Here is a 55,702-nt window from a genome sequence, read left to right on the forward strand (position 1 = left end):
CAGCTCGATCTGGATCACTTCAAGCGCATCAACGATCGCTATGGCCATCAGGCGGGTGACAGAGTGCTGTCGACGGTGGCCAGTACCCTTGCCAGCACCGTTCGTGAGGGTGACTTGCTGGGCCGCGTGGGCGGGGAGGAGTTTTGTGTCGTGCTGCCGAATACCACACTACAGGACGCGGTGGCGGTAGCAGAGCGGCTACGCCTGCGAATTCAGGGCCGGGAGGTCTTTTTACATAACAATGTGACGCTGCGGGTCAGTGCCTCGCTGGGGGTCAGTACCAGCGAAGAGCAGGGGGAGTATCAGTTTGAAGCCTTACAGTCGGTGGCCGATCGTCGTCTCTATCTGGCAAAGCAGAACGGCCGCAATCAGGTCTGTTTTCGCAGCGAAGCGTGAGCAAAACGTTTCGCCCGAATCAGGCGAAATGAGATTTTTCTTAAAGTGTTCGACGGGGATCGCGCTATCGAATGAAACCGGTTTGCGGCGAAGCCTTCTCGCATCAGCCCTGGAGCCCTGCTCAAAGCAAAGCGCTAACATTCTCAATAATTTGCGTCATGAATATCGCTTGTCATGCAAAATAATTGAGGATAATGTTTTAACGCATCGGATTTCCCGGTGTAACGAATTTTCAAGTGCTTCTTGCATTAGCAAGTTTGATCCCGACTCCTGCGAGTCGGGATTTTTTTCGCCTGCCGTTAGCGGTTAACTTCACTGGCGCTGAAATCGTGAATGTCGAGCTCAAATGCCTCCGCCAGTTCGCGCCAGGTATGTGACCCGCGGCCATCAATGCTGGCGCGCTGTGGGTCGTCCAGAGTGCGATGGATTTCACTTTCGCTAATCTCATTAATCGCTGCCAGTAGCGCATCCACGTTGACATCAACGTCATTTCCGGCCTGGCCAGTCAATCGATTCTTCATCATTACCCCCTCGCTGAGCGTCGCTCAAGCCTCTTTAAGTATAGTCGGTCTAAAAAAACACCAGTCATGGGCCGCGACGCTGCGAGTTGCGTGGTTTTGTTCTACACTGGCTGAAAAATAGAGGAGAGTGAATATGCAGGTGAACGATCGTGTCACGGTGAAGACCGACGGTGGCCCACGTCGATCGGGGGTAGTGCTGGCAATTGAGTCGTTTAGTGAAGGGACGATGTATCTGGTTTCGCTGGAAGACTATCCTTTAGGGATCTGGTTTTTCAACGAAATAGGGCATCCGGATGGGATCTTCGTCGAAAAAGAAGCCTCATAAAACGGGACTGGCGGTACCACCGCCAGTCTGTTTCAACGCAGATTCACCTGAATACCTGAAGTTACGTTTTCGGTCAGCCGAACGATATGGTAAATCACCTGCTTATTGTGCGTTTGTATTTTCTTTTTAATATTGCCTTTATGCGATGATACCGTCTTCGCTTTGATGTTCATTTGCGTTGAAATTTGTGACGTGCCGTGCCCGGCCATCCACATTTGCAGCATATTTGATTCTGTTTTACTCAGCGACAACGTCGGTAAATTTAATTGCCCCAGGCTACTGTTTTTGTATTTTAGATAATTAACCAGAATAACATCAAGGTCTTTTGGCGTTATCGATTTCGAACTGATCAGCAGGTTTTTCCGTACCCGCAAATAGCGGTCAAAATGAATGTTTGCCAGCGACATAAAGATAACAAACAGCGTCGCCGGGTTTTGCGTAATGATCTGGCGAATAATACCATTACTTTCATCATCATGCACGAAGCAGTCTTCATTAAGAAACACCACTGCCGGACAACACGACGCGCAATGTTTTTGCAAATCTGTCGCGCAATGGACCTCAACGATTTCCTGTTTTTTTATTCCCCGACTGGTCAGATAACCCGTTAAGCCTAACCGGGTATAACTGCACAAATCCATAATCATCGTTGACATGACCCATCCTCAATCAACACGTAACGATATTCTCTTCACACGCATTGTGCGAAGCAGTCCTTGCGAGCAGTAATAGTAGGTTTACGAAAGAACCTATTAGTTCCGTTAAACTATTCCGCATCTATGCATATAATTTGCCAGGAAAACTCTTAAAGTAAAGTCGAGAACCGGTAGTGTGAGCGGATTAAAAACAAAAAGTGCCCATAGATGCTATGGTTACGCCCCAAACATTATTTTATTTTCGGAATTTCCTTATTTCAAATGAAGGCGGTGCTGCCCGTTCCTGTTTTGCCCGGTTTTTCCGCCGGGAGCGGGGGTGGAAGGCTTAACGCTTTAATGCCACAATACTTTTTTATCGGCTTGTGGGATGAATGATGAAACAGTTAGTTTTTGCGGGCATGGTGGTGGCGCTGGCCGGATGTGTGCAGGTTGATCATTACGATGACGTCGTTAAAGCACCGGCGCCGGCTGGCCTTGAGGGCTACTGGCAATCGAAAGGGCCGCAGAGTGAAATGATGAGCCCTGACGCGATCGCCAGCCTGATCGTCACTAAAGAAGGGGATACCTTCGACTGCCGCCAGTGGCAGCGCGTGATCGCGCAGCCGGGTAAACTGATGAACCGCGATAACCAGATCTACAACGTTACCGCTTCCCTGGATATCTATCCAATCGAGCGTGAGGGCAATACCCTCTCCTACGATCGTATGACGTTGACTCGCGTTGAACGCCTCACCCCTGAGTGCGAAAAGGCGTGGGCCAAAGCGCGTACGACAGGGGCCGTCAGCGCGCGGGCTTCCGTGCGCTGAGGTTCCGGCGGGCCCGTTCCGGCCCGCCAGGTACATCGCCAGCTGACTACAGCACGGCTTCCATCACCCACACGCTCACGCTACCCCCGTTGCAGGTAAAGATCGCGCTACCCTCAGCGTCGGTTTCGACAATCTCTTCCCGGTTGCCGAGAAAATCCCGCCAGCGTTTATTGCCATAGTTCTCGCCCAGCGTCAGGGTTTTTTCTCCCTCATCGCCATTGGACATCACCACCACGCAGCCGGGATCCTCGTCGGTGCCGCTACGGCTGAAGGCAATACAGTTGGGGTGATCGAACCACAGCGTTTGCACGCCATGGGCAAAGCGCTGACGGGCGTCGATCAGTTCATGCAGTTGTTCGATAACGGGCATCTCAATGGCGTAGGTTTGTCCATCGCCGCCGGTATCTTCATAGGATGCGCCGAAAAGATCGGCATAAAAGACCGACGGCACACCATTTTCACGCAGCAGGATCAGCGCATAGGCCAGCGGCTTGAACCAGGGTTCAACCGGCGCCTCGAGGGCCTGCAGCGGCTGCGTATCGTGGTTTGTCACCAGCGTCACGGCGTGAAAAGGGTCGGCTTCCACCAGCGTGCCGCTGAATATCTGGCTCATGTCATAATCGCGCCCCTGGCGTGAGGCTTCATGAAATTTCATCTGCAGCGGGGCATCGAACAGCATCGTCTTGCCCTCGACCAGGTCGATATACTGCTGGAGCTTTTCCACCTCATGGGACCAGTATTCCGCGACAATAAACAGCGGCTGCGGCGCCACCTCCTGGACGTGCTCGATCCACGCTTTGTAAAACCAGGCGGGGATATGCTTCACGGCGTCAAGACGAAAACCATCGCAGCCGGTCTGCTCCATGACCCAGCGCGCCCAGTATTTGATCTCCTCGGTAACGGCGTGATTACGAAAATCAATGTTGGCGCCCATCAGGTAGTCGAAGTTACCAAGCTCATCGTCGACCTGCTCGTTCCAGCCTTCACCGGTGTAATCGTTGACGATTTTAAACACACCGTCTTCCGTCGGATTCTCAATGTGGTCGATACCGCTAAAGCATTTGTAGTCCCAGACAAATTGCGAATACTGCCCGGCCCGCACCGGAAAGGTATAGCGAGTCCATGCCTCACACTCAATGATCTCCTCGGCAATCTGGGTGCGATCGTGCTCATCGACGCGCTGCACCTGCAGGGTTTCTTTTTCATCGGCGCCCATTTTGTGGTTCACCACCACATCCAGCAGCACGGCGATATCATGCTCTTTCAGAGCCTTCATCGCCGCCAGCAGCTGCGCTTTATCGCCATATTTGGTGGCGACTGAGCCCTTTTGATCAAACTCACCAAGGTCGAAGAGATCATAGGTGTCATAGCCGACGGAATAACCGCCCGAGGCGCCTTTATAGGCGGGCGGCAACCAGACCATATTGATGCCGATTTCATTCAGGCTGGGGGCCAGCGCTTCGACTTCACGCCATAGCTCGCCGCCGGCGGGGTAGTACCAGTGAAAACATTGCAACAAAGTGGGGTTTTTCATCTTCCATGCTCCAGACGTCAACAGGCTGACCTTTGCAGTATGGGAGATATCCCGCAAAACGGGAGAGGAAAGCCCTGATTTTCGCTATACCCTAATCGGGATCATATATAATAAATTGGCATAAGATGTAGCGTAACGATGTTGGTGCCGGGCCGTTAAGCGCCTTACACTACAGGAAAATCCTAACCTTCGGGGTATCTATGAAATTAGCACTTCTGGGTCGTCAGGCGCTGATGGGCGCGATGGCCGTTGTTTTGATGGCTGGCGTTAGCGTGAAAACTTTTGCAGCGGAAAACCTGCTCAATCAGGTTAAAGAGCGCGGTACCCTGCGCGTGGGCCTCGAAGGCACCTATCCTCCTTTCAGCTTCCAGGGCGATGACGGCAAGCTGACCGGATTTGAAGTGGAGTTTGCCAACGAGCTGGCGAAACATCTTGGCGTGAAAGCCGATCTCAAACCGACCAAATGGGACGGTATGCTGGCCTCGCTGGACTCCAAACGCATTGACGTGGTGATTAACCAGGTCACTATCTCCGATGAGCGTAAGAAGAAATACGATTTCTCAACCCCGTACACTATCTCCGGTGTGCAGGCGCTGGTGAAGAAAGGTAACGAAGGCGCGATTAAAACCGCAGCGGATCTGAAAGGCAAGAAAGTCGGCGTCGGGCTGGGCACTAACTATGAAGAGTGGCTGCGTCAGAACGTCCAGGGCGTTGATGTTCGCACCTATGATGATGACCCGACTAAATACCAGGATCTGCGTGTAGGCCGTATTGACGCCATTCTGGTTGACCGTCTGGCCGCGCTGGATCTGGTGAAGAAAACTAACAATACGCTGGCGGTAACCGGTGAAGCGTTCTCCCGTCAGGAGGCCGGCGTGGCGCTGCGCAAAGGCAACGACGATCTGCTGAAAGCGATTGACGCCGCGATCGCGGATATGCAGAAAGATGGCACCCTGAAGTCGCTGTCAGAGAAATGGTTTGGCGCTGACGTGACGAAATAACGGTCAGTGGTGAAAAAAGGCGCTCCTGGAAGCGCCTTTTTTTATTTAGCGCGTAACTGTGTGCATAATGAAGCATAACTGAGTCAGGAGGGGCCATGTCACTGCAAAATTTAACCCGCTTTCCGCGTCTGGAATTGATTGGCGCGCCGACGCCGCTGGAGTATCTGCCGCGTTTGTCCGATCACCTTGGGCGCGAGATTTTTATCAAACGCGATGATACAACGCCGCTGGCGATGGGAGGCAATAAACTGCGCAAGCTGGAGTTTCTCGCCGCCGATGCGCTGCGGGAAGGGGCAGATACCTTAATCACCGCCGGCGCGATCCAATCCAACCATGTGCGTCAGACGGCGGCGGTCGCCGCGAAGCTGGGGCTGCACTGCGTGGCGCTACTGGAAAACCCCATTGGCACCGGGGCGGAGAACTATCTGAGCAATGGCAACCGCCTGCTGCTGGATCTGTTTAATACCCAGGTTGAGATGTGCGATGCCCTGACCAATCCTGCCGAACAGCTCGACGAGCTGGCGACCCGCATCGAGGCGCAGGGCTATCGCCCCTACGTCATCCCGGTCGGCGGATCCAATGCGCTCGGGGCGTTAGGCTATGTGGAAAGCGCGCTGGAAATCGCCCAGCAGTGTGAAGGCGCGGTGGAGATCTCATCGGTGGTGGTGGCTTCCGGTAGCGCCGGTACGCATGCCGGGCTGGCTGTGGGACTCGAACAGCTGATGCCGCAGGCGGAACTGATTGGCGTGACGGTATCGCGCTCCGTCGCTGACCAGCTGCCAAAAGTGGTGGCGCTGCAGCAGGCCGTGGCCAACAGCCTCGAGCTGCAGGCGAAAGCCGATATCATGCTGTGGGATGATTACTTTGCCCCGGGCTACGGTACGCCGAACGAGGAAGGCATGGCCGCCGTGAAGCTACTGGCGCAACTGGAAGGTATTTTGCTCGATCCGGTCTATACCGGCAAAGCGATGGCCGGGCTTATCGACGGCATTACGCAGAAGCGTTTTAAGGATGAAGGACCGATTTTGTTCGTCCATACCGGCGGGGCGCCGGCGCTGTTTGCCTATCATCCTCACCTTTAATACAGAAACGACAGCATGCAAGAAAGTATCCAACTGGTCATCGATTCCGCTCCTTTTCTGCTCAAAGGGGCCGTCTTTACGCTGCAGCTGAGCATTGGCGGGATGTTTTTCGGCCTGGTGCTGGGCTTTATCCTGGCGCTGATGCGCATGTCGCCCCTCTGGCCGGTAAAATGGCTGGCGCGCATGTATATCTCCATTTTTCGCGGCACGCCGCTTATCGCCCAGCTGTTTATGATCTACTACGGCTTGCCGCAGTTTGGCATCGAGCTTGACCCGATTCCGGCGGCGATGATCGGCCTGTCGCTCAATACGGCGGCCTACGCGGCGGAAACCCTGCGCGCGGCCATCGCCTCGATCGACAAAGGGCAATGGGAAGCGGCGGCCAGTATCGGCATGACGCCGTGGCAGACGATGCGCCGGGCCATCTTACCCCAGGCGGCACGGGTCGCTTTGCCGCCGCTGTCCAACAGTTTTATCAGCCTGGTCAAAGATACCTCGCTGGCGGCGACGATCCAGGTGCCAGAGCTGTTCCGTCAGGCGCAGCTTATCACCTCGCGAACCCTTGAGGTCTTCACCATGTATCTCGCGGCCTCGTTGATCTACTGGGTGATGGCGACCGTCCTCTCCTCGCTGCAGAACTATTTTGAAAACCAGCTGAACCGCCAGGAGCGTGATCCGAAATGAGTGCGATAGAAGTGAAAAGCCTGGTGAAGAAATTCCATGGCCAGACGGTGCTCCACGGTATCGACCTGGAGGTACAGAAAGGGGAAGTTGTGGCGATTATCGGCCCCAGCGGCTCGGGTAAAACCACTCTGCTGCGCAGCATCAACTTGCTGGAGCAACCGGAGAGCGGCACCATCCGCGTTGGCGATGTGACCATCGACGCCGGTCGCAGCATGGGGCCGCAGAAAGGACTCATTCGCCAGCTGCGCCAGCATGTCGGCTTTGTCTTCCAGAACTTTAATCTGTTTCCCCACCGTACGGTGCTGGAGAACATTATTGAGGGGCCGGTCATCGTAAAAGGTGAAGATAAGCAGGAGTCGATTGTGCGGGCGCGCGATCTGCTGGCGAAAGTGGGTCTCAGCGGTAAAGAGAATAGCTATCCGCGTCGCCTCTCCGGCGGTCAGCAGCAACGGGTGGCTATTGCTCGCGCGCTGGCCATGCGTCCGGACGTGATCCTGTTTGATGAGCCAACCTCGGCCCTCGATCCTGAGCTGGTGGGGGAGGTGCTCAACACCATCCGCCAGCTGGCGCAGGAGAAACGCACCATGGTTATCGTGACCCATGAAATGAGTTTTGCCCGCGACGTTGCCGATCGGGCCATCTTTATGGATCAAGGACGCATTGTCGAGCAGGGAGAAGCGAAAGCATTGTTCGCCTCCCCGCAGCAGCCGCGTACTCGCCAGTTCCTCGAAAAATTTCTGATGCAGTAAACCATGCGCTGACGTGGCGGCTTTCCCGGGGGAGGGCCGCCGCGTACAGCCTGTCTTCCCTGCGGCGCGCCACGCTCCTCGTCACCTCTTTGTGCTATTTCTCCCTGTGGCCGTATACACCGCTTCCCATCCCCCCTTGTAGGGTGTAGAAAATGACGGGAAAGTGAGCACGAGGTTCTGCGCTGAGAACGGGAAAAAGGCAAGCCTTCAGACTAATAAATGCGACACCGACAATATTTTATACATATAAATAAGATTTATGTGTTAGTTTTCTGTATTTATAATAATGATTATCAATCAGGAGTTATTTGCACAGCTATGAGGGACAATGATTTTTTCAGCTGGCGGCGGGATATGCTGCATCAATTTCAGTCCGTGGCCGCTGGTGAGGAGGTTTATAATCTCCTGCAACGAGAAACCGAAGCGCTGGAATATGATTACTACACGCTTTGTGTACGCCACCCGGTGCCTTTCACTCGCCCCCGCGTCACCTTCCAGTCGACCTATCCCCGCGCATGGATGTCGCACTACCAGGCCGAAAATTATTTCGCGATAGATCCGGTATTACGCCCGGAGAATTTTATGCGTGGCCATCTGCCATGGGAGGATGGGCTGTTTCGCGATGCGGCGGCATTATGGGACGGCGCCCGCGATCATGGACTGAAAAAAGGGGTGACCCAGTGCCTGACGTTGCCCAACCATGCGCAGGGTTTTCTCTCCGTCTCCGCGAATAACCGTTTACCGGGCTCTTATCCTGATGATGAACTGGAGATGCGCCTGCGCATGCTGACGGAGCTAAGCTTGTTGGCGCTCCTGCGTCTGGAAGATGAGATGGTCATGCCGCCGGAGATGAAGTTCAGCCGCCGTGAACTGGAAATTCTGAAATGGACCGCGGAAGGGAAGACCTCGGCGGAGGTGGCGATGATTCTTTCTATTTCGGAAAATACGGTGAATTTCCACCAGAAGAATATGCAACGGAAATTCAATGCGCCGAACAAAACGCAGATAGCCTGTTACGCGGTGGCGACAGGGTTAATCTGAGAGCGCCTGTCGTTCTGCGTGCCAGACGTGACACCGGCTGTCAGGGATACTTTCAGCCGGTACAGGATTACTGGCGGTAAGCTTGTTTAATTTGCTTAACGGTGCTGGAGAATACGGCAGCCTGAGCCTCATCTTCCATCTGCGCGATCTGCTTTTCCATTTTAATAATCACGCGACCCGCATCCGCCTGGCCCATCGCCTGCAGCATCAGCGTTATCATCGCTTTCAGGCAGGAGACTTCCTGCGCCAGTTCTTGATTATTTTCTGCAGTGGAAAAATCTGGTGTGCTCATCGATATCCTCGTTTACTCGCTGCGCTAATGCGCCTTACCCAATGTGAAGGCCGCGCAGTATACCACAAGCGACGGGAAAAAAAGGAGTGCTTAATTTCTGTTCTCTCATCTGAGCTGTGAATGATTCAGTGCTTCGGATAATACGTAATAGCCGCCAGGCCGCCATTAATTTATTCCATCTATTTAGCACGTTAATATTTGTTACATATTTTGCTGCGTATTTATGCGCTACGTAATCTGTTGTGTTTTTTGTGCTTTCTGTATGAGGATTGTTAAAAAATAAGACGACGGCAACTGACTGTTCTCAATGACTTTCCACTATGTGTGCACAGACATTGCCATAAATGAGCGGCAAATCGAGGTGAGGGCATTTTTTTGCCTTTTAAATTAGCAATAAAACCCGGTAATATGTGGGAGATAAAGTATCAGTAGCGTTATCCCTCATTCTGGAGATTATTCCTTTGATCAACGTTCTTCTTGTTGATGACCACGAACTGGTGCGCGCAGGGATACGACGCATTCTGGAAGATATAAAAGGGATTAAAGTCGCTGGCGAAGCCTGTTGCGGCGAGGACGCCGTGAAGTGGTGCCGGGCTAATTCCGCAGATGTCGTCCTGATGGACATGAACATGCCCGGGATCGGTGGTCTTGAAGCCACGCGCAAAATCGCGCGCTCCGTGGCGGGCACGAAAGTGATCATGCTCACCGTGCATACCGAGAATCCTCTACCTGCCAAGGTCATGCAGGCGGGGGCGGCGGGCTATCTTAGCAAGGGTGCTGCACCGCAGGAAGTGGTGAATGCGATCCGCTGCGTGGCGTCCGGACAACGTTACATTGCCTCCGATATTGCTCAGCAAATGGCGCTAAGTCAGATTGAACCGGAAAAAACGGAATCGCCGTTTGCCAGTTTGTCTGAACGCGAATTGCAGATTATGCTGATGATCACCAAAGGTCAGAAGGTGAATGAGATCTCAGAGCAGCTCAATCTGAGTCCCAAAACGGTTAACAGCTATCGCTACCGAATGTTCAGCAAATTAAACATTCATGGCGATGTGGAGCTGACCCACCTGGCAATTCGCCATGGCCTGTGTAATGCGGAGTCGTTAGCAAGCCAGTGAGTGATGTTTTTGACGCAAAAGCTTTCCTGAAAACGGTGACCAGCCAGCCCGGTGTGTATCGGATGTATGATGCTGGCGGGACCGTCATCTATGTTGGCAAAGCCAAAGATCTGAAAAAGCGGCTCAGCAGCTATTTCCGCAGCAATCTCGCGTCGCGTAAAACCGAAGCGCTGGTGGCGCTGATTGCGCAGATTGACGTGACCGTCACTCACACCGAGACGGAAGCGCTGCTGCTGGAGCACAACTATATCAAGCTGTACCAGCCGCGTTACAACGTGCTGTTGCGCGATGATAAGTCTTATCCTTTTATTTTCCTCAGCGGTGATACTCATCCACGTCTGGCGATGCATCGCGGCGCCAAACATGCGAAAGGCGAGTACTTTGGTCCTTTCCCCAACGGCTATGCCGTGCGGGAGACCCTGGCGCTGCTGCAGAAAATCTTTCCTGTTCGCCAGTGCGAAAATAGCGTCTATCGCAACCGCTCGCGTCCCTGCCTGCAGTATCAGATTGGCCGCTGTCTGGGGCCGTGCGTGGCGGGGCTGGTCAGCGAAGAAGAGTATGCTCAGCAGGTTGAGTATGTACGGCTGTTCCTTGCCGGCAAGGACGATCAGGTCCTGACCCAGCTCATCGCCAGAATGGAGAAAGCGAGCCAAAGTCTGGAGTTTGAAGAGGCCGCGCGCATTCGCGACCAGATTCAGGCGGTCCGCCGGGTGACGGAGAAACAGTTTGTTTCTAATACCGGCGACGATCTTGACGTTATCGGCGTCGCCTTTGAGGCCGGAATGGCCTGCGTCCATGTGCTGTTTATCCGCCAGGGCAAAGTGCTGGGCAGCCGGAGCTACTTCCCGAAAGTACCGGGCGGCACTGAGCTGGGAGAGGTCGTGGAGACCTTTGTCGGTCAGTTCTACCTGCAGGGTAGCCAGATGCGTACCCTGCCGGGGGAGATTTTGCTCGACTTCAGCCTTGGTGATAAGACGCTGCTGGCCGAGTCGCTGTCGGAGCTGGCGGGACGTCGAATCAATGTGCAGACTAAACCGCGCGGCGACAGAGCGCGTTACCTTAAGCTGGCGCGCACCAACGCCGAGACGGCGTTAACCACTAAATTGGCTCAGCAGTCGACCATTCATCAGCGCCTGCAGGCGCTGGCCACCGTGCTGGAACTGCCGGCCGTGAAGCGAATGGAGTGCTTTGACATCAGCCACACCATGGGCGAGCAGACCGTGGCGTCCTGCGTGGTGTTTGACAGCAATGGTCCGCTGCGTGCGGAGTACCGGCGCTATAATATCACCGGCATCACCCCTGGCGATGACTATGCGGCGATGAATCAGGTCCTGCGCCGTCGCTATGGTAAAGCGATTGATGAAAATAAAATTCCGGATGTGATCCTGATAGATGGCGGAAAGGGGCAGCTGGCGCAGGCGAAAGCGGTGTTTGCCGAACTGGATGTTTCCTGGGATAAACATCATCCGCTGCTGCTGGGCGTGGCGAAAGGCAGCGATCGTAAAGCCGGCCTGGAAACGTTATTCTTTGAACCGGAAGGCGAGGGGTTTAGCCTGCCGCCGGATTCGCCCGCTCTGCACGTAATCCAGCACATCCGCGATGAATCGCACGATCATGCGATTTCCGGACATCGTAAAAAACGGGCGAAAGTGAAGAGCACCAGCTCGCTTGAGACTATCGAGGGAGTAGGGCCGAAGCGTCGCCAGATGCTGCTGAAGTATATGGGTGGGCTGCAGGGGCTGCAGCAGGCCAGCGTCGAGGAAATTGCTAAAGTACCGGGCATCTCTCACGGTCTGGCAGAAAAGATCTTCTACTCGTTGAAACATTAGGGGCTCTGTAGCAACATAGGGCTAATTTTTACTTACAACAGATAGTTACCCGTCACTATGCAATTTAATATCCCTACGTTGCTTACTCTGTTTCGCGTCATCCTGATCCCGTTCTTTGTGCTGGCGTTTTATCTCCCCTTTAGCTGGGCGCCGTTTGCCTGCGCGTTAATTTTCTTTGTCGCCGCCGTGACCGACTGGTTTGATGGTTTTCTGGCTCGTCGCTGGAATCAGAGCACCCGGTTTGGCGCCTTCCTGGACCCGGTGGCGGATAAAGTCATGGTGGCTATCGCCATGGTGCTGGTTGCCGAGCACTATCACACCTGGTGGGTCACGCTGCCGGCGGCGACCATGATCGCGCGTGAAATAATTATTTCGGCACTGCGCGAATGGATGGCTGAGCTCGGGAAACGCAGCAGCGTGGCGGTCTCGTGGATTGGCAAAGTTAAAACGACCGCACAGATGGCCGCCCTGGTATGGATGCTGTGGCGTCCTTATCCGTGGGTAGAGTGGGCCGGGATCGCGCTTTTCCTCGTGGCGGCGGTGCTGACGCTGTGGTCGATGCTGCAGTATCTGAACGCGGCGCGCGGCGATTTGCTTGATCAGTGATCGTTTCGCCGTTATTTTCAGCAAACGATGCAAAGTTGCGAAAAATACCGTTGACTCACCGCGAGAGATAAGTAGAATGCAACGCATCGAACGGCGGCACAGTCTTCCAGACGATAACAAAATCAAGTGATTAGCAAATAACTTGATAATGCGGGAATAGCTCAGTTGGTAGAGCACGACCTTGCCAAGGTCGGGGTCGCGAGTTCGAGTCTCGTTTCCCGCTCCAGATTAACAGCATCGGCAGTAGCGGGTGCTTCAGTATTAAAGGCGCGTTAGCAAAGCGGTTATGTAGCGGATTGCAAATCCGTCTAGTCCGGTTCGACTCCGGAACGCGCCTCCACTTTCTATCCCGAGCCCGGATGGTGGAATCGGTAGACACAAGGGATTTAAAATCCCTCGGCGTTCGCGCTGTGTGGGTTCAAGTCCCACTCCGGGTACCATTGGGATAAAAGCAGAATAATCAAAGCAATAAGCAGTGTCGTGAAACCACCTACGGGTGGTTTTTTTGTTTCAAAACCACCCATTTCATAATATCACTTCATACTAGTTTTCTTGTCCACCTTGCTCTTCCCCCAGGATAACCGCACCCGGCTAAACCGTCGCGCCTCGTGGAATAATGTCGTTGGGATGATTTCGCTCCCCCAAACCGGCAGGGGGAGGCAAATCGATACTCTGCGTGCCAGAGGCCGGAGGTGAAACCGTCTCTAGAGTTCGAGGTTGAACGAAAGGACTTTCGATATAATTACCATCTCATCCGTAAGCGAGGAGAATTTTCCGGTAAATCTTTCTTCAGACTCAGGTGTCAAACTATATAGTGAATAATTTTCACCCGAAGATATACGCTCCAGTTGAAGATAGGCGGGTTTCTGCAAGGCAAAAGCCAACAGATAGAAATTAGTCGTGTGGTGAGAAAGTTCAGTGACTAATTCAGGGAGTTGCTTTGCTATATCTATTTCCTCTCTACAGCAAATCACAAAAAGCTTCCCTTCTTTGCTTTTTAATATGTTTCTGAATCTTTTAACCGCGCGGACGTAATACTCATAATCAGCAGGAGTATTTGGGTCGCGATGCGTGAATATATCATTCAGACGATATTTTTCTTTGTATTTATTGTGGTGTGCTCCGGGTTCTCGCGACTGGCGACGTAATGAGCTGTACTCATTTTTATCTAAAAATGAGGTAAAATCATCCCTCAGGCAGTCGATAATCATCGCCGGACAGGAAAATAGCCAGTCAAAAGGCAGTGATATCTTTTTCAGGTTGAATTTTTTCAATGTCCATGAAGTTAAACAATGGCTGCCCAGGGAGACAATATGTTTGACGTGCATTGAATCATCAGGAGCTCTCTCTGTTAACGCTTGTGGTGTGTAACTGAATTTATCAGATGACATTCTGGATTTCGTGAAAGCAATAAACTCGTCACTATGCATCAGCGATGAGTTAAGAAGTTCTGCTGATTCTGCAAGTGACTTATTAGCAATGGCGTTGAGGTAGTTTTTCAGACCATCGCTATCTGCCGGTCGACCGAGTAGCGTTTTATAAGTTGTTTTTATTAGATGTATTTTCAGGTATTTTTCTTTAATGTCATATCTCATTTTTTATCCAATTGAAGCTGTAGTCTTTCTTTATTTTATTGCTGCTAAAACAGGTAGGCATACAAATTATGTGGGATTATGTCAAATAGACAGGATATTGGCAATCGAGGAAATACGGGCTGCTACAGAGGACGCGGTTATTGAAGACGCTCGCCAGAATCTACGGATCCTGATGCTTGGACTGACAGGGAAAATATCCCGGAGGAGAGCATCGCACGCAGGCGAATGAATCCATCACGCTCAGCGGCGATCGTTCATTTGTCCCAGGACAAAACGATCTCTCCTTGCTACTATCAACCGGACTTTTATCCCAGCCTGCCGGAGGCATCATGTTCACAGGGCTTTGCGCATTTCCGCTGACGCCGCTGCATCAGCAGCATCTTGATGAAAAGGCGTTTATCCGTATTCTCTCTCGTCTTACCGATACCGGAGTCGACTCTCTGGGCATCTTAGGCTCGACCGGCAGCTACGCGTATCTGAATCGTGAGCAGCGCAAGCGGGTGGTGCAGGTGGCGAAAGCGCATGTTGGGTCGATCCCGATGATGGTTGGCGTCGGCGCCATCGCTACCAGCGAGGTGCTGCGCCTGGTGGAGGATGCCCAGCAGGCCGGGGCGGATGCGTTATTACTGCCGATGATGTCCTATCAGCCGCTTTCTGCGGAGGAGATCTTTGCCTTCTACGAAGAGGTCTGTCGGCACGTCTCGGTTCCGGTTTGCCTGTATGACAATCCCCGCACCACTCACGTCACGCTGGCGGATGAGCTGCAGGGTCGCATCGCCGCCTTGCCGGCCATCGCCTCGATTAAAATTCCCGGCTTGCCTGAGCCGCAGGCGCGTGAGCGGGTGGCAACGCTACGCCGTCATCTTCCTGCCCGCGTTACGCTTGGCGCCAGCGGCGATGCCCTGGCGACGGCGGGATTGCAGGCCGGTTGCCAAGTCTGGTACTCGGTTTGCGGCGGGCTCTTTCCCCAGCTTTCAGGGGCGCTGGTAAGGGCGATTCGTTCTGGCGACGCGGCACGGGTTGCGGCGCTGAATGCGCAGCTGGCCCCGCTCTGGCGATGCTTCGACCGTTATGGCGGCAGCCTGCGGGTAATCGCCAGCGCGGCGGCCATTCTGGGGCTGTGCGACCCTGACTGCCTTCCCCGCCCCTTGCTGCCGTTAGGGGAGGAGGCCATTCGCGACGTGGCGGCGGCGCTGCACGGCCTGGCCTGATGGGCATGGGCAGGCGGATTGCCGCGCCTGGTGGCTTTCTGTCGGCAATTCGGCTACTGTAGGCCCGATTTTTACCATGCGAGCCTGTGAATGAATACCGGACCTTTAAACGAAAACGAACTGGAATGGCTGGACGAGACGCTGGCGAAATACGCCACCGAAGGCGCTATTCTGGATGTGTCTGAACTGGATGGCCTGCTGACGGCTATTCTCTCTGCGCCGACCGATATCGAACCAGCTCAGTGGCTGGTGGCGATCTGGGGCGGGGCGGATAATGTGCCGCGCTGGGCCAACGACCGCGAGCGCGATCGCTTTGTCGATCTGACGCTGCAGCATATGAGCGACATCGCTGAACGGCTGGAGTCCTATCCCGATCAGTTCGAACCGCTGTTTGGCACCCGCGAAGCGGAAGGTCAGGAGCTGACGATCGTCGAAGAGTGGTGCTTTGGCTACCTGCGCGGCGTAGCGCTGAGCGACTGGTCGACGCTGCCCGCTGAACTTCAGCCGGCGCTGGACGCTATCGCGCTCCACGGCAGCGAAGCGCAGTTTACCGCACTGGATAATCTGACGGCGGATGAGTTTATCGACAGCATCGAGCGTATCACGCCGGCGGCGCTGGCGCTTTACCAGTACTGGATGGCGAATCCCCTGCCGGTGGTGGTTCCGCAGCCGGTCAGAAATGAGGCGAAGGTCGGACGCAACGATCCCTGCCCGTGCGGGAGCGGAAAAAAGTATAAGCAGTGCTGCTTAGCAAAATAAAACCAGGGGCCAGCCGGCCCCTTTTTTATCCCACCGCAGGCAGCAGTCCGGCGACGATACTGAACTGAATCGCCACAATACCGATCCCGCACAGCAGAACCAGCCACAGCGCCGGCGCGCCGCCGACCACCCGCCAGGCAGCCTGCGGATGTTGTCGGCGGCTCTTCATTGCCAGCAGGGCAGGCAACATCAGGGCCAGCACGGCGAGTGCCACCCCGGCGTAGCCCAGGGCCATAACAAAACCGCGGGGATAGAACAGGGCGAACGCCACCGGCGGCAGGAAGGTGATCGCGCCGCTCTGCAGACGTCCGCTGACGCTGTTTTTGCGTTGAAACACATCGGCCAGGTAATCAAACAAGCCGAGCGAGACGCCGAGGAATGAGGTCGCCAGCGCGAGGTCGGCAAACAGGTGCACGGCCAGCTCCACGTGCGGCGACGCCACCACTTCGCGGATCGCCTCCAGCAGACCGTTCAGACCGGCGTTTTTGGCCAGCAGCGCGGTAAAAGCGGGAGGGTTGATACTCCCCAGCGTCGCCAGCTGCCAGAAAATATAAGCCACCAGCGGAATAAAGCTGCCGATAATAAATACCCGGCGCAGTTTACGGATATCGCCGCCAAGATAGCTGACGATGCTCGGCACACTGCCGTGAAAACCAAAGGAGGTAAAGATCACCGGAATGGCGGACAGGGCCAGGCCTTGCTCAACCGGCAGCGTCAACAGATTGACCTGATGAATATGCGGCATCAGTAGCGCCAGCATAATCACCAGAAAGATGATTTTGGCGCTGAACAGGAAGCGATTGAATAAGTCGACCAGCGAGGTACCGATGCACACCACCGCCCCGCCCAGCGCCGTAAATAACAGTACGCCGGCCGCCGGCGGCAGCTGCCAGTCCAGCCACTGGTTGAGGCTGGAGGCGAGCAATTCACCGGCGCCACTGATATAGGCCGCCGTGAGGGCATACAGCAGAAACAGCATGCAGAACCCGGTTACCCACTGCCCGTAACGGCCCAGATAGCGTGCGGCCAGGGAACCAAGCCCCATGTCAGCAGGCACGTGCTGGTAGACTTCCAGCAGCAACAGGGCGGTATAGCACATCAACGCCCACAAGGTGAAAAGTAAACCCAGCGTGACGGCAAACCCGACGCCGGCGGCGGCCAAGGGCATCGCCAACATTCCTGCACCGATAGTGGTGCCAGCTACGATTAAAATACTGCCCAGAGTGCGGTTTTTCACGCTTTTCGCTATCCCTACAGCTAATAACAATAAATTATGCCGCGCAGAGTAGGGGATATTACAGCGTTCGTCAAATGAGGGTTACAAGTTCTGTAATTTTATCTTTACGCATTTAAGGGGGCGAAAGCCTGCGCTGGCGCAAGGCGCCGATGGCATGGCTGGCCTAAGCTGGTGGTTTTCAGGAGGGGTTATGTCTTCTATTCATGGTCATGAAGTTTTACAGATAATGCTCGCCTCGGGTGAGTCCTGGACGGTCGCCTCGCTGGAGGCCGCCATTCGCCGCCGCTTTGGCGAAGAGGCGCGGTTTCACACCTGTTCAGCAGAGAATCTAAGCGCCGCAGAGCTGGTGGCGTTTTTAGAGAAAAAAGGCAAATTTATTGCCAGAGAGGAAGGTTTTACTACCGCAGAAAATAAGATTTGCCGGCATTAAAATGGCCGCGACACGGGGGGGGCGCGGCGCGGAAGATTAATTCTGTGTGTCGAGGGTCGCCAGTTCTTTATCGATAAAGTACAGACCTTCGCCACTTTTTCCAACGAGGGTCAGTTTATCAATCACCGATTTAAATAATTTCTCTTCTTCGTGCTGTTCAGAGACATACCACTGCAGGAAATTAAAGGTCGGGTAATCCTGACTGGTCATGGCGGCGTGCGCCAGTTCATTAATTTTTTGCGTGATCAGCTGCTCGTGCTCATAGGTCTGGCGGAACAGCTCGTCCAGTGAGGCATATTCGGCAAACGGGGAGGCGATCGCGTTGATGCGCGGCAGGCTACCGGTGTCGGTCAGGTAGTCGAACAGGCGCTGCATATGGGTCATCTCTTCCTGGGCATGGCGACGCAGGAAGGCCGCAGCCCCTTCAAAACTGTGGTAACTGCACCAGGCGCTCATCTGCTGATAAAGAAGAGAAGAATAAAGTTCAAGATTCATCTGTTCATTCAGTTTGTCGATCATTTCCGTTTTCAGCATTGTCGCGCTCCTGGAATTAAAAAATAGATGTTATCGGCTGCCACTATAATTTGTTATTTAATTATTTGCAAAAAGTAAATTTAAAAATGTTTTATTTAAAATGCTAATGGGAATAACACGCATTGGCAATTTAATAATAAATGAGAATGGTTTTAATTTATTATTAATTGTGGTGGAAAATGGTATGACCGGCCAACGGGCTGCGAGGTAGAGCGCGCGAGGTGAGGGGGGCATGGCTGGGGGCGGGGACCTGGCGACTGGACTGGCGGAGAGGGCGAAAGTGTGAAGCGCTGCGTAATTTTTAAAACAACTTTTCATAAAATTTGAAAGTTTGTTTTCCAGGTAGTAGAGTGCAGTCAACGCCAATGACATTCTGCGGGCAGGCCCGCACAGCATTCAGGAGAGTAAACCATGAAGATTGCACTGATGATGGAGAACAGCCAGGCGAACAAAAGCGCCATCATCCTTAAGGAGCTTAGCGCCGTTGCTGACGAAAAAGGATTCCCGGTGTTCAACGTCGGCATGAGCGATGAGCACGATCATCATCTGACCTACATTCACCTCGGGATCATGGCCAGCATCCTGCTGAATTCGAAAGCGGTCGACTTCGTGGTCACCGGCTGCGGTACCGGTCAGGGGGCGCTGATGTCGCTGAATATTCACCCGGGCGTGGTCTGCGGCTACTGTATCGATCCGGCGGACGCGTTCCTGTTTGCTCAGATCAACAATGGTAATGCGCTGTCGCTGCCGTTTGCCAAAGGTTTCGGCTGGGGCGCGGAGCTGAATGTACGCTTTATCTTTGAAAAAGCGTTTACCGGCCGCAACGGCGAAGGCTATCCGCCGGAGCGCAAAGAGCCGCAGGTACGAAATGCCGGGATCCTCAACCAGGTTAAAGCGGCAGTGGTAAAAGAAAACTATCTCGACACCCTGCGCGCCATCGATCCGGAGCTGGTGAAAACCGCGGTATCCGGCCCACGCTTCCAGCAGTGCTTCTTCGAAAACTGTCAGGATAAAGCCATCGAAGCCTTCGTTCGCCAGATCGTCGGTTAACCGTCATCAGGGCCAGCGCCGCTGGCCCTTCCATCATTATTTCTTCTTCTCCGACACGCTGCTGCCGGCCGTTTTGGCCAGATGCAGGCTGTCGATCATCCCTACCAGACAGATCACCGCGATAAAGACAAACGACAGACGAAAGCTGATCCCCGGTAGCGTGGAAAGGTGCAGCCAGTCGCCGACCTGCTCGCCCAGGCGAATGCCAATCGCCCCGAGCGTGATCCCCAGCCCCACCGCCAGCTGCGACGCGGTACTGAACAGCGTATTGGCATCACTCATCTGCGCGGCGGGGACATCGGCAAAGGCCAGCGTGCTTACGCCCGTAAACTGGATCGAGCGAAATACCCCGCCGAGATAAAGGATTAACATGATGGCCCAGACCGGCGTCTGCGGCGTGAGCAGCGCACAGGCCAGCAGTGAACAGACGTTCAGTGCACCGTTGATCAACAGCAGTCGGCGAAAGCCCAGCCAGCGGATCAGCGGCGTGGTGGCGGGTTTGATGGTCAAATTGCCGACAAACACCGCCAGCACCAGCAGGCCGGAGTGGAAGGGATCCATGCCGAACCCTACCTGAAACAGCAGCGGCAGCAGAAAGGGGACCGCGCTGATGGAGGAGCGGAACAGCGAGCCGCCATACATCGTCACCCGGAACGTTGGCACCTGCAGGGCGTCGAGACGAACCATGGGCGCCGTCGCCCGGCGGAAGTGGCGTATAGCATATGTCAGACAGCCGAAGCCAAGCACGGCGAGAGCCAGCGTCGGCCAGATCTGCGGCTGGCGATCGCCGAGCCGTTCCATCGCGGTGACCAGACTGACCATCGCGACTGCGGTGGTGATAAAGCCGGTGAGATCGAAGGAGCGCCGTTCCGTTTCGCGAATATCAGGGATAATGCGCAGCGCAAGGATGATGGCTGCGAGGCCCAGCGGGACATTGATAAAGAAGATCCAGTGCCAGCTGGCGTAGCGGGTGATAAAGCCGCCCAAAGGCGGGCCGATAATGGGGGCCACCAGCGCCGGCCAGGTGAGGGTAGCGATGGCTTTGATCAGCAGGTGTTTCGGCGTGGTTCGCAGTACCGCCAGGCGACCGACAGGGACCATCAGCGCGCCTCCGATCCCCTGCAGGATACGCATGGCGACAAAAGTATGCACCTCGGTGGAGAGGCCGCAGAAGACCGAGGCAAGGGTAAAGATCGCCAGGGCGAGGGTAAAAATAGCGCGGGCGCCGAAGCGATCGGCGATCCAACCGCTGGCCGGGATCAGTACCGCGAGGGTGATCAGATAGGCGCTGATGCCGATATTCAGCTCGACCGCGGTGACGCCAAAATCTTTCGCCATATCGGGCAGCGCGGTGGCGATCACCGTCCCGTCGAGAAACTCCATAAAAAAAGCACCGGCCACCAGCAGCGCAGGCGCTGAAAAAGCACGTTCGTCTCTGGAAGAGATCGCGGTATTCATGTTGTCACTGCCATCAAGAATGTGAGCCTGAGCAAAGCGGCAGGAGAAGTTCCGCCGCCAGTAGGGTAGATAAAAAAACCTGCGACGGCAGGTTTTTTTATCTGTGAAAATTTAGGGTACTATTACGCTCCTGAAAAAAGGAGTAATTAATGTCTCAACATCTTACCGAACACGATGAGCTGGTTTCCGATGTGGTTGCTTGCCAGCTGGTTATCAAACAGATCCTCGATGTCATTGACGTCATTGCGCCCGTGGAAGTGCGTGAAAAAATGACTACTCAGCTGAAAGCTATCGACTTCGCCAGCCATCCGGCCTCTGCCGATCCGGTGACCCTTCGCGCGGTGCAAAAAGCGATCGCATTGATTGAGCTGAAGTTTACCCCGCAGGAAGAGACGCATTAATAACAGGCCTCGCCGTTTACCGGCGGGGCCTTCTTCTTTAATGGGAAACGACAGTCTGCGCAGGCGCAGGGGCAGCATCTTTGAACAATTTGCTGTTGCCCCAACACTCTTCGTAGCGATGACCGACCAGATCCTCCACGATAACTCGTACATCCGGCGCGATATCGCTGATTTTTCCGCCCGCTTTGATCCGCGCGACTTCCTGCAGCACCACCAGATGAGCTTTACGATCCAGCTTCATCTGCTTGCTGAAGACGATGGCGGCCAACGCTAACGCGATCACCCCGACGCAGAATACCACCGCGATAGCGGTCACCGCGCTTTCCGGTTGGCTGTGCGCTTTTGACTGGAAACCGTAGAAGCTCAGGATCGCCCCCATCGAGAACACCACAATCGAGCGCAGAATTTTCCCTGAGAAGGTCATGGCGCCGGCATAGATCCCTTCCCGACGGCGTCCGGTGTAGATCTCATCGACATCGGCCAGGAAGGTGTAAACGGTCCAGGGAATGTAGTAAACCCCGCCGGTACCCAGGCCGAACAGCACGGTAATGCCAAACATCAGCACCGTCGCCAGGCCTGACGGCAGATGGAAGAACCACAGCGAGGTATACAGCAGGACCGCGAAAATCACGATCCCCAGCGCCAGGATATAGGGTTTGCTGAAGCCCTTTTTCACGCACAGGCCGATAAACAGCGCCGTAGAGATCAGCTGCAGAATCGAGTTCAGGCTATTCAGTCCGGCGACCATCGCCGGGTCGTGCTGAAGAACGAATATCACGAAATAGGTAAAGATGGAGGCAAACAGCCATTCAGCGCCAAACCCGCACAGGTACATACCAAGATGTTTGCGGAATACGCGCAGATAAAAGGTGGAACGCATGTCTTTTGCCAGCGACAGCAGGGTGCTCAGCAGCCCTTTACTGGCGCTGGTTTCTATCTCTTCCTCGCGCTTTCGTTCCCAGCTGCAAAGCCACAGGCAGGAAATCGCGACGATGAGGATAACGCCGTAGGTCAGACCGGTGAGGAAGAAAGGGGTGGCAGAATCTTTGCCATACAGCAGAATGAACTGTCCGGGAATAAACGCCGCAAGGAAGTTGGCTAGCTTGCCGAAAATGGCTTTATAGCCGGTCAGTTTTGAGCGCAGCGAGAAATCATCGGTCATCTCTGTCGCCAGCGTTTCATAAGGCACCATGATAGAGGTGTAGATGATCTCAAACACCACATAGGTGCAGAGGTAGTACCAGAAACTCAGGCCTTCCACCCACAGCAGCGGGTAGAACATCATCAAGGGGATGCCGATCAGCAGAAAGAAACGCCGGCGGCCAAAGCGCTTGCCTAAGCGCGTTTTGCCAAAGTTATCGGTGAGATAGCCCATCAGCGGGTTGCTGATAGCATCGATGATGCTGGCGACGGAGAAGATAAATGAGGCCTCGATCAGCGTCAGGCCGCAAAAAGTCGTATAAAAATAGAGCAGCCAGGCGCCGCTTATCGCCAGCGCGCCACTCCCCAACAGATTACCACCGCCGTAAGCTAACTGATGGCGTAACAAGATCGGTCTTCCCTGCAGCCCTTCAGGGGCTGAAGCCGTGTATCTAGCCATAAAAAATAAACCTCGTGTTTTATATTTTTGAAACACTGTTTTTATATTTCTTTGTGGCTTGATAAAAAGTGACCGCGCTCACTAATCCCTGAGAAGGGGTAACGGTGACGAGGGAATGCGATCGCGTTAAAACTTTTTTATTCTATTGGGGAATAAATGAGGTGGAAAAATTGACATAACTGATTTAAAGCGAGAGACGGGGCAGCGTGGGCACGCTCCCCCTGACAGAGCGAAAATGGCTGACTAATGCGGCTTCCGTGGTTCTCCGACCAATGCCATCAGACGCCGATCGGTCTGCTCCATTCCGAGACCAGCTTTATCGGCATTGCGGATTTCCTCAAGCACGCTTTGCAACAGCAGACCATCCTGTTGCTGCTCTTCCGCCAGCAGCGTCAGAAATCGCCAGGTGTTGTCGTCGCTTTGTGCCCTGGCTTCTTCGGCAAGACCGCTCAGCATACTGCTTCGCTGTTGGTAATCGTTCAGGGTTTGGGTAAACAGATCTTCCAGCGAGGTGCATTCGGGATTACAGGCGCGGTCGGGATTCACTATCGGCCAGCTGCCGGCTTTTTTCAGATAGTCAAATACGCGCATGGTGAGGGTAATGCTGCTTTGCGCGCGGGTGCGCAAAAATGTCGCGGCGCCGTCGAAGCGATGCCGGGCACACCACTCGCTTAAGTTCAGGTAAACGTTAGAGGCGTGAAACTCAAGATTCATCTGGGTGTTTAGCTTTTGTGCCATTCCTGGAACTGCCATAAAAAAATATCCTTATTAACCGGGAAGGGGTTACTGATGCGTGTCGACAGATCCTGCGGATAACCACAAGATAAAATAGTGACACGCGGCACTGTTGCAGAATAATAAAACTCTACACATTCCGTATGAGTCGGGTATTTTTTCCATTTGCCGACGATTTAAGAATACTCGCTCAACGGAATTAAGAAAACTCTCAATCGCGGTAATTTACGTTTTGTTACACCATTATTTTTAGAGGGTATCTGGACTGAAATCATGCGCCGTTGGCCGGGGCTTGCTGGCATCGCGTTAGTGATAAGTTATAGGTATTTGACTACGAAATTTGTCGTAGAACAGAGCGGAATAAGTTATTTCAAGCGTAATGTTTCTGGCTAATGATCATTATTTTTATTTTTTGTTGCAGGCTTTTATTTGAAGCGGAATATTTTTTCAATTCGGTATTAATTACGGAAAAGATCCGTTTTTTCGCGATATTAAGCGGTCCCGGTCGCCCGGCGATGCGGGGCTGTTGTCACTGAGGAGGTACAGAGGCAAACGCCCTTTACGAGGCTGGCAATCGCCGGGGATAACAGCGCTGTAACCCTCTGTTAAACATCCTCTGACATCACAAGGATAAGTCTGCTGGTGGTATAGATGATCCTGCTATAGCCCGGTAAAATTGTATGACAATTGTGTCATTTTTTATGTCATTTTTTGCTAAATGTATGTACGCAATTACTGTAATTCCGCGATGTGATAATGCTCTCGTATGGAGAAATAATTTCCGGGTATTACTACTCTAACAACGGCAGTGGGGAATGCGATTTTTCTAATGCCTTGTTTTGATGCCGATAAAATTGTTAATTCCGATTTTTCCCTACATGAAAGCGAATTAAAGCTGGAGTTTACCATGCACAAATTTACTAAAGCGCTGGCGGCCATTGGTCTCGCTGCGGTTATGTCACAATCAGCTATGGCGGAAAATTTGAAACTGGGTTTTCTGGTGAAGCAGCCGGAAGAGCCATGGTTCCAGACTGAGTGGAAATTTGCTGATAAAGCAGGAAAAGATTTAGGGTTTGACGTCATTAAAATTGCGGTTCCGGATGGTGAGAAAACCCTCAACGCAATCGACAGCCTGGCAGCCAGCGGCGCGAAGGGCTTTGTCATCTGTACCCCCGATCCCAAGCTCGGGTCGGCGATTGTCGCCAAAGCGCGCGGCTATGACATGAAGGTCATTACCGTCGATGACCAGTTCGTCAATGCGAAAGGCAAACCGATGGAGAGCGTACCGCTGGTGATGATGGCGGCCAGCGAAATCGGCGCCCGCCAGGGGCAGGAACTCTATAAAGAGATGCAAAAACGCGGCTGGGATGTTAAAGACACCGCGGTGATGGCTATCACCGCCGATGAGCTGGACACCGCCCGTCGTCGCACCACCGGCTCCATCGATGCCCTGAAGGCAGCCGGCTTCCCGGACGCGCAAATCTACCGCGTGCCGACAAAATCTAACGATATCCCGGGGGCGTTTGACGCCGGTAACTCCATGCTGGTCCAGCACCCGCAGGTGAAACACTGGCTGATCGTGGGGATGAACGACAACACCGTGCTCGGCGGCGTGCGTGCCACTGAAGGCCAGGGCTTTAAAGCACCGGATGTGATTGGCATCGGCATCAACGGTGTGGATGCGGTCAACGAACTGTCGAAGGCGCAACCGACCGGCTTCTATGGTTCCCTGCTGCCAAGCCCGGATATTCATGGCTATAAAACCAGCGAAATGCTCTACAACTGGGTCACTAAGGGCGTTGAGCCGCCGAAGTTCACGGCGGTGACCGATGTGGTGCTGATTACCCGCGATAACTTCAAAGAAGAGCTGGCGAAAAAAGGGCTGTAACAGCCTGGTTGAACTGGCCCCCGCCGCGGCGGGGGCTGAGTGCTGAAGAGCGGAGTCGTTATGCAACAGTCTACCCCTTATCTCTCATTTCGCGGCATCACCATGACGTTCCCTGGCGTAAAGGCTTTGTCCGATATCAGTTTTGACTGCTACCCCGGACAGATCCACGCGCTGATGGGTGAAAATGGCGCAGGCAAATCGACGCTGCTGAAAATTCTCAGCGGCAACTATATTCCGACCGCTGGCCACCTGCAGATCGGCGGCCAGCAGATGGCGTTCAGCAATACCATGGAGGCGCTGAACGCCGGCGTGGCGATTATCTACCAGGAGCTGCATCTGATCCCGGAGATGACCGTCGCCGAAAATATCTATCTTGGCCAGCTACCGCACAGAGGCGGTATCGTCAACCGATCGTTGCTCAACTATGAGGCCCGCCTGCAGCTGGAACATCTGGGGCTGGATATCGATCCGGAGACGCCGCTGAAGTATCTCTCTATAGGCCAGTGGCAGATGGTGGAGATTGCCAAAGCGCTGGCGCGCAATGCCAAGATCATCGCTTTCGATGAACCGACCAGTTCGCTCTCCGCCCGGGAGATCGACAATCTGTTTCGCGTTATCCGCGAACTGCGGGAGGAGGGGCGAGTCATCATCTATGTTTCGCACCGGATGGAAGAAATTTTTGCCCTCAGCGATGCCATCACCGTCTTTAAGGATGGCCGCTATGTCTGCACTTTTGACGATATGCCGAGCGTCAGTCATGACGCCCTGGTTCAGGCGATGGTAGGGCGCAATCTGGGCGATATATACGGCTGGAAACCTCGCCCCTATGGCGAAGAGCGGCTGCGTCTGGAGGAGGTCAAAGCACCGGGCGTGCGTACGCCGATCAGCCTCTCGGTACGCAGTGGCGAAATCGTCGGCCTGTTCGGGCTGGTGGGCGCCGGGCGCAGCGAACTGATGAAAGGCTTATTTGGCGGCACCCGGATCACCGGCGGTCAGGTGTATATCGATGGCCAGCCCGTGGACATTCGTAAACCGGCCCAGGCCATCCAGGCCGGGATGATGCTGTGCCCGGAAGATCGCAAAGCGGAGGGGATTATTCCGGTTCACTCCGTACGCGACAATATCAATATCAGCGCCCGGCGCAAGCATATTCACGCTGGCTGCCTGATCAACAACGCCTGGGAGGCAGACAATGCCGATCAGCATATCCAGTCGCTGAACATTAAAACGCCTGGCCCGGAACAGCTGATCATGAACCTGTCGGGCGGCAACCAGCAGAAAGCGATCCTTGGCCGCTGGCTGTCGGAAGAGATGAAGGTGATCCTGCTCGATGAGCCCACCCGCGGCATCGACGTCGGCGCCAAACATGAAATTTACAACGTGATATATGGCCTCGCCGCCTCAGGTGTTGCCGTGGTGTTTGCCTCCAGCGACCTGCCGGAAGTGCTGGGCGTCGCTGACCGCATCGTGGTGATGCGCGAGGGGCAAATCGCCGGCGAACTGCTGCATGAAGAAGCCAATGAACAGCAGGCGTTAAGCCTTGCGATGCCAAAAGTGAGTCAGGCTGTCGCCTGAGTAAGGAGTAAATGATGTCATCTGTGACTACGTCTGGCGCTACCCGCTCTGCCTTTAGCTTTGCCCGCATTTGGGATCAGTTTGGCATGCTGGTGGTGTTTGCTGTGCTGTTTATCGGCTGCGTAATTTTTGTGCCCAACTTTGCCTCATTCGTCAATATGAAGGGGCTGGGGCTGGCGATCTCGATGTCCGGAATGGTGGCCTGCGGCATGCTCTTCTGCCTGGCCTCCGGCGATTTTGACCTGTCGGTGGCGTCGGTTATCGCCTGTGCCGGGGTCACTACCGCAGTGGTGATTAACCTGAGCGAAAGCCTGTGGCTGGGGATTGCCGCCGGCCTGCTGCTGGGCGCGGTCAGTGGTCTGGTCAACGGCTTTGTCATTGCGCGCCTGAAGATTAACGCCCTGATCACCACCCTCGCGACGATGCAAATCGTCCGGGGCCTGGCCTACATTATCTCCGACGGGAAAGCGGTGGGGATCGAAGATGAGCGCTTCTTCACTCTCGGCTACGCCAACTGGTTTGGTCTGCCGGCGCCAATCTGGCTGACGGTCGCCTGCCTGGTGGTTTTCGGATTATTACTAAACAAAACCACCTTTGGCCGTAATACGCTGGCTATTGGCGGCAATGAAGAGGCGGCGCGTCTGGCCGGGGTCCCGGTGGTGCGCACCAAGATTATTATCTTTGTGCTCTCCGGTCTGGTATCGGCCGCCGCGGGGATCATTCTGGCGTCGCGGATGACCAGCGGCCAGCCGATGACCTCGATTGGCTATGAGCTGATTGTTATTTCAGCCTGCGTGCTGGGTGGGGTATCGCTGAAGGGCGGGATCGGCAAGATCTCCTACGTGGTCGCCGGGATCCTGATCCTCGGGACCGTGGAGAACGCGATGAACCTGCTGAACATCTCGCCTTTCTCACAATACGTCGTGCGCGGTGTGATCCTGCTGGCGGCGGTGATTTTTGACCGCTACAAACAAAAAGCCAAACGCGCGGCCTGATTTCAGGCATAACTTTTAAGTCTACAGAGTAATTACCGCCAGCGCCCGTTTCGCTGGCGGTAACTATCAAAAATGGCGAGGTTGGTCACACTGTCTATACTTACATGGCTAACATATAATTAACAACCAGCTTCGGCTGGCCATGATAAGGAGGAAACAGGGTGGATAACCAGATATCTGTACCGCCTGCGCTAACCGGAAACTACGCTTTTTTCTTTGACCTCGACGGTACTCTTGCCGATATCCAACCGCACCCCGATCAGGTGGTGATACCCGACAACACGTTGCAGGCGCTCAACGCGCTGGCCCAGCAGCAGGGTGGGGCGGTGGCATTGATTTCAGGGCGCTCAATGGCTGAACTTGACGCGCTAACCCATCCCTGGCGGCTACCGCTGGCCGGCGTTCACGGGGCAGAACGCCGTGATATCAATGGTAAAACCTATATCGTTTCTCTGCCGTCGGCGCTGCGCGATGAAATCGCGACTGAGCTGACCTCGGCGCTGCAGGGGCTCTCCGGCTGCGAGCTGGAGAGTAAGGAGATGGCCTTCGCGCTGCACTACCGCCAGGCTCCGCAGCAGCAGAGCGCAGTACTGGAGCTGGCTCAGCGCATCGTTCAGCGCTACCCGCTGCTGGCACTGCAGCTGGGTAAATGTGTGGTGGAGATTAAACCCCGCGGAGTGAACAAAGGGGAGGCGATCAGCGCCTTCATGCAGGAGGCGCCGTTTGCCGGCCGCGAACCGGTTTTTGTCGGCGATGATTTGACCGATGAGGCGGGATTTAGCGTGGTTAATCAACTGCAGGGAATGTCGGTAAAAGTCGGCGCCGGGGAAACTCAGGCGCACTGGCGGTTGGCGGATGCCGCCGCTGTAAGGACGTGGTTGCAACATCTGGCGTATGACGCGCAAACCGAAAGGAGGGATGACCATGAGTCGTTTAGTCGTAGTCTCTAACCGTATCGCCTTACCGGACGATAAAAAATCGAGCGCTGGCGGTCTGGCCGTCGGCATCCTGGGGGCACTGAAAGCGGCGGGGGGTCTGTGGTTTGGCTGGAGCGGCGAAATTGGCGATGACCAGCAGCCGCTGAAGCAGGTCTCCCGCGGAAATATCTCCTGGGCGTCGTTCAACCTGAATGAACGGGACCATGATGAATATTACAACCAGTTTTCCAACGCCGTGCTGTGGCCGGCCTTCCACTATCGTCTTGACCTGGTCAGCTTCCAGCGCGAAGCCTGGGAGGGATATCTGCGGGTCAACGCGATGCTGGCCGACAAGCTTCTGCCGCTGATCGAGCCAGACGATACGCTGTGGATCCATGATTACCATCTGCTGCCTTTCGCCAGTGAACTGCGTAAGCGCGGAGTGAACAACCGGATCGGCTTCTTTTTGCATATTCCATTCCCGACGCCGGAGATTTTTAACGCGCTACCGCCGCATGCCGAGCTGCTGGAGCAACTGTGCGATTACGATCTGCTGGGCTTCCAGACCGAAAGCGACAGAACCGCCTTTCTTGACAGCATTGCCATGCAGACCCGACTCTCCGATCTCGGGGACAAACGCTATCAGGCATGGGGTAAGGCGTTCAGTACCGAGGTTTATCCGATTGGGATCGATCCGGACGAAATTACGCGCAACGCCAAAGGCCCGCTGCCGCCGAAGCTGGCTCAGCTGAAGAATGAGCTGAAAAATGTGAAGAATATCTTCTCCGTGGAGCGGCTTGACTACTCGAAAGGGTTGCCGGAGCGATTCCTCGCCTATGAGACGCTGCTTGAGAAGTACCCTCAACATCATGGCAAGATCCGTTATACCCAGATCGCGCCCACTTCCCGTGGCGATGTACAGGCCTATCAGGATATTCGTCACCAGCTGGAAACTGCAGCCGGACGCATCAATGGCCAGTTTGGCCAGCTTGGCTGGACCCCGCTCTACTACCTGAACCAGCATTTTGACCGTAAGCTGCTGATGAAGGTCTTCCGCTACTCTGACGTCGGGCTGGTGACGCCGCTGCGTGATGGCATGAACCTGGTGGCGAAAGAATACGTCGCAGCGCAGGATCCGGATAACCCCGGGGTGCTGGTCCTGTCGCAGTTTGCCGGGGCGGCGCAGGAGCTGACCAGCGCGCTGATCGTCAACCCTTACGATCGCGATGAGGTTGCCACCGCGCTGGATCGTGCTCTCAGCATGCCGCTGCCGGAACGTATCGCCCGTCATTCCGCGATGCTGGACGTGATCAGAGAGAATGATATTCATAACTGGCAGGCGCGTTTTGTCGACGATCTGCAGCATATTTCGCCGCGCAGCGAGGAGAGCCGCCTGCGGGGGAAGATAGCCACCTTCCCTAAACTGGCCTAGTTCAGGAAAAGGGCTAACCGGCGTTAGCCCTTTTCAAGGGAAACCAGCAGAACATCGACGCCGCTACTGCCGACGATATTTTTCGCCGAGCAGGTGGCGCGCGAGAAAAGCGAGTGGTTGTGATTGCCGCAGATCACCAGATCAACCTTGTGCGACTGGCAAAAGTCTTTGACATGGTGACCCAGTTCGCCGCAGGCGATGGTCATTTTTTCTATCGGGTAGTCCGCCTGACGAGCCAGCTCATTGAGAAACTCCCGCGTTTCTTCCTGCATCAGCTCACGCAGATTTTCCATCATCGGTGCGGCGAACTGGTTATACATTTCCGGATCCGTGGCGAAGGTGATAAAGCTCACTTTCGCGTTAACGGGGCGGGCAATCGACACCGCTTTTTTAATTAATATCTGACTCTCCGGCGTTGGCGCGACGGCAACCAGCAGATGTGAATAAGGCATCTGGCCTCCTTGAGATACGCGGAATAACCCTTCTTTCTTTACTCCTGTTTCCCCAGCGGCGCAAGGGTTGCTCCCGTGATTTGCGACGCTCTTCGCCAGTCCGTGTTTTCCTCACAAGATCACATAAATGAACCTGGCTTTTTATTTAAAAGAAATGCTGTTTTATAAATGAGTGAAGTAGAGACATCGTCTCTTTGTCATTTTGCCACCGGCGGTTGTTCCGTGGCAAAAACACAAAGGTAACGTCGTTTCACTGCTTTTAGTGTAGCCAGGTACCCACTCCCTTCCGGTGGCAAATCCGGAACGATTGTCGGCGTTCTTTTAATAAAAGACACAGGATCACGGCGATGAAAACACGAAAAATTGGACTGGCTAACTACCTGGCCTACGGCGCGGGCGATTTTCTCGGCGCCGGCACGACAGCGCTAACTGCCGCATGGCTACTCTACTTTTACACGACCTTCTGCGGACTGACCCCGATTGAGGCCACGCTTATTTTTGCTGCTGCCCGCGTGCTGGATGCGGTGGTGAGCCCGCTGATGGGCTTTCTCACCGATAACTTCGGCACCACCTGGCTCGGAAAGCGCTTCGGCCGCAGAAAATTCTTTATTCTGCTCGGCATTCCGTGCGTATTCAGCTATTCAGCGATGTGGGTCGGCGAGATGGGCTTCTGGTACTACCTCGTCACCTATCTGCTGTTTGATATGGTTTACACCATGATTCTGGTGCCCTACGAAACGCTGGTGCCAGAGATGACTGATGACTTTAAACAGAAAACCAAATTTTCTGGCGCGCGCATCTCGATGGCGCAAATGTCGGCGATTTTAGCCTCCTTTCTGCCGGGGATCCTCCTCACCTGGCTCGGGAAAGACAATGCCAGCTCATTCTTTTATGCCAGTCTGGTGTTCTCGGTCCTGTGTGCGGTGATGCTGACCTTCGTCTGGTGCTTCACGTGGGAACGGCCGCGTGAGGCGTGGTCAGAGGCGGCGCTGCGGGCGGAAGCGGAAAAACAAAACTTAACCCTCGCTCAGAGCCTCAATCGCCTGGTGATTGAGCTAAGCTCCACGCTGCGGATAAAAATTTTCCGCCAGCACCTCGGCATGTATCTGGGGGGCTATATCGCCCAGGACGTCTTCAATGCCGTGTTTACCTACTACGTGGTCTTTGTCCTGATGCAGGAAGCCTCTGTCGCCTCGAATCTGCTCGGGACGATGGCCATCTTCCAGTTTATTGCGGTGATCGCCATGATCCCGTTGTGCATTCGCTTTGGCCCGGCGCCGTCCTACCGCATGGTGGTGGTCCTGTTTGGCCTGAGCTCGCTCTCGTATGCGCTGCTCTATTACGCCGGACTGAGCGACGTCTATTCCTTACTGCTGCTCATCTCTGCTGTCGCCGGACTGGGACGCGGCGGGATTAACTACGTACCGTGGAATACCTACACCTATATTGCCGACGTCGACGAGGCGATCACCGGCCAGCGCCGCGAAGGAATTTTTGCCGGCATCATGACGCTGACCCGCAAAGCCTCGCAGGCGGGGGCGGTCATGCTGGTGGGTATCATCATGCAGCTGTCAGGGTTTGTCTCCGGGCAAAAAATACAACCGCCAGGCGTGAGCCATACCATTTTACTGATCCTCAGCGTCGGCACCCTGGTGGTGTTAGCCTGCGGCTTCCTCGTCTCGCTACGCTTCAAGCTCAACCTGCACACCCACAGCATCCTGCGCAGTGAAACCCTCAGAATGCGCGATCTCGGCTGTGCCCAGCCGGAACAGACCATTGCAGAACACCGCGCGGTGGTCGAGATGCTGGCGGGGATGCCTTACGACTGCCTGTGGGGCAATAACAATATTGGCTATCTGAATCGTCATAAACCTGCTGCCCCGGGGCTCACCCAGGGCGGTGCTTTAAATTCGACATACACCCGAGGTTAACAACATGAAAGTTTGGCCGGTCAAACATAGCCCATTACTGTGTCAGCCTGAGCGTTTTATCGCCCGCAGCGAACTGCAGGCTCTGATCCGCAACGTGACGCAAAACCTGGTGAACATTAAGGATGAGAGCGGGCAATTTTTACTGCGCCTCGATGACGGGCGCGTGATCGATACCAAAGGCTGGGCCGGCTGGGAGTGGACCCACGGGGTTGGGCTGTACGGCATCTATCAGTATTATCAGCAAACCGGCGATATCGAGATGCGCGATATCATCGACCGCTGGTTTGCCGACCGCTTCGCCGAGGGAGCAACGACCAAAAACGTCAATACGATGGCCCCGTTCCTGACCCTGGCATACCGCTTTGAAGAGACTGGCCGGATGGCGTATCTGCCGTGGCTGGAGAGCTGGGCGGAGTGGGCGATGTACGAGATGCCGCGCACCGAACAGGGCGGCATGCAGCACATGACTCTGGCGGAGGAGAACCATCAGCAAATGTGGGATGACACGCTGATGATGACCGTGTTGCCGTTAGCCAAAATTGGCAAGCTGCTTCACCGCCCACAGTATGTGGAGGAGGCGACCTACCAGTTCCTGCTCCATGTGCAGAACCTGATGGACCGGGAGACCGGGCTGTGGTTTCACGGCTGGAACTATGAGGGACGGCACAACTTTGCCCGGGCGCGCTGGGCGCGGGGCAACAGCTGGCTCACCATGGTGATCCCGGATTTTCTGGAGCTGGTGGATCTCCCCGAGGGGAACGCGGTACGGCGTTATCTGATGACGGTACTCGACGCACAGATTGCCGCCTTAGCAAAATGCCAGGACGACAGCGGCCTGTGGCATACCCTGCTGGACGATCCGCACTCTTATCCTGAGGCCTCGGCGACCGCCGGCTTTGCCTACGGCATTCTCAAAGCGGTGCGCAAGCGTTACGTCGGGCAGCACTATGCCGGAGTGGCTGAAAAAGCGATTCGCGGGATTGTGCACAATATTTCGCCGCAGGGGGAGCTGCTGCAGACCTCGTTTGGCACCGGAATGGGGTCAGACCTCGATTTTTATCGCCAGATCCCGCTTACCTCGATGCCCTATGGCCAGGCGATGGCGATCCTTTGTCTGACCGAGTATCTGCGTAAATATTTCTGAGCAGGGGGCCCCGCTGACGGGGCGCCGAATAAAACTAACCCGGCTTTCGCCGGGTTGTTTGTTACATACGCTCTACGGTTTCGATACCCAGGGTATCGAGACCCAGCTTGAGGGTTTTCGCCGTCAACAGCGCCAGCTTCAGGCGGCTGTTGCGGGTCTCTTCGCTTTCCGCGCTGAGGATCGGGCAATGCTCGTAGAAGCCGGAGAATAGCCCCGCCAGATCGTACAGGTAGGCGCACATCACGTGCGGCGTCCCTTCGCGAGCGACCACGGAGAGGGTCTCTTCAAACTGCAGCAGGCGCGCGGCCAGCTGGGCTTCGCGATCTTCGGCGATGACCACCGGCGCATCGATCATCGCGTTTTCGTCGATGCCGGCTTTGCGGAACACGGAGAGCACGCGGGTATAGGCATACTGCATATACGGCGCGGTGTTGCCTTCGAACGCCAGCATATTATCCCAGTCAAAAACGTAATCGGTGGTGCGGTTTTTCGACAGATCGGCATATTTCACCGCGCCGATACCGACCACTTTCGCCAGATTTTCCAGCTCGTCAGCCGACATGTCCGGGTTCTTCTCCGCTACCAGGCGACGGGCGCGCTCCAGCGCTTCGTCCAGCAGATCGGCCAGCTTCACGGTACCGCCGGCGCGGGTTTTAAACGGCTTGCCGTCTTTCCCCAGCATCATACCGAACATATGGTGCTCCAGCGGCACAGAGTCCGGCACGTAGCCTGCTTTACGCACGATGGTCCACGCCTGCATCAGGTGCTGGTGCTGACGAGAATCGATGTAATAGAGCACGCGGTCGGCGTGCAGCGTTTCATAGCGATACTTCGCGCAGGCGATATCGGTGGTGGTGTAAAGGTAGCCGCCATCTTTTTTCTGGATGATGACGCCCATCGGTTCGCCTTCCTTGTTTTTGTACTCATCAAGGAACACCACGGTGGCGCCTTCGCTCTCGACGGCCAGCCCTTTGGCTTTCAGATCGGCGACGATCCCCGGCAGCATCGGGTTGTACAGGCTCTCACCCATTACGTCATCGCGGGTCAGCGTCACATTCAGGCGATCGTAGGTGATCTGGTTTTGCGACATGGTGATGTCGACCAGCTTACGCCACATCTGCAGGAAGTACTGATCGCCGCCCTGCAGTTTAACCACGTAGCTACGTGCGCGCTCGGCAAAGGCTTCGTCTTCATCGTAGTGCTTTTTCGCTTCGCGATAGAAACCTTCGAGGTCGGCCAGGGCCATCTCACCGGCGTTTTCCTGCTGCTGTTTTTCCAGATACGCGATCAGCATACCGAACTGGGTGCCCCAGTCGCCGACGTGGTTGGCGCGGATCACCTTATGACCCAGGAACTCCAGGGTACGGACTGAAGCATCGCCAATGATGGTCGAACGCAGATGGCCAACGTGCATCTCTTTCGCTACGTTGGGTGCCGAGTAGTCGACGACGATAGTCTGCGCCTGCGGTTTCGTGACGCCCAGGCGCTCAGACTGCAGCGCGCGGTTGACGTTGTCCGCCAGAAAAGCAGGATCGAGGAAAATATTGATAAAGCCCGGCCCGGCGATTTCAACCTTGTTGGCAATGCCGTTGAGGTCAAGATGAGACAGTACCTGCTCTGCAAGTTGTCGCGGCGCCATGCCCAGTTTTTTGGCGACAGCCATCACGCCGTTGGCCTGATAGTCACCGAACTGAACTTTTGCTGACTGGCGGACCTGAGGTTCGCAATCGGCAGGCGCGCCTGCCGCGATCAGGGCCTGGCTGACTTTTTCTGAGAGAAGAGCCTGAATATTCACCGGAATACCTTACGTGTAATGCGCCTGCCCCCGAGGGAGGCAGCGCCATAATGTGGACAAATTAGGGCGGGAGTATACTGCATTTGTCCCCGTCCGTCAGCATTGCGCGCGGCGCGGCGGCGTGCGCAATCCATCGCCGTTCAGTTGCCCATCAGCAGGGCGGCGGTTGGTCCGCAGACCGAAACACGGTAAATTACCTTTTCATTACTGACGAGCATCATTGACGAGCAAACCCATGGCAAACTGGCAGCAAATTGAACAACTGGCCGATATTACGGCGGATCTCCCGCGATTTTCCGATGCGCTTCAGCGCTTCACTGCGCGACTGGGACTGGAGATCGCCGGGCTCGACGCCGACCATATCTCCCTGCGCTGTCATCAGAATACCACTGCGGAACGCTGGCGCCGCGGTCTGGAACAGTGCGGAACCCTGCTGTCGGAGAATATGATTAACGGCCGGCCCATTTGCCTGTTCAAGCTGGCGGAGCCGGTCTGCGTGGCGCACTGGCGCTTCCATATCATTGAGCTGCCGTGGCCGGGTGAAAAGCGTTATCCCCATGAAGGCTGGGAGCATATTGAAATTGTCCTGCCTGGCGATCCGGCAACCTTAAATGCCCGCGCGCTGGCGCTGCTGGCCGATGATGGACTCAGCCAGCCGGGGATCGTCGTCAAAACCAGCTCGCCGAAAGGGCAGCATGAGCGTCTGCCGAATCCCACCCTGGCGGTGACCGACGGCAGCGTGACGGTGAAATTTCATCCGTGGTCGATTGAACAAATCGTCGCCAGCGAGCAAGCTGATACGTAACAGTGTGAAGCCGCGCGGCGTCTGCCGCGTGAAATCATGACATGCTGCAAAGGTTGTCTGGATCAGGGAGAGAGGAATGGCGGTACTGGAAGTGTGTTGCTACAGCATGGCGTGCGCTCGGGAGGCTGAGCGCTGCGGCGCCGATCGTATTGAACTCTGCGCCGCGCCGCAGGAAGGGGGATTAACACCCTCTTATGGGGTGCTGGTCTCGGTCCGCGAGGCGATTACCCTCCCGGTGCATCCGATCGTTCGCCCGCGCGGCGGCGATTTCTGCTACACCGAAGAGGAGTTCGCCGCGATGCTTAGCGATATCCGCATGGTGCGGGAGCTCGGTTTTCCCGGGCTGGTGACCGGCGTACTGAATGCCGATGGCCAGGTCGATATCCCGCGGATGAAAAAAATAATGGCCGCGGCCGGGCCGCTGGCGGTGACCTTTCATCGCGCGTTCGATCTGTGTGCCGACCCGCGTCAGGCCTGGAAGACGCTGGGTGAGCTGGGGGTTAAACGTATCCTGACTTCCGGTCAGCAATCCTCGGCGGAGAAAGGTATTTCATTAATTACGGAACTTATTGCCGCAGGGGATACTCCAATCATTATGGCCGGTGCGGGAGTGCGCGCCGCGAACCTGCCGCTGTTGCTGCAGGCGGGGGTGAAAGAGGTTCATAGCTCTGCAGGCCAGTGGTTGCCATCGGACATGCGCTTTCGTCATCCAGGCGTTTCGATGTCAGCCGATCCCGATGCGGACGAATACAGGCGCTACGCCGTCAATGGCGAAGCGGTGGCGGAGATGAAAGGGATTATCTCCGCCTGGAGAAGTTAAACGGTTTTTTGCTGCACATCATGTCGCCCAATATGATGATTGCCCGTACCAGGCCCCTGCCCATTAAACAGGGGCCTTTTTTTATCTCGCTTTTTTTGCCAGCGACTGCTGCGTTTCCGGTTTGGTGGCGATAATCACCGCGCGCAGCGGAGCCGGATACCCCTCCACGGTTTTGCGCTGATCCTGCGGGTCGAGGAAATCGGCCAGCGATTCACTGGTCATCCATTCGGTGCGCCGCTGCTCATCGGTCGAGGTGACGCAGGCATCGACGATGCGCACATCGATAAACCCGCACTTCTCCAGCCACATTTTCAGGGCCGCCGCCGAGGGAATAAAATAGACGTTGCGCATCTGCGCATAGCGGTCGCCCGGAACCAGCACCGTATTTTCATCCCCTTCGACCACCAGCGTCTCCAGCACCAGCTCGCCTCCCGGCGCCAGCTGATCTTTCAGCTGCCACAGATGGTCCAGCGGCGAGCGGCGGTGGTAGAGCACGCCCATCGAGAACACGGTGTCGAAGGCCTCCAGCGCCGGCAGCTGCTCGATGCCCAGCGGCAGGAGATGCGCCCGCTGGTCGTTGCCGAGCAGCTTACGCACCGCTTCAAACTGGCACAGGAACAGCTGGGTGGGATCGATGCCGACCGCCAGATGCGCGCCGGCGCCGATCATTCGCCACATGTGATAGCCGCTGCCGCAGCCCACGTCGAGGATAGTCCGCCCGGTAAGATCGGACAGGTGCGGCAGGACGCGCTCCCATTTCCAGTCGGAACGCCATTCGGTATCGATATTAATGCCGTACAGCGAATAAGGCCCTTTGCGCCACGGCATCAGGTTTTTAAGCAGGTTTTCTACCCGCAGCTGATGACCTTCGCTGAGCGGCGTTTCGCTCTCGGCGGTGACGCTGTGCAGGAGATCCAGACGCCACGGCGTTAATTCCGGAAGAAACTCAACGGCGCGCTCCCATTCGCGAAACTTGCCGTGCAGGGCCTCGCGCTGCCAGGCGGCTACCTGAGCTGGCAAGGTTTCCAGCCAGTGAGACAGCGGGCTTTTGGCGATCAGCTGATAGAAGTTACTGAAGTCGATCATGCCTGCTCCCCGGATTTTACTGCCACCAGCGAGCCAAAGTTAAAGCACTGGAACCACAGTTCGGCATGTTCAAACCCAGCCTGACGCAGGCGAGCTTTATGGGTTTCCACGGAGTCCGTCAGCATCACGTTTTCCAGCATGCTGCGTTTCTGGCTGATCTCCAGCTCGCTGTAGCCGTTAGCGCGTTTAAAGTCATGATGCATATTGAACAGCAGCTCGCCGACGTGGGCGTCTTCGAAGCTGAATTTCTCCGAGAGCACCAGCGCGCCGCCCGGATTAAGCCCCTGATAGACTTTATTGAGGATCGCCTGGCGATCGCCCGGCTCAAGGAACTGAATGGTAAAGTTCAGGATCACCAGCGAGGCGTTTTCAATGGCCACATCGCGGATATCCCCTTCAATGACCTCGACCGGCGTCGGCGCTTTATAGGCGTCAATATGGCGACGGCAGCGCTCTACCATCGCGGGAGAGTTGTCGATGGCGATAATGCGACAGCCCGGATGACTAATATTGCGGCGCACAGAGAGGGTGGCGGCGCCCAGCGAACAGCCAAGATCGTAAACCTGGGTGTTGGGCTGAACGAAGCGCTCGGCCAGCATGCCGATCATCGAGATGATATTGGAATAGCCGGGCACAGAGCGCTGGATCATATCCGGGAAGACTTCAGCAACCCGTTCATCAAAGGTCCAGTCGCCGAGGCTGGCAATCGGCGCGGAAAAAAGCGTATCGCGGTGAGACATAACGTTAAACCCGAAAAAACGAAAACGGCGTATTGTGCGCTAACGGAGGGAGAAAACCAACTCCCAGGGCATATACCAGAGGTTGGCCAGCACCATCAGCAACAACGCGCACCAGGTGGCGCTCATGCCGGAGCGGCGCCAGTGGTAGACGCGGTGATGAAAACCCCAGGAGTGCATCAGTCGCCCGACAATCAATAAAATGCCGCAAACGTGCACCATCCAGGTCTGGGCGCCGTTCATCTCCATAAATAACAGCAAAATGAGGCCAATCGGCACATATTCGACGGCATTACCGTGAACGCGGATGGCGACCTGAAGCTCGCTAAAGCCGCCGTCACCGTAGCCTACATGGTATTGGGTGCGCAAACGCACCACGTCAAATGAGAACTTCACTAACAATAACGCACCTAAAACGGCATACAGCGCGCTGACCATACGAAAACTCCCTTTAACTCTGGCAGATGGCTCCGGATATGATAGCAGGATATCAGAAAAGAGAAGATTGCTGCGGAATCGACGGCGCATTTCCTAGCGCCGGCAGGGCAGCGCGCAGATCGCCCCACAGGGTATCCACCAGCGCCGGCGCGTAAGCAATGTCGGGGGTATGGAGGAACAGCCACGGCGTCCCCGACTGATGCCATTTCGGCAGCGTCTGCAGCCAGACGCGAAACAGTTCCCGATTATGGACCATATCGTCGCCGCCAATAAAGCGCACCATTGGCTGCCGGGCGGTCATCACTGCATGCACCGGCACCTTCGGTTTCTTTTGTTGCGCGTCGATCATCGCCGGACTGGTGGCCGCGGCGCTGTGGACCGGGCGGCTGTCGAGGATCACGCGGTTGACGTTGCGCTGGTGCAGCCCGCGGTTGAGCTGCTGTTCCGCTTCGCCTTTGGCGAAGAACTCGGGGTGACGAACTTCGACGCCATAGGTGAAATCCTTCGGCAGCCCGTCGAGAAAATGCCATAGCGCGGGGAGATCGCGAGGACCGAAGGTCGCCGGCAGCTGCAGCCAATACTGGCCGATGCGCGAGGCCAGCGGCGCCAGGCGGTCAAAAAATTCACTGCTTAAATCGTCGCAATGACGCAGGGCGGCCTGGTGCGAGATGGTGGCCGGGAATTTAAAGCAGAAGCGGAAGTCATCATGGGTTTGTTCATACCAGCGGGTGACTATCTCCGGCTTCGGCAGCGCATACAGGGTAGTGTTGCCCTCCACGCAGTTAAAGTGGCGGGCGTACTCTTCAAGGCTGGTGATGCCAAGGCGCACCCATTTCGGGTGCGACCACTGGGGAAGCCCAATATAAATCATAGCGCGGCGAGGATCTCCTCGGTGCTGCGCACCCGACCGATGCGCGGGAAAATATGCGTCATGCTGCCCTGATGCTGCTCGGCGGAGGCGGCGCTGCAGGCATCTTCGGCGATGACCAGGTTAAAACCCAGCTCCCAGGCGTTGCGGGCGGTGGATTCGACGCCGATGTTGGTGGAGATACCGCAGAGAATAATGGTGTCGATACCGCGGCGGCGCAGCTGAAGCTCAAGGTCGGTGCCATAGAACGCGCCCCACTGGCGTTTGGTCACTTCGATATCGCTCTCCTGCTTACCCAGCGTGGCCGGGTAGGTCCACCAGTGTTCAGGCAGCGTATGCGCCCCGGCCTGAGCGTCGACAGGCTGTTTCAGCGCTTCGGCGAAATCGGACGACCAGCCGACGCGGACCATGATGACCGGTGAACCCTGTTGTCGACACTTGTCTGCCAGGCGAGCGGCACGCGCCACCACCTCGTCAGCCCGATGTGGTCCGCCGGCGAAAGGCAGAATACCTTCCTGCAGATCGATCACCACCAGCGCCGTTTTTTTTGCATTGAGTTCTAACATGGTATCCCCGTATCTTCTTCTGTTGTCAGGCGGCTACAATACCTGCGCGGCTTCAGCAAAAGGGTAACAAATATTGTTAATTTATGTGAGTGTAGACGTTAAGCGCGCAGCAAAGCAGCGTACATCGTGCGTCGGACTTATCGAACGACAGAATTTCCAGTATAATAGCCGCCTTTTTTCATTCAGTTGTGACATCAGCTAAAGCTGCGACCTCGTCGCCTGCAGGGCAGACGACAATCCGCCGACGGCTAAGTTAAGGGATATCTCATGCGTACAGAATATTGCGGACAGCTTCGACAGTCCCACGTTGGGCAGCAGGTGACTCTGTGTGGTTGGGTCAACCGCCGTCGCGATCTCGGTAGCCTCATTTTTATCGATATGCGCGACCGCGAAGGCATCGTTCAGGTGTTTTTCGACCCGGATCGTGCGGATGCGTTGAAATTAGCCTCTGAACTGCGTAATGAGTTCTGCATTCAGGTCACTGGCACCGTCCGCGCGCGTGAAGAGAAAAACATCAACGCGGACATGGCCACCGGCGCCATCGAAGTGCTGGCCTCCGATCTGACGATCATTAACCGCTCAGAATCGCTGCCGCTGGACTCCAATCACGTCAACACCGAAGAAGCGCGTCTGAAATACCGCTACCTCGACCTGCGTCGTCCGGAAATGGCGCAGCGTCTGAAAACCCGCGCGAAAATCACCAGCTTTGTGCGCCGCTTTATGGACGACCATGGCTTCCTCGACATCGAAACTCCGATGCTGACCAAAGCCACCCCGGAAGGCGCTCGCGATTACCTCGTGCCTTCCCGCGTGCATAAAGGCAAATTCTACGCGCTGCCGCAGTCCCCGCAGCTGTTCAAACAGCTGCTGATGATGTCCGGGTTCGATCGCTATTATCAGATCGTTAAATGTTTCCGCGATGAAGACCTGCGTGCCGACCGTCAGCCTGAATTTACCCAGATCGACGTGGAAACCTCCTTTATGACCGCGCCGCAGGTGCGTGAGATCATGGAAGCAATGGTGCGTCAGCTGTGGCTGGAAATTAAAGGCGTCGACCTGGGTGATTTCCCGATCATGACCTTCGCCGAAGCCGAACGTCGTTATGGCTCCGATAAACCGGATCTGCGTAACCCGATGGAGCTGGTGGACGTCGCCGACCTGCTGAAGTCCGTGGAATTCGCGGTCTTTGCCGGCCCGGCCAACGATCCGAAAGGGCGCGTGGCGGCGCTGCGCGTCCCGGGCGGTGCCTCTCTGACCCGCAAGCTGATTGACGAATACGGCAACTTTGTGAAGATCTACGGCGCGAAGGGACTGGCCTATATTAAAGTGACCGAGCGTGCGAAAGGCATGGACGGGATCAACAGCCCGGTGGCGAAATTCCTGACCGCTGAGATCGTGGAAGCGATCCTCGAACGCACCGGCGCGCAGGACGGCGATATGATCTTCTTCGGCGCCGACAACAAGAAAGTGGTGGCGGACGCGCTGGGCGCGCTGCGTCTGAAGCTCGGTAAAGACCTGAGCCTGACTGACGAGAGCAAATGGGCGCCGCTGTGGGTGATCGACTTCCCGATGTTCGAAGACGACGGCGAAGGCGGCCTGACGGCGATGCACCATCCGTTCACTTCGCCAAAAGATATGACCGCGAACGAGCTGAAAGCTGCGCCGGAAGAGGCCGTAGCGAACGCCTATGATATGGTCATTAACGGTTATGAAGTCGGCGGCGGTTCTGTTCGTATTCACCGTGGCGACATGCAGCAGACCGTATTTGGTATTCTGGGCATTAATGAACAAGAGCAGCGTGAAAAATTCGGCTTCCTGCTGGATGCGCTGAAATACGGTACGCCGCCGCACGCGGGTCTGGCGTTCGGTCTTGACCGTCTGACCATGCTGCTGACCGGTACCGATAACATCCGCGACGTTATCGCCTTCCCGAAAACCACCGCCGCGGCCTGTCTGATGACCGAAGCGCCAAGCTTCGCCAATCCGGCTGCGCTCGGTGAACTGGGTATTCAGGTTGTGGAGAAAGAGGCGAAAGCGTCTCTGGAGAACAAGTAATATGTCATTTAAGCTGCCCGTTTCGGTGCTGGTGGTGATTTACGCCGAAGATACGAAACGGGTGCTGATGTTACAGCGGCGTGACGATCCCGCGTTCTGGCAGTCGGTGACCGGCAGCCTGGAAGCAGGAGAGACCGCGCTGCAGGCCGCCGCGCGTGAAGTAAAGGAAGAGGTCGCCATTGATGTTGCCTGCGAGCAACTGACCTTAATTGACTGTCAGCGCACGGTGGAGTTCGAGATATTTTCTCATTTGCGTCATCGCTATGCGCCGGGTGTAGAGCGCAATACAGAATTCTGGTTCTGTCTTGCGCTGCCTCATGAGCGGGAGATTACCTTCACCGAACATCTGGCCTACCGCTGGGTCAGCGCGACGGAAGCCGCTGCGCTGACCAAGTCGTGGAGCAACCGGCAGGCGATTGAAGAATTTGTAATTAACGCCGCCTGAAAGGGCGCGCTTTTTGGAGAGTTTTTTATGGCAGGTCATAGTAAATGGGCCAACACCAAACACCGCAAAGCGGCACAGGATGCTAAACGCGGTAAAATCTTTACGAAAATCATTCGCGAGCTGGTGACTGCGGCGCGTCTGGGCGGCGGCGATCCGGCTTCCAACCCGCGCCTGCGTGCGGCCGTTGATAAAGCGCTGTCAAACAACATGACGCGCGACACCCTGAACCGCGCCATCGCGCGCGGCGTCGGCGGTGATGAAGACGCGAACATGGAAACCATCATTTACGAAGGCTATGGCCCTGGCGGTACCGCGGTAATGGTGGAATGTCTGTCCGACAACCGTAACCGTACCGTTGCGGAAGTGCGTCACGCTTTCACCAAAACCGGTGGTAACCTCGGTACCGACGGCTCCGTGTCCTACCTGTTCAGCAAGAAAGGCGTCATCTCCTTCGAGAAAGGCGATGAAGACACCATTATGGAAGCGGCGCTGGAAGCTGGCGCAGAAGACGTGGTGACCTATGACGACGGCGCCATCGACGTCTACACCGCGTGGGAAGAGATGGGCGCCGTGCGCGACGCGCTGGAAGCCGCTGGCCTGAAAGCCGACGCTGCCGAAGTCTCGATGATCCCCTCCACCAAAGCGGATATGGATGCCGAGACGGCGCCGAAGCTGCTGCGTCTGATCGATATGCTCGAAGACTGCGACGACGTGCAGGAAGTGTACCATAACGGCGAGATCTCCGACGAGGTCGCAGCCACCCTGTGATGCAGTCGCATCCACGGTTAACCGGAGGCGCGTGATGGCTATTATTCTCGGCATTGACCCGGGGTCGCGCGTCACCGGTTATGGCGTGATCCGCCAGGTTGGGCGGCAGTTGAGCTACCTTGGCAGCGGATGCATCCGCACCAAAGTGGACGATCTGCCGTCGCGGCTGAAGCTGATTTACGCTGGGGTGACGGAGATCATCACCCAGTTCCAGCCCGACTATTTCGCCATTGAGCAGGTCTTTATGGCGAAGAACGCCGATTCGGCGTTAAAGCTCGGGCAGGCGCGCGGAGTGGCGATCGTTGCAGCGACCAATCAGTCGCTGCCGGTGTTTGAATACGCCGCCCGTCAGGTCAAGCAGACCGTTGTCGGGATCGGCAGCGCCGAAAAGAGCCAGGTTCAGCACATGGTGCGCACCTTGCTCAAACTGCCTGCCAATCCGCAAGCGGATGCGGCGGATGCGCTGGCGATTGCCATCACCCATTGCCATATCAGCCAGAATGTTGCTCAGGTCAGCGAGACCCGGCTCAATCTGGCGCGAGGGCGCTTACGATAATCGCAAATCAGGCTGGATATCTATCCAGCCTTTTTTTATGATACCGCCAGATACTTAGACCATAACGCAGGAGCCCCACGTGATAGGCAGACTCAGAGGCATCATTCTCGAAAAACAACCCCCGCTGGTGTTGCTGGAAACGGCGGGCGTCGGCTATGAAGTGCATATGCCAATGACCTGCTTCTATGAGCTGCCGGAGGCCGGTCAGGAGGCGATAGTCTTTACCCACTTTGTGGTGCGTGAAGATGCCCAGCTGCTGTATGGTTTTAACAACAAACAGGAACGTACGCTGTTTAAAGAGCTGATTAAAACCAACGGCGTGGGGCCAAAGCTGGCGCTGGCGATCCTCTCCGGCATGTCGGCGCAGCAGTTCGTCAATGCCGTTGAGCGGGAAGAAGTCGCCTCGCTGGTGAAGCTGCCGGGGATTGGCAAAAAAACCGCAGAACGCCTGATCGTCGAGATGAAAGACCGCTTCAAAGGGCTGCACGGCGACCTGTTCACTCCGGCGGCCGATCTGGTGCTGACCTCGCCGGCAGGCCCGACGGCAGATGATGCCGAACAGGAAGCGGTTGCCGCGCTGGTCGCGCTGGGCTATAAACCGCAGGAGGCCAGCCGGATGGTAAGCAAGATTGCCCGTCCGGACGCCAACAGTGAAACGCTAATCCGCGAAGCGCTGCGCGCCGCGTTGTGAGGTAAGGGATGATTGAAGCAGACCGGCTGGTATCGGCAGACAGCAGCGGCGCAGAAGAGGCCGTTGACCGCGCCATCCGCCCAAAATTGCTGGCAGAGTATGTCGGCCAGCCGCAGGTGCGCTCCCAGATGGAGATCTTTATCCAGGCGGCGAAACTGCGCGGCGACGCCCTCGATCACCTGCTGATTTTTGGCCCGCCTGGGTTGGGGAAAACCACCCTGGCGAACATTGTCGCCAATGAGATGGGGGTGAATCTGCGCACCACCTCCGGCCCGGTGCTGGAGAAAGCGGGCGATCTCGCCGCGATGCTCACCAACCTCGAACCGCACGACGTGCTGTTTATCGATGAGATCCATCGCCTCTCGCCGGTGGTGGAAGAGGTGCTCTACCCGGCGATGGAAGACTATCAGCTGGATATTATGATTGGCGAAGGTCCGGCGGCGCGCTCCATCAAAATCGATCTGCCGCCGTTTACCCTGATCGGCGCCACCACCCGGGCCGGTTCATTGACCTCGCCGCTGCGCGACCGCTTTGGCATCGTGCAGCGTCTGGAGTTCTATCAAATACCCGATCTGCAGCATATCGTCAGCCGCAGCGCCCGCCATATGGGGCTGGAGATGAGCGACGAAGGCGCGCTGGAAGTGGCCCGTCGTTCACGCGGCACGCCGCGTATTGCCAACCGTCTGCTGCGCCGGGTGCGCGACTTCGCGGAAGTGCGCCACGACGGCAGCATCTCTGCCGACATTGCTGCCCAGGCGCTGGATATGCTGAATGTCGATGCGGAAGGGTTCGACTATATGGACCGTAAACTACTGCTGGCGGTGATAGATAAATTCTTTGGTGGGCCGGTGGGGCTGGATAACCTCGCCGCCGCGATCGGCGAAGAGCGGGAAACCATTGAAGATGTGCTGGAGCCCTACTTAATTCAGCAGGGTTTTCTGCAGCGTACGCCACGGGGAAGAATGGCGACGGTGCGCGCCTGGAATCATTTCGGGATCACGCCGCCGGAAATGCCCTAGTTCGCGACGGATGTGTCGTTCATTATGAGGCCCGGTCAGCAGCGCGACCGGGCTTTTTCATTTTCAGCTGGCGGCTTTTTTTGTCATGCTGAGAATAAACAGCACGGCGGCGCACAGCACCACCGACGGCCCGGCCGGGGTGTCGTAGAAGGCCGAGAAGGTTAACCCGCCGGTAACGGCCAGCATGCCCACGCCCACTGCCACGGCGGCCATCTGCTCCGGCGTGCGGGCAAAACGGCGGGCGGTGGCGGCCGGGATAATCAGCAGGGAAGTGATGATCAGCGCGCCGACGAACTTCATCGCCACGCCGATAGTCAGAGCGGTGACCAGCATCAACAGCAACTTCACGCGCTGCAGCTTCACGCCATCGACAAACGCCAGATCCGGACTGATGGTCATCGCCAGCAGCGGTCGCCACTGCCAGAGCAGGATACCAATCACAATCACTACGCCAATGGCGATGGCAATCAAATCCTGCGGCGTCACTGCCAGCAGATCGCCGAACAGGTACGCCATCAGATCGACGCGGACGTTAGACATCAGACTGACCACCACCAGCCCCAGCGACAGTGCGCTGTGCGCCATGATGCCCAGCAGGGTATCGATCGCCAGATGGGGGCGTTTTTCCAGCCACACCAGCCCGCCGGCCAGCAGCAAAGTCACGGCGATCACCGCATAAAACGGATTGATGTTAAGTAATAAGCCAAAAGCGACGCCGAGCAGCGACGCATGCGCCAGCGTGTCGCCGAAATAGGACATGCGGCGCCAGACCACAAAGGAGCCCAGCGGACCGGCGGCGCAGGCCAGCATCATCCCGGCCAGCCAGCCAGGTAACAGAAGTTCAATCATTAGCGGCTGTTTCCCCGACGCAGTACAATTCGCCCCTGAAGGTCGTGGCGGTGATTATGGTGGTGGCGGTAAATCCCCAGCTGTTCCGCGCCGCGCGGGCCGAACATGGAGATAAACTCCGGATGCATGGAGACCACCTCCGGCGCGCCGGAGCAGCAGATATGCTGGTTCAGGCACAGGACTTCGTCGGTTTTGGCCATCACCAGATGCAGGTCGTGCGATACCATCAGCACTGCGCAGTCCAGTTCATGGCGCAGCTGGTCGATAAGATCGTAAAGCGCCACCTGGCCATTGACGTCAACACCCTGGGTCGGTTCATCCAGCACCAGCAGCTGTGGGCGGTTGAGCAGGGCGCGGGCCAGCAGTACGCGCTGGGTTTCGCCGCCGGAGAGTTTTTGCATCGGCGCGTCGATCAGATGCCCGGCCTGCACACGTTTCAGTGCCGGCAGGATGTCGTCTTTGCGGGTACCCGGGCGCAAACGCAGGAAGCGGCTGACGGTCAGCGGCAACGTGGCGTCAAGATGCAGCTTCTGCGGCACGTAGCCAATCCGCAGGCGGTCTTCCCGCTTGATGACACCCTCTGTTGGTGCTACCAGCCCCAGAACCACTCGCACAAGGGTCGATTTACCGGCGCCGTTCGGGCCCAGCAGGGTTAATATTTTGCCTGGCGTGAGTGCCAGCGAAATGTCAGACAGCACGCGGCGTTGGCCAAAGGCCACCGACACATTTTCCAGCGTAACAAGGTTTGTCATAGTAATTTAGGGTTGCACAAGCTAGTGAATGTTATAATATCACATCACATTCACTCGTTTCGATGACTAGACGCATTATGTTACATAAAAATACGCTTCTTTGCGCTGGACTTGGCGCTGTTTTTTTGTTCGCGCAGGTTCCGCTGGCCAGCGCCGCCGTAGTGACTTCCATGAAACCGCTGGGCTTTATCGCAGCCGCCATCGCCGATGGGGTGACAGATACTCAGGTGCTATTGCCCGACGGCGCCTCAGAGCATGACTATTCACTGCGGCCTTCTGATGTAAAACGCTTACAGAACGCAGACTTAGTGGTATGGATTGGGCCGGAAATGGAAGCCTTTATGGATAGGTCGACGCAAAGCATTGCGGCGAATAAAAAGGTGACCATCGCGGAGCTGGAAGGGGTGAAGCCGCTGCTGATGACCGGGGCGGATGACGATGACGATCATGATGGTCATGACCACGGCGCAGCAGAAAAAAGTGACGGCGATCACCATCACGGTATTTACAATATGCATCTGTGGTTATCCCCAGAGATAGCGCGGCTTTCGGCGGTTGCAATCCACGATAAATTATTAGAACTTATGCCGCAGAGTCGAGCCAAACTCGACAGCAACCTGCAGCAGTTCGAGGCCGCGCTGGCGGCGACTGACAAGCAGGTTAGCAATGAGCTGGCACCGCTGAAAGGGAAGGGCTATTTCGTTTTTCATGACGCCTACGGTTACTTTGAAAAACACTACGGTTTGACCTCGCTGGGGCACTTTACCGTCAACCCTGAAATACAGCCTGGTGCGCAGCGTTTACACGAAATCAGAACACAACTGGTTGAGCAGAAGGCCACGTGCGTTTTTGCTGAGCCACAGTTCAGGCCAGCGGTTATCGAAGCTGTTGCCCGGGGCACGTCTGTGCGCATGGGAACCCTGGATCCGCTGGGTACTGGAATTACGTTGGGTAAAGCGAGTTACCCGCAATTCCTGACCCAGCTGGCGAATCAGTATTCGAGCTGCCTGAAAGGAGATTAACGAGGAAGTGAATACGTGCAACAGATAGCCCGCGCTGTCACTCAGGCATTCAACAATCTGCCACGACCTCATCGCGTCATGTTGGGGTCGCTTAGCGTTCTTACCTTAGCGGTCGCCGTCTGGCGACCCTACATTTACCACCCGGAATCCGCCCCCATCGTCAGAACCATTGAACTGGAAAAAAGCGAGATCCGTTCCCTGCTGCCGGAAGCCTCCGAGCCGATCGACCAGGCCCCGCAGGAAGAAGAAGCCATTCCTCAGGATGAACTCGACGAGAAGGCCGATACCGATGCCGGCGGTCATGAATATGTGGTGTCGACTGGCGATACGCTCAGCAGCATCCTGAACCAGTACGGTATCGATATGGGCGATATCGCCCAGCTTTCCTCCGCCGATAAAGAGCTGCGTAATCTGAAGATTGGCCAGCAGCTCTCCTGGACCCTGACCGCGGACGGCGATCTGCAGAGCCTGACCTGGGAGATGTCCCGCCGCGAAACCCGCACTTATACCCGTGTGGACAACGGTTTTAAAATGAGCAGCGAGCTGCAGAAAGGCGACTGGGTCAACAATGTGCTGAAGGGCACCGTCGGCGCCAGCTTTGTCTCCAGCGCGCGCGATGCCGGCCTGACCAGTACCGAAATCAGCGCGGTGATCAAGGCCATGCAGTGGCAGATGGATTTCCGTAAGCTGAAAAAAGGCGACGAGTTCTCGGTATTGATGTCGCGCGAAATGCTCGACGGCAAGCGCGAGCAAAGTCAGCTGCTGGGCGTGCGTTTGCGCTCCGACGGTAAGGATTACTATGCCATCCGTGCCGAAGACGGCAAATTCTACGATCGTAACGGGACGGGGCTGGCGAAAGGCTTTATGCGCTTCCCGACGGCGCGTCAGTTCCGCGTTTCCTCTAACTTTAACCCGCGTCGTCTGAATCCGGTCACCGGGCGCGTCGCGCCGCATCGTGGCGTCGATTTCGCGATGCCGCAGGGGACGCCGGTGCTGGCAGTGGGTGATGGCGAAGTGGTAGTGGCCAAGCGCAGCGGCGCTGCCGGGTATTATGTTGCTATCCGCCACGGTCGCACCTATACCACCCGCTATATGCACTTGCGTAAGCTGCTGGTGAAACCGGGGCAGAAAGTGAAGCGCGGCGATCGTATCGCGCTGTCGGGGAATACCGGCCGTTCTACCGGGCCGCACCTGCACTATGAAGTGTGGATCAACCAGCAGGCGGTCAACCCGCTGACGGCTAAGCTGCCGCGTACCGAAGGGCTGAGCGGTTCCGACCGTACCGATTACCTGGCGCAGGTCAAAGAGGTCGTCCCGCAGCTGCGGTTTGACTAACCACCGGTCAGTGGAAAGCCGGTGCCCCAGGGCGCCGGCTTTTTCTTTTGTAGGTTACCCAACGTCTCGCTACACTATCCCATTATCTTGATTAAGCAGTCGACCTGCGGATTGGGCATGGAAACGAAAAAAAATAATATTGAGTTTATCCCTAAGTTTGAGAAATCCTTTTTACTGCCGCGCTACTGGGGCGCGTGGCTGGGCGTCTTTGCCTTCGCAGGCATCGCGCTGACGCCGCCTTCCTTTCGCGATCCGATCCTCGGAAAACTCGGCCGCTTCGTAGGGCGTTTGGCGAAAAGCTCGCGGCGCCGGGCGCAGATTAATTTGCTCTACTGTTTTCCGGAAAAAAGCGAGCACGAACGGGAAGCGATCATCGACGCCATGTATGCCTCGGCGCCGCAGGCGATGGTGATGATGGCCGAGCTGGGCCTGCGCGATCCGCAGAAAATCCTTGCCCGCGTCGACTGGCAGGGGAAAGAGATCATCGACGAGATGCAGCGTAATAACGAGAAAGTGATTTTCCTCGTTCCGCATGCCTGGGGCGTGGATATCCCGGCGATGCTGATGGCCTCCGGTGGGCAGAAGATGGCGGCGATGTTCCACAACCAGGGTAACCCGGTCTTTGATTACGTGTGGAATACCGTGCGCCGTCGTTTTGGCGGGCGTATGCACGCGCGCAACGACGGGATCAAACCGTTTATTCAGTCGGTGCGCCAGGGCTACTGGGGTTACTATCTGCCCGATCAGGATCACGGCGCTGAGCACAGTGAATTTGTGGATTTCTTTGCCACCTACAAGGCGACGCTGCCCGCGATTGGCCGTTTAATGAAGGTATGCCGCGCCCGCGTCGTACCGCTGTTTCCGGTCTATGATGGCCAAACGCATCGCCTGACGGTGCTGGTCCGCCCGCCGATGGACGACCTGCTGGACGCAGACGATACGACGATCGCCCGGCGGATGAACGAAGAAGTGGAAGTGTTTGTTAAGCCGCACACCGAGCAGTACACCTGGATCCTGAAGCTGCTGAAAACGCGCAAGCCGGGTGAAATCGAGCCCTACAAACGCAAAGAGCTGTTCCCAAAGAAGTAGTCTAAAAGAGAGCCAGTGGGCGTTCCTGGCTCACTGGCTATATTGCGTCAGTAACATCAGGTTCTCGACGACAAGCCGGTAGCGATACTCCGGGCGGCCAGTGATACCGTAGTGATTGGTCGTGAAGAGCACGTTTATCTGCTCCAGCCAAATCAGGTATTTACGGCATGACACCCTGGATATCTGCAGCGCCGCCGCCAGCTCATTGGTCGAAAAATCGCGCGCCTGATGGTCGTCAATCCACTGGCACACCAGGCGAAGGGTTTGCGGCGTCAGCCCTTTCGGCAGGCGGCGGGCGCTTTCCTGTTGCGGGATCCCGCGGCGCAGCAGGGTGTCGATATCCGCTTGGGCATAACAGGATTTCGCCTGCGTCACCTCACACTTTTTGCGCCATGCCTGCAGGGCCTCCTCAAAGCGCGGAAACTGAAACGGTTTAATCAGGTAATCCACCACGCCATAGTGCAGCGCCGTTTGTAGCGTGAGCGTATCGGCGGCAGACGTCATCATGATGACGTCAATATTCCGCCCATCTGCGCGAAGCGCCGGCAGCAGGTCCAGGCCATTCTCCTGTTGCATATAGACATCCAGCAGCAGTAGATCGACCTGCGCCAGATGGCTTAGCATCGCTTTGGCGTCGCCGATCGTCGCCGCCACCCCGCAGCAGTGAAAATCAGCTACCCGGCTGATAAACAGCCGGTTCAGGTCGGCTACCATGGGATCATCATCGACGATCAGCACATTGAACATGCGTGGTTCCCCGGTGTGGCGGGAAGCCAGCCGGCTTCCCGCAAGATGAGTTGAGGAATGACGATCAGAATGACGATCGTTTATAGGCGGTGTAGCGCGCTCGCCAGAAGGTTTTATCGATATTCGCCGCCAGCTGTGCCTCGTCAATCTGCGGCGCAACGCCGTCCCGCTGCGCGGCGCGAGCGACCTCTGCGGCAATAGCCCGGGAAATCATTTCGATCTCTTCAACCGGCGGCAGTAAAGCACCGGTTTCACGGCTCGCCAAAGGCGAGTGGGCTGCCAGGGTTTTACTGCAGGTGATCAGCATCGCTTCCGTGACGCGCTGCGCTTTACTGGCGAGGATCCCCAGCCCCAGACCGGGAAAAATATAGGCGTTGTTGCACTGAGCGATATCGTAGGTTTTGCCGTCGTAGAAGACGGGTTCGAACGGGCTGCCGGTGGCGATCAGCGCGCTTCCCCGGGTCCACTCCAGCAAATCCTTCGGCTGGGCTTCGGCCCGGGAGGTGGGGTTAGAGAGCGGCATAATAATCGGACGCGGGCAGTACCGATGCATCTCCTTCACTATCTCTTCGCTAAATAACCCCGGCTGGCCAGACACGCCAATCAGTACGGTAGGGTGGACGTTGCGTACGACATCCATCAGCGACAGTTGGGCGGACTCGGTATCCCAGTGGGCAATACTGGCTCGCGGCGTGACGAGGTCGCGCTGAAAATCGAGCAGATTGGGCATCTCATCCGTCAGCAGGCCAAAGCGGTCAACCATAAAGATACGGCGGCGTGCTTCCTCCTGCGAAAGCCCATCATCCACCATCAGCGCAATGATTTTTTCCGCAATGCCGCATCCGGCCGAACCGCCGCCAAGGAAAACTACCCGCTGGTCGCGGATCGGCGTCCCGGCCGCGGCCGCGGCGGCGATCAGCGTCCCTGAGGTCACGGCGGCGGTGCCCTGGATATCATCGTTAAAACAGCACAGCTGGTGACGATAGCGGTTGAGCAGTCGCGTGGCATTCTTTTGGGCAAAGTCTTCAAACTGAAGTAATACATTCGGCCAACGTTGCTGAATGGCATGGACAAACATGTCCATAAACTCCAGGTACTGCTCGTCGCTGATGCGCGGATGGCGCCAGCCCATATACAGCGGATCCTCCAGATGCTGCGGGTTGTTGGTGCCGACATCTAGCATGATAGGCAGCGTGGATGCCGGGTGAATGCCCCCGCAGGCGGTATATAACGAGAGTTTGCCAATGGGGATCCCCATACCACCAATCCCCTGGTCGCCCAGCCCCAGAATGCGCTCGCCATCGGTCACCACAATGACTTTGATATCATTGCGGGAAAATCCCTGCAGCATTTCGTCAATCTGGTGACGGTTGGGCCAGGAAATAAACAAACCGCGTCCCCGGCGATATATTTCTGAGAAATGTTCACACGCTTCACCCACCGTCGGGGTATAGATCACCGGCAGCGTTTCTTTCATATGACTACGCAGCAGGTTATAGAATAATGTCTCGTTAGTATCCTGAATATTCCTGAGATAGATATGGCGCGAAATACTCTTTTTGAACTGGCAAAACTGGCCCCATGCGCGCTCGGTTTGTTCTTCAATGGTTTCAACATTATGGGGTAACAGTCCCTGAAGATTAAATGCCGTGCGTTCACTTTCGGTAAAAGCAAGGCCTTTATTTAATAACGGATTTTCCAGCAGGACGGCACCGTTATAGGGAGTGTATAAGGTTTCTGTGGCTAACATTGGATGACTCCTGAATATCAAATTAAAACATTGCCTGATGTCTTGGTGTTTTATTTCCGTGATTACGAAATGAGATAAATCATGATGCCTTCGGTGACGACGCCGATGGCGGTACCCAGCAAAATAGAGGATGAGGCCGGCTCAATATAGGTATCGCTGCGCAGTGCAAACATCCCTGCCGCGATGGCGGAAGGCGTCGCGCCGATGATAATAACCTGTTGCATTAAGGTATGACTGAGCCCAAAGGCCAGTCCGGCCAGGGCCATCATTGCCGGTTGGATCAGATTTTTGATACTGATATTGGTACAGGTTTGAATATTGACCGTCGGGCGTTCGCCGTAAAACAGCAGTCCCAGGGCGAACAGTGACAGACCGCCGGCGATTTTACCCACCATTTCAATAGGCATACTGAGCATAGGTGGCAGCTGGACTCCCGCCAGGCTGAGCAATACGCCGGAAATTGGGATCCAGACGATGGGGTTTCTCACGGCCTTCAGTAGGTTTTGCAGGATCAGCTGCCCGGCGTGAAGCTGGGGTTCATCCGCGCTCCGGTGCTTGTCTCCCATGCGAATCAGGATAATAGTCAGGGGGATCATCAATACGCTGGTCACCAGGTTTCCGATAAGCACGCCGAGAAAACCCTCCGGACCTATCAGTACCGCCAGAACGGGCGCGCCAAAGTAGGCCATATCGGGGAAGGCGCAAACCAGCGACTGAATCGCGCTGGTTTTAATATCATGACGGAAAACATAGCGTGAGATCAGCAGCGTGAGAAAATAGGACCCCATCAGGCCAATGACTAACACCGCCATAAAGGTGAAGTTTTTAATTTTATCGGGATGGGTATTTAACGCGCCGATAAAAAGATGGAACGGAAGCGCAAAGCGGATCACCACCGTGGCCAGAACGGAGGCATCCTCGCGCCGGGTATAGCCTAGTTTACCGCTAAGCCATCCCAGCAGCATGATAAATACCAATGGGAAAAGAGATTGTAAGAGTAGTGAAGGCATAAGATGTCCTGACATATTTTATCGGGTTGTTGTGTCGCCAATCTAGCGATCCCGTAATATTTAAAAGGTGATAGTCATCACAGTCGCCTGCCTTTAAATAATTTCGTCTCGGATACTTTACTTACAAATAAAGAAAACAGGGTTAAATCATGGGGTTGTATCTAAGGCATTTAAATTTCACCATTGATGAAAACTTTAGCTTTATGACGATAAATTAAATTACTTAAAATCAATTTTATAGTTTAGTCACAAAGCCAACAGAAGAAATCCGTTTGTCATTTTTTGTTTTAAACGCCTGTGCTACCGTTTTGAGTGTATTTTGGTGAGCCGGTGTTTAGTGCTATTTCATTTATGTTGCTACGCAAATTTTAATATTGCGTTACTACCCTACGCTACCTCCTTATCATTCAGGTAAAAATATGGAAAATAATTCACTCAACCACCCGATAGATAAAACGCAACCGAACGGCCAATCGACACGACTTTTATCCAATATCGACGTTGGTGCCGTACCG

Annotated in this window: 58 protein-coding genes, 3 tRNA genes and 1 pseudogene (1 of these 62 cut by a window edge); 39 read left to right on the forward strand and 23 right to left on the reverse strand. The window is 55.7% G+C overall.

Going from position 1 to position 55,702, the window contains the following annotated elements; genetic code table 11:
- The coding region (locus CW267_RS02285) for a diguanylate cyclase (RefSeq protein ID WP_133124733.1) at positions 1-396 on the forward strand (396 nt) is incomplete at its 5' end.
- Positions 397-695: 299 nt separating this feature from the next.
- On the opposite strand, the gene CW267_RS02290 is transcribed toward CW267_RS02285, so the two are convergent.
- Entirely contained in the window at positions 696-917 is a 222-nt protein-coding gene (locus CW267_RS02290; protein ID WP_032691215.1) for a YodD family protein, read from the reverse strand.
- Between the two features lie 133 nt (positions 918-1,050).
- On the opposite strand from CW267_RS02290, the gene dsrB reads away from it, so the two are divergent.
- On the forward strand, positions 1,051-1,242 hold the full coding sequence (gene dsrB, locus CW267_RS02295) for a protein DsrB (protein ID WP_012541227.1): 192 nt from the start codon (positions 1,051-1,053) through the stop codon (positions 1,240-1,242).
- Positions 1,243-1,274: 32 nt separating this feature from the next.
- Here the strand turns inward: dsrB and rcsA are convergent, their stop codons facing one another.
- Positions 1,275-1,898: a transcriptional regulator RcsA gene (gene rcsA / locus CW267_RS02300; protein WP_008804210.1), complete on the reverse strand. Its 624-nt coding sequence runs from the start codon at positions 1,896-1,898 to the stop codon at positions 1,275-1,277.
- Between the two features lie 371 nt (positions 1,899-2,269).
- Between rcsA and yedD the strand changes: the two genes are divergently transcribed.
- A complete protein-coding gene (yedD, locus tag CW267_RS02305) occupies positions 2,270-2,704 on the forward strand; it encodes a lipoprotein YedD (protein ID WP_162493239.1) in 435 nt (144 codons plus the stop codon).
- A 46-nt stretch (positions 2,705-2,750) separates the two neighbouring features.
- Here the strand turns inward: yedD and amyA are convergent, their stop codons facing one another.
- Positions 2,751-4,238, reverse strand: a complete 1,488-nt coding sequence (gene amyA, locus CW267_RS02310; RefSeq protein ID WP_008804212.1) for an alpha-amylase — start codon at positions 4,236-4,238, stop codon at positions 2,751-2,753.
- 200 nt (positions 4,239-4,438) lie between these two features.
- Here amyA and tcyJ point away from each other — a divergent pair, with 200 nt between their 5' ends.
- From tcyJ to sdiA, 5 genes are all read left to right on the forward strand, one after another.
- Positions 4,439-5,239, forward strand: a complete 801-nt coding sequence (tcyJ, locus tag CW267_RS02315; protein ID WP_039104004.1) for a cystine ABC transporter substrate-binding protein — start codon at positions 4,439-4,441, stop codon at positions 5,237-5,239.
- Between the two features lie 95 nt (positions 5,240-5,334).
- Entirely contained in the window at positions 5,335-6,321 is a 987-nt protein-coding gene (gene dcyD, locus CW267_RS02320; protein ID WP_008804214.1) for a D-cysteine desulfhydrase, read from the forward strand.
- 15 nt (positions 6,322-6,336) lie between these two features.
- On the forward strand, positions 6,337-7,005 hold the full coding sequence (tcyL, locus tag CW267_RS02325; protein WP_008804215.1) for a cystine ABC transporter permease: 669 nt from the start codon (positions 6,337-6,339) through the stop codon (positions 7,003-7,005).
- The gene (gene tcyN, locus CW267_RS02330; RefSeq protein ID WP_022065150.1) at positions 7,002-7,754 is read left to right on the forward strand and encodes an L-cystine ABC transporter ATP-binding protein TcyN; all 753 of its coding nucleotides are present in this window, start codon (positions 7,002-7,004) and stop codon (positions 7,752-7,754) included. Before tcyL ends, tcyN begins: the two co-directional genes overlap by 4 nt.
- 318 nt (positions 7,755-8,072) lie before the next feature.
- Positions 8,073-8,795: a transcriptional regulator SdiA gene (gene sdiA, locus CW267_RS02335; RefSeq protein ID WP_008804217.1), complete on the forward strand. Its 723-nt coding sequence runs from the start codon at positions 8,073-8,075 to the stop codon at positions 8,793-8,795.
- Between the two features lie 67 nt (positions 8,796-8,862).
- Here sdiA and CW267_RS02340 read toward each other — a convergent pair whose 3' ends face one another.
- Positions 8,863-9,087, reverse strand: coding sequence for a DUF2594 family protein (locus tag CW267_RS02340; protein ID WP_004122104.1), 225 nt, complete (start codon positions 9,085-9,087; stop codon positions 8,863-8,865).
- Positions 9,088-9,548: 461 nt separating this feature from the next.
- Between CW267_RS02340 and uvrY the strand changes: the two genes are divergently transcribed.
- The 6 genes from uvrY to CW267_RS02370 all read left to right on the forward strand — a co-directional run bounded on the left by uvrY (position 9,549) and on the right by CW267_RS02370 (position 13,080).
- The gene (gene uvrY / locus CW267_RS02345) at positions 9,549-10,205 is read left to right on the forward strand and encodes a UvrY/SirA/GacA family response regulator transcription factor (RefSeq protein ID WP_002911539.1); all 657 of its coding nucleotides are present in this window, start codon (positions 9,549-9,551) and stop codon (positions 10,203-10,205) included.
- Positions 10,202-12,034, forward strand: a complete 1,833-nt coding sequence (uvrC, locus tag CW267_RS02350; RefSeq protein WP_100781494.1) for an excinuclease ABC subunit UvrC — start codon at positions 10,202-10,204, stop codon at positions 12,032-12,034. Before uvrY ends, uvrC begins: the two co-directional genes overlap by 4 nt.
- 57 nt (positions 12,035-12,091) lie before the next feature.
- Positions 12,092-12,640: a CDP-diacylglycerol--glycerol-3-phosphate 3-phosphatidyltransferase gene (pgsA, locus tag CW267_RS02355; RefSeq protein WP_008804219.1), complete on the forward strand. Its 549-nt coding sequence runs from the start codon at positions 12,092-12,094 to the stop codon at positions 12,638-12,640.
- A 150-nt stretch (positions 12,641-12,790) separates the two neighbouring features.
- Positions 12,791-12,866, forward strand: a tRNA-Gly gene (locus tag CW267_RS02360).
- A 40-nt stretch (positions 12,867-12,906) separates the two neighbouring features.
- Positions 12,907-12,980, forward strand: a tRNA-Cys gene (locus CW267_RS02365).
- A 13-nt stretch (positions 12,981-12,993) separates the two neighbouring features.
- A tRNA-Leu gene (locus CW267_RS02370) sits at positions 12,994-13,080 on the forward strand.
- 264 nt (positions 13,081-13,344) lie between these two features.
- Here the strand turns inward: CW267_RS02370 and CW267_RS02375 are convergent.
- Positions 13,345-14,235 carry a DUF1796 family putative cysteine peptidase gene (locus CW267_RS02375; RefSeq protein ID WP_048268577.1) on the reverse strand — a complete coding sequence of 297 codons (891 nt, stop codon included), beginning with the start codon at positions 14,233-14,235 and terminating at the stop codon, positions 13,345-13,347.
- 329 nt (positions 14,236-14,564) lie between these two features.
- On the opposite strand from CW267_RS02375, the gene CW267_RS02380 reads away from it, so the two are divergent.
- Together CW267_RS02380 and CW267_RS02385 are read left to right on the forward strand one after the other, a co-directional pair.
- Positions 14,565-15,446: a dihydrodipicolinate synthase family protein gene (locus CW267_RS02380; RefSeq protein WP_012541232.1), complete on the forward strand. Its 882-nt coding sequence runs from the start codon at positions 14,565-14,567 to the stop codon at positions 15,444-15,446.
- Positions 15,447-15,536: 90 nt separating this feature from the next.
- Complete coding sequence (locus CW267_RS02385) at positions 15,537-16,205, forward strand: YecA family protein (RefSeq protein ID WP_043875061.1); 669 nt, start codon at positions 15,537-15,539, stop codon at positions 16,203-16,205.
- A gap of 25 nt (positions 16,206-16,230) precedes the next feature.
- On the opposite strand, the gene tyrP is transcribed toward CW267_RS02385, so the two are convergent.
- Positions 16,231-17,442 (reverse strand): tyrosine transporter TyrP, encoded by a 1,212-nt coding sequence (gene tyrP, locus CW267_RS02390; RefSeq protein ID WP_012541234.1) that lies wholly within the window; start codon positions 17,440-17,442, stop codon positions 16,231-16,233.
- A gap of 190 nt (positions 17,443-17,632) precedes the next feature.
- Here tyrP and CW267_RS02395 point away from each other — a divergent pair, with 190 nt between their 5' ends.
- On the forward strand, positions 17,633-17,872 hold the full coding sequence (locus CW267_RS02395) for a YecH family metal-binding protein (RefSeq protein WP_080895570.1): 240 nt from the start codon (positions 17,633-17,635) through the stop codon (positions 17,870-17,872).
- Positions 17,873-17,908: 36 nt separating this feature from the next.
- Here the strand turns inward: CW267_RS02395 and ftnA are convergent, their stop codons facing one another.
- Together ftnA and CW267_RS31635 are read right to left on the reverse strand one after the other, a co-directional pair.
- A complete protein-coding gene (gene ftnA / locus CW267_RS02400) occupies positions 17,909-18,406 on the reverse strand; it encodes a non-heme ferritin (protein ID WP_012541235.1) in 498 nt (165 codons plus the stop codon).
- Positions 18,407-18,463: 57 nt separating this feature from the next.
- Entirely contained in the window at positions 18,464-18,778 is a 315-nt protein-coding gene (locus tag CW267_RS31635; RefSeq protein WP_080895569.1) for a hypothetical protein, read from the reverse strand.
- 39 nt (positions 18,779-18,817) lie between these two features.
- Here CW267_RS31635 and CW267_RS02410 point away from each other — a divergent pair, with 39 nt between their 5' ends.
- A complete protein-coding gene (locus CW267_RS02410) occupies positions 18,818-19,456 on the forward strand; it encodes an RpiB/LacA/LacB family sugar-phosphate isomerase (RefSeq protein WP_100780974.1) in 639 nt (212 codons plus the stop codon).
- A gap of 36 nt (positions 19,457-19,492) precedes the next feature.
- Here the strand turns inward: CW267_RS02410 and CW267_RS02415 are convergent, their stop codons facing one another.
- A complete protein-coding gene (locus CW267_RS02415) occupies positions 19,493-20,914 on the reverse strand; it encodes an MFS transporter (protein ID WP_012541236.1) in 1,422 nt (473 codons plus the stop codon).
- A gap of 149 nt (positions 20,915-21,063) precedes the next feature.
- Here CW267_RS02415 and CW267_RS02420 point away from each other — a divergent pair, with 149 nt between their 5' ends.
- Entirely contained in the window at positions 21,064-21,315 is a 252-nt protein-coding gene (locus CW267_RS02420) for a DUF2766 family protein (RefSeq protein ID WP_002911524.1), read from the forward strand.
- Positions 21,316-21,352: 37 nt separating this feature from the next.
- Here the strand turns inward: CW267_RS02420 and CW267_RS02425 are convergent, their stop codons facing one another.
- Positions 21,353-22,864 (reverse strand): MFS transporter, encoded by a 1,512-nt coding sequence (locus CW267_RS02425; protein WP_165787418.1) that lies wholly within the window; start codon positions 22,862-22,864, stop codon positions 21,353-21,355.
- A gap of 65 nt (positions 22,865-22,929) precedes the next feature.
- Here CW267_RS02425 and CW267_RS31640 point away from each other — a divergent pair.
- A pseudogene (locus CW267_RS31640) lies at positions 22,930-23,094 on the forward strand (succinate dehydrogenase).
- A gap of 64 nt (positions 23,095-23,158) precedes the next feature.
- Here the strand turns inward: CW267_RS31640 and CW267_RS02430 are convergent.
- Entirely contained in the window at positions 23,159-23,668 is a 510-nt protein-coding gene (locus CW267_RS02430; protein WP_012541238.1) for a non-heme ferritin-like protein, read from the reverse strand.
- A gap of 889 nt (positions 23,669-24,557) precedes the next feature.
- Here CW267_RS02430 and CW267_RS02435 point away from each other — a divergent pair.
- The 5 genes from CW267_RS02435 to otsA all read left to right on the forward strand — a co-directional run bounded on the left by CW267_RS02435 (position 24,558) and on the right by otsA (position 30,457).
- Positions 24,558-25,538: an arabinose ABC transporter substrate-binding protein gene (locus CW267_RS02435; protein ID WP_002911518.1), complete on the forward strand. Its 981-nt coding sequence runs from the start codon at positions 24,558-24,560 to the stop codon at positions 25,536-25,538.
- A gap of 60 nt (positions 25,539-25,598) precedes the next feature.
- Positions 25,599-27,113, forward strand: a complete 1,515-nt coding sequence (araG, locus tag CW267_RS02440; RefSeq protein ID WP_049138232.1) for an L-arabinose ABC transporter ATP-binding protein AraG — start codon at positions 25,599-25,601, stop codon at positions 27,111-27,113.
- A 14-nt stretch (positions 27,114-27,127) separates the two neighbouring features.
- The gene (gene araH / locus CW267_RS02445) at positions 27,128-28,108 is read left to right on the forward strand and encodes an L-arabinose ABC transporter permease AraH (protein WP_004203438.1); all 981 of its coding nucleotides are present in this window, start codon (positions 27,128-27,130) and stop codon (positions 28,106-28,108) included.
- A gap of 161 nt (positions 28,109-28,269) precedes the next feature.
- On the forward strand, positions 28,270-29,058 hold the full coding sequence (gene otsB / locus CW267_RS02450; protein WP_012967673.1) for a trehalose-phosphatase: 789 nt from the start codon (positions 28,270-28,272) through the stop codon (positions 29,056-29,058).
- Complete coding sequence (gene otsA, locus CW267_RS02455) at positions 29,033-30,457, forward strand: alpha,alpha-trehalose-phosphate synthase (RefSeq protein ID WP_012967674.1); 1,425 nt, start codon at positions 29,033-29,035, stop codon at positions 30,455-30,457. The genes otsB and otsA overlap by 26 nt, the downstream gene beginning before the upstream one ends.
- Positions 30,458-30,480: 23 nt before the next feature.
- On the opposite strand, the gene uspC is transcribed toward otsA, so the two are convergent.
- Entirely contained in the window at positions 30,481-30,909 is a 429-nt protein-coding gene (uspC, locus tag CW267_RS02460; RefSeq protein ID WP_008804235.1) for a universal stress protein UspC, read from the reverse strand.
- A 347-nt stretch (positions 30,910-31,256) separates the two neighbouring features.
- Between uspC and CW267_RS02465 the strand changes: the two genes are divergently transcribed.
- Together CW267_RS02465 and CW267_RS02470 are read left to right on the forward strand one after the other, a co-directional pair.
- Complete coding sequence (locus CW267_RS02465) at positions 31,257-32,840, forward strand: MFS transporter (protein WP_012541243.1); 1,584 nt, start codon at positions 31,257-31,259, stop codon at positions 32,838-32,840.
- Between the two features lie 4 nt (positions 32,841-32,844).
- On the forward strand, positions 32,845-33,984 hold the full coding sequence (locus CW267_RS02470; RefSeq protein WP_022066259.1) for a glycoside hydrolase family 105 protein: 1,140 nt from the start codon (positions 32,845-32,847) through the stop codon (positions 33,982-33,984).
- Positions 33,985-34,045: 61 nt separating this feature from the next.
- On the opposite strand, the gene argS is transcribed toward CW267_RS02470, so the two are convergent.
- Complete coding sequence (argS, locus tag CW267_RS02475; RefSeq protein WP_023297883.1) at positions 34,046-35,779, reverse strand: arginine--tRNA ligase; 1,734 nt, start codon at positions 35,777-35,779, stop codon at positions 34,046-34,048.
- 235 nt (positions 35,780-36,014) lie between these two features.
- Here argS and CW267_RS02480 point away from each other — a divergent pair, with 235 nt between their 5' ends.
- Both CW267_RS02480 and cutC read left to right on the forward strand, forming a co-directional pair.
- Positions 36,015-36,584, forward strand: coding sequence for a VOC family protein (locus CW267_RS02480; protein WP_008804239.1), 570 nt, complete (start codon positions 36,015-36,017; stop codon positions 36,582-36,584).
- A gap of 76 nt (positions 36,585-36,660) precedes the next feature.
- On the forward strand, positions 36,661-37,404 hold the full coding sequence (gene cutC / locus CW267_RS02485) for a copper homeostasis protein CutC (protein WP_064176189.1): 744 nt from the start codon (positions 36,661-36,663) through the stop codon (positions 37,402-37,404).
- An 81-nt stretch (positions 37,405-37,485) separates the two neighbouring features.
- Here the strand turns inward: cutC and cmoB are convergent, their stop codons facing one another.
- The 5 genes from cmoB to CW267_RS02510 are packed head-to-tail and all read right to left on the reverse strand — an operon-like array spanning position 37,486 to position 41,099.
- Positions 37,486-38,490 (reverse strand): tRNA 5-methoxyuridine(34)/uridine 5-oxyacetic acid(34) synthase CmoB, encoded by a 1,005-nt coding sequence (gene cmoB, locus CW267_RS02490; RefSeq protein ID WP_008804241.1) that lies wholly within the window; start codon positions 38,488-38,490, stop codon positions 37,486-37,488.
- Positions 38,487-39,230 (reverse strand): carboxy-S-adenosyl-L-methionine synthase CmoA, encoded by a 744-nt coding sequence (gene cmoA, locus CW267_RS02495; RefSeq protein WP_008804242.1) that lies wholly within the window; start codon positions 39,228-39,230, stop codon positions 38,487-38,489. The genes cmoB and cmoA overlap by 4 nt, the downstream gene beginning before the upstream one ends.
- A 39-nt stretch (positions 39,231-39,269) precedes the next feature.
- On the reverse strand, positions 39,270-39,665 hold the full coding sequence (locus CW267_RS02500) for an MAPEG family protein (RefSeq protein ID WP_008804243.1): 396 nt from the start codon (positions 39,663-39,665) through the stop codon (positions 39,270-39,272).
- A 52-nt stretch (positions 39,666-39,717) separates the two neighbouring features.
- Positions 39,718-40,536 carry a DUF72 domain-containing protein gene (locus CW267_RS02505; protein WP_048964809.1) on the reverse strand — a complete coding sequence of 273 codons (819 nt, stop codon included), beginning with the start codon at positions 40,534-40,536 and terminating at the stop codon, positions 39,718-39,720.
- A complete protein-coding gene (locus CW267_RS02510; protein ID WP_070612272.1) occupies positions 40,533-41,099 on the reverse strand; it encodes a hydrolase in 567 nt (188 codons plus the stop codon). Before CW267_RS02510 ends, CW267_RS02505 begins: the two co-directional genes overlap by 4 nt.
- Positions 41,100-41,366: 267 nt before the next feature.
- On the opposite strand from CW267_RS02510, the gene aspS reads away from it, so the two are divergent.
- From aspS to ruvB, 6 genes are all read left to right on the forward strand, one after another.
- Positions 41,367-43,154: an aspartate--tRNA ligase gene (gene aspS / locus CW267_RS02515; RefSeq protein ID WP_008804246.1), complete on the forward strand. Its 1,788-nt coding sequence runs from the start codon at positions 41,367-41,369 to the stop codon at positions 43,152-43,154.
- A 1-nt stretch (position 43,155) separates the two neighbouring features.
- Positions 43,156-43,599, forward strand: a complete 444-nt coding sequence (gene nudB / locus CW267_RS02520; RefSeq protein ID WP_002911477.1) for a dihydroneopterin triphosphate diphosphatase — start codon at positions 43,156-43,158, stop codon at positions 43,597-43,599.
- A 27-nt stretch (positions 43,600-43,626) separates the two neighbouring features.
- On the forward strand, positions 43,627-44,367 hold the full coding sequence (locus tag CW267_RS02525) for a YebC/PmpR family DNA-binding transcriptional regulator (protein ID WP_002911459.1): 741 nt from the start codon (positions 43,627-43,629) through the stop codon (positions 44,365-44,367).
- Between the two features lie 34 nt (positions 44,368-44,401).
- Positions 44,402-44,923 carry a crossover junction endodeoxyribonuclease RuvC gene (gene ruvC / locus CW267_RS02530; protein ID WP_008804247.1) on the forward strand — a complete coding sequence of 174 codons (522 nt, stop codon included), beginning with the start codon at positions 44,402-44,404 and terminating at the stop codon, positions 44,921-44,923.
- Positions 44,924-45,002: 79 nt separating this feature from the next.
- Positions 45,003-45,614: a Holliday junction branch migration protein RuvA gene (gene ruvA, locus CW267_RS02535; RefSeq protein WP_002911454.1), complete on the forward strand. Its 612-nt coding sequence runs from the start codon at positions 45,003-45,005 to the stop codon at positions 45,612-45,614.
- An 8-nt stretch (positions 45,615-45,622) separates the two neighbouring features.
- On the forward strand, positions 45,623-46,633 hold the full coding sequence (gene ruvB / locus CW267_RS02540) for a Holliday junction branch migration DNA helicase RuvB (protein WP_012541250.1): 1,011 nt from the start codon (positions 45,623-45,625) through the stop codon (positions 46,631-46,633).
- 63 nt (positions 46,634-46,696) lie between these two features.
- On the opposite strand, the gene znuB is transcribed toward ruvB, so the two are convergent.
- Both znuB and znuC read right to left on the reverse strand, forming a co-directional pair.
- Positions 46,697-47,482 carry a zinc ABC transporter permease subunit ZnuB gene (gene znuB, locus CW267_RS02545; protein ID WP_008804249.1) on the reverse strand — a complete coding sequence of 262 codons (786 nt, stop codon included), beginning with the start codon at positions 47,480-47,482 and terminating at the stop codon, positions 46,697-46,699.
- A complete protein-coding gene (znuC, locus tag CW267_RS02550) occupies positions 47,482-48,201 on the reverse strand; it encodes a zinc ABC transporter ATP-binding protein ZnuC (protein ID WP_229531798.1) in 720 nt (239 codons plus the stop codon). The genes znuB and znuC overlap by 1 nt, the downstream gene beginning before the upstream one ends.
- Before the next feature lie 110 nt (positions 48,202-48,311).
- Between znuC and znuA the strand changes: the two genes are divergently transcribed.
- The 3 genes from znuA (at position 48,312) to lpxM (ending at position 51,680) form a co-directional block, all read left to right on the forward strand.
- Entirely contained in the window at positions 48,312-49,256 is a 945-nt protein-coding gene (znuA, locus tag CW267_RS02555; protein WP_008804251.1) for a zinc ABC transporter substrate-binding protein ZnuA, read from the forward strand.
- 15 nt (positions 49,257-49,271) lie between these two features.
- Positions 49,272-50,591, forward strand: coding sequence for a murein DD-endopeptidase MepM (mepM, locus tag CW267_RS02560; protein WP_012541251.1), 1,320 nt, complete (start codon positions 49,272-49,274; stop codon positions 50,589-50,591).
- A 117-nt stretch (positions 50,592-50,708) separates the two neighbouring features.
- Positions 50,709-51,680 carry a lauroyl-Kdo(2)-lipid IV(A) myristoyltransferase gene (lpxM, locus tag CW267_RS02565; protein WP_008804253.1) on the forward strand — a complete coding sequence of 324 codons (972 nt, stop codon included), beginning with the start codon at positions 50,709-50,711 and terminating at the stop codon, positions 51,678-51,680.
- A gap of 30 nt (positions 51,681-51,710) precedes the next feature.
- Here the strand turns inward: lpxM and dcuR are convergent, their stop codons facing one another.
- The 3 genes from dcuR to CW267_RS02580 form a co-directional block, all read right to left on the reverse strand.
- The gene (gene dcuR / locus CW267_RS02570; protein WP_100780972.1) at positions 51,711-52,427 is read right to left on the reverse strand and encodes a two-component system response regulator DcuR; all 717 of its coding nucleotides are present in this window, start codon (positions 52,425-52,427) and stop codon (positions 51,711-51,713) included.
- Positions 52,428-52,491: 64 nt separating this feature from the next.
- On the reverse strand, positions 52,492-54,177 hold the full coding sequence (locus tag CW267_RS02575) for an NAD-dependent malic enzyme (RefSeq protein WP_012967678.1): 1,686 nt from the start codon (positions 54,175-54,177) through the stop codon (positions 52,492-52,494).
- Between the two features lie 62 nt (positions 54,178-54,239).
- Positions 54,240-55,187: an AEC family transporter gene (locus CW267_RS02580; protein ID WP_012541253.1), complete on the reverse strand. Its 948-nt coding sequence runs from the start codon at positions 55,185-55,187 to the stop codon at positions 54,240-54,242.
- A 419-nt stretch (positions 55,188-55,606) separates the two neighbouring features.
- Here CW267_RS02580 and CW267_RS02585 point away from each other — a divergent pair, with 419 nt between their 5' ends.
- Positions 55,607-55,702, forward strand: the beginning of a protein-coding gene (locus CW267_RS02585; protein ID WP_012967679.1) for a 2-hydroxycarboxylate transporter family protein. The gene runs 1,239 nt beyond the window's last position; the window shows 96 of its 1,335 coding nt (coding positions 1-96); it begins with the start codon at positions 55,607-55,609; its stop codon lies off the right edge, out of view.

Source organism: Klebsiella sp. X1-16S-Nf21, assembly GCF_002837615.1.
GTDB classification, from domain to species: domain Bacteria; phylum Pseudomonadota; class Gammaproteobacteria; order Enterobacterales; family Enterobacteriaceae; genus Klebsiella; species Klebsiella variicola.

What these genes read in the sequence shown, in the direction of transcription:
- CW267_RS02290 (WP_032691215.1), bottom strand. Translation starts at nt 917, where the DNA reads ATGAAGAATCGATTGACTGGCCAGGCCGGAAATGACGTTGATGTCAAC.
- dsrB (WP_012541227.1), top strand. Translation starts at nt 1,051, where the DNA reads ATGCAGGTGAACGATCGTGTCACGGTGAAGACCGACGGTGGCCCACGT.
- rcsA (WP_008804210.1), bottom strand. Translation starts at nt 1,898, where the DNA reads ATGTCAACGATGATTATGGATTTGTGCAGTTATACCCGGTTAGGCTTA.
- yedD (WP_162493239.1), top strand. Translation starts at nt 2,270, where the DNA reads ATGATGAAACAGTTAGTTTTTGCGGGCATGGTGGTGGCGCTGGCCGGA.
- amyA (WP_008804212.1), bottom strand. Translation starts at nt 4,238, where the DNA reads ATGAAAAACCCCACTTTGTTGCAATGTTTTCACTGGTACTACCCCGCC.
- tcyJ (WP_039104004.1), top strand. Translation starts at nt 4,439, where the DNA reads ATGAAATTAGCACTTCTGGGTCGTCAGGCGCTGATGGGCGCGATGGCC.
- dcyD (WP_008804214.1), top strand. Translation starts at nt 5,335, where the DNA reads ATGTCACTGCAAAATTTAACCCGCTTTCCGCGTCTGGAATTGATTGGC.
- tcyL (WP_008804215.1), top strand. Translation starts at nt 6,337, where the DNA reads ATGCAAGAAAGTATCCAACTGGTCATCGATTCCGCTCCTTTTCTGCTC.
- tcyN (WP_022065150.1), top strand. Translation starts at nt 7,002, where the DNA reads ATGAGTGCGATAGAAGTGAAAAGCCTGGTGAAGAAATTCCATGGCCAG.
- sdiA (WP_008804217.1), top strand. Translation starts at nt 8,073, where the DNA reads ATGAGGGACAATGATTTTTTCAGCTGGCGGCGGGATATGCTGCATCAA.
- CW267_RS02340 (WP_004122104.1), bottom strand. Translation starts at nt 9,087, where the DNA reads ATGAGCACACCAGATTTTTCCACTGCAGAAAATAATCAAGAACTGGCG.
- pgsA (WP_008804219.1), top strand. Translation starts at nt 12,092, where the DNA reads ATGCAATTTAATATCCCTACGTTGCTTACTCTGTTTCGCGTCATCCTG.
- CW267_RS02375 (WP_048268577.1), bottom strand. Translation starts at nt 14,235, where the DNA reads ATGAGATATGACATTAAAGAAAAATACCTGAAAATACATCTAATAAAA.
- CW267_RS02380 (WP_012541232.1), top strand. Translation starts at nt 14,565, where the DNA reads ATGTTCACAGGGCTTTGCGCATTTCCGCTGACGCCGCTGCATCAGCAG.
- CW267_RS02385 (WP_043875061.1), top strand. Translation starts at nt 15,537, where the DNA reads ATGAATACCGGACCTTTAAACGAAAACGAACTGGAATGGCTGGACGAG.
- CW267_RS02395 (WP_080895570.1), top strand. Translation starts at nt 17,633, where the DNA reads ATGTCTTCTATTCATGGTCATGAAGTTTTACAGATAATGCTCGCCTCG.
- ftnA (WP_012541235.1), bottom strand. Translation starts at nt 18,406, where the DNA reads ATGCTGAAAACGGAAATGATCGACAAACTGAATGAACAGATGAATCTT.
- CW267_RS31635 (WP_080895569.1), bottom strand. Translation starts at nt 18,778, where the DNA reads ATGTCATTGGCGTTGACTGCACTCTACTACCTGGAAAACAAACTTTCA.
- CW267_RS02410 (WP_100780974.1), top strand. Translation starts at nt 18,818, where the DNA reads ATGAAGATTGCACTGATGATGGAGAACAGCCAGGCGAACAAAAGCGCC.
- CW267_RS02415 (WP_012541236.1), bottom strand. Translation starts at nt 20,914, where the DNA reads ATGAATACCGCGATCTCTTCCAGAGACGAACGTGCTTTTTCAGCGCCT.
- CW267_RS02420 (WP_002911524.1), top strand. Translation starts at nt 21,064, where the DNA reads ATGTCTCAACATCTTACCGAACACGATGAGCTGGTTTCCGATGTGGTT.
- CW267_RS02430 (WP_012541238.1), bottom strand. Translation starts at nt 23,668, where the DNA reads ATGGCAGTTCCAGGAATGGCACAAAAGCTAAACACCCAGATGAATCTT.
- CW267_RS02435 (WP_002911518.1), top strand. Translation starts at nt 24,558, where the DNA reads ATGCACAAATTTACTAAAGCGCTGGCGGCCATTGGTCTCGCTGCGGTT.
- araG (WP_049138232.1), top strand. Translation starts at nt 25,599, where the DNA reads ATGCAACAGTCTACCCCTTATCTCTCATTTCGCGGCATCACCATGACG.
- araH (WP_004203438.1), top strand. Translation starts at nt 27,128, where the DNA reads ATGTCATCTGTGACTACGTCTGGCGCTACCCGCTCTGCCTTTAGCTTT.
- otsA (WP_012967674.1), top strand. Translation starts at nt 29,033, where the DNA reads ATGAGTCGTTTAGTCGTAGTCTCTAACCGTATCGCCTTACCGGACGAT.
- uspC (WP_008804235.1), bottom strand. Translation starts at nt 30,909, where the DNA reads ATGCCTTATTCACATCTGCTGGTTGCCGTCGCGCCAACGCCGGAGAGT.
- CW267_RS02465 (WP_012541243.1), top strand. Translation starts at nt 31,257, where the DNA reads ATGAAAACACGAAAAATTGGACTGGCTAACTACCTGGCCTACGGCGCG.
- CW267_RS02470 (WP_022066259.1), top strand. Translation starts at nt 32,845, where the DNA reads ATGAAAGTTTGGCCGGTCAAACATAGCCCATTACTGTGTCAGCCTGAG.
- CW267_RS02480 (WP_008804239.1), top strand. Translation starts at nt 36,015, where the DNA reads ATGGCAAACTGGCAGCAAATTGAACAACTGGCCGATATTACGGCGGAT.
- cutC (WP_064176189.1), top strand. Translation starts at nt 36,661, where the DNA reads ATGGCGGTACTGGAAGTGTGTTGCTACAGCATGGCGTGCGCTCGGGAG.
- cmoB (WP_008804241.1), bottom strand. Translation starts at nt 38,490, where the DNA reads ATGATCGACTTCAGTAACTTCTATCAGCTGATCGCCAAAAGCCCGCTG.
- cmoA (WP_008804242.1), bottom strand. Translation starts at nt 39,230, where the DNA reads ATGTCTCACCGCGATACGCTTTTTTCCGCGCCGATTGCCAGCCTCGGC.
- CW267_RS02500 (WP_008804243.1), bottom strand. Translation starts at nt 39,665, where the DNA reads ATGGTCAGCGCGCTGTATGCCGTTTTAGGTGCGTTATTGTTAGTGAAG.
- CW267_RS02505 (WP_048964809.1), bottom strand. Translation starts at nt 40,536, where the DNA reads ATGATTTATATTGGGCTTCCCCAGTGGTCGCACCCGAAATGGGTGCGC.
- CW267_RS02510 (WP_070612272.1), bottom strand. Translation starts at nt 41,099, where the DNA reads ATGTTAGAACTCAATGCAAAAAAAACGGCGCTGGTGGTGATCGATCTG.
- aspS (WP_008804246.1), top strand. Translation starts at nt 41,367, where the DNA reads ATGCGTACAGAATATTGCGGACAGCTTCGACAGTCCCACGTTGGGCAG.
- nudB (WP_002911477.1), top strand. Translation starts at nt 43,156, where the DNA reads ATGTCATTTAAGCTGCCCGTTTCGGTGCTGGTGGTGATTTACGCCGAA.
- CW267_RS02525 (WP_002911459.1), top strand. Translation starts at nt 43,627, where the DNA reads ATGGCAGGTCATAGTAAATGGGCCAACACCAAACACCGCAAAGCGGCA.
- ruvC (WP_008804247.1), top strand. Translation starts at nt 44,402, where the DNA reads ATGGCTATTATTCTCGGCATTGACCCGGGGTCGCGCGTCACCGGTTAT.
- ruvB (WP_012541250.1), top strand. Translation starts at nt 45,623, where the DNA reads ATGATTGAAGCAGACCGGCTGGTATCGGCAGACAGCAGCGGCGCAGAA.
- znuB (WP_008804249.1), bottom strand. Translation starts at nt 47,482, where the DNA reads ATGATTGAACTTCTGTTACCTGGCTGGCTGGCCGGGATGATGCTGGCC.
- znuA (WP_008804251.1), top strand. Translation starts at nt 48,312, where the DNA reads ATGTTACATAAAAATACGCTTCTTTGCGCTGGACTTGGCGCTGTTTTT.
- lpxM (WP_008804253.1), top strand. Translation starts at nt 50,709, where the DNA reads ATGGAAACGAAAAAAAATAATATTGAGTTTATCCCTAAGTTTGAGAAA.
- dcuR (WP_100780972.1), bottom strand. Translation starts at nt 52,427, where the DNA reads ATGTTCAATGTGCTGATCGTCGATGATGATCCCATGGTAGCCGACCTG.
- CW267_RS02575 (WP_012967678.1), bottom strand. Translation starts at nt 54,177, where the DNA reads ATGTTAGCCACAGAAACCTTATACACTCCCTATAACGGTGCCGTCCTG.
- CW267_RS02580 (WP_012541253.1), bottom strand. Translation starts at nt 55,187, where the DNA reads ATGCCTTCACTACTCTTACAATCTCTTTTCCCATTGGTATTTATCATG.